Annotated in this window: 43 protein-coding genes and 2 pseudogenes (1 of these 45 running past the window's edge); 12 read left to right on the top strand and 33 right to left on the bottom strand. The window is 69.7% G+C overall.

Annotated features, from left to right (window positions below; all coding sequences use genetic code 11):
* Window positions 1–224, top strand: the 3' end of a protein-coding gene (locus IZR01_RS08905) for a glycosyl hydrolase family 79 C-terminal domain-containing protein (RefSeq protein WP_194923560.1). 1,273 nt of this gene lie to the left of the window's left edge; 224 of the gene's 1,497 nt are visible here — the last part of the coding sequence; its start codon lies off the left edge, out of view; the stop codon is at window positions 222–224.
* Window positions 225–258: 34 nt separating this feature from the next.
* On the opposite strand, the gene IZR01_RS08900 is transcribed toward IZR01_RS08905, so the two are convergent.
* Both IZR01_RS08900 and IZR01_RS08895 read right to left on the bottom strand, forming a co-directional pair.
* The gene (locus tag IZR01_RS08900) at window positions 259–789 is read right to left on the bottom strand and encodes a hypothetical protein (protein WP_194923559.1); all 531 of its coding nucleotides are present in this window, start codon (window positions 787–789) and stop codon (window positions 259–261) included.
* On the bottom strand, window positions 786–1,382 hold the full coding sequence (locus IZR01_RS08895; RefSeq protein ID WP_194891857.1) for a SigE family RNA polymerase sigma factor: 597 nt from the start codon (window positions 1,380–1,382) through the stop codon (window positions 786–788). Before IZR01_RS08895 ends, IZR01_RS08900 begins: the two co-directional genes overlap by 4 nt.
* A gap of 3 nt (window positions 1,383–1,385) precedes the next feature.
* On the opposite strand from IZR01_RS08895, the gene IZR01_RS08890 reads away from it, so the two are divergent.
* Complete coding sequence (locus IZR01_RS08890) at window positions 1,386–2,021, top strand: hypothetical protein (protein WP_194923558.1); 636 nt, start codon at window positions 1,386–1,388, stop codon at window positions 2,019–2,021.
* A gap of 78 nt (window positions 2,022–2,099) precedes the next feature.
* The gene (locus IZR01_RS08885; protein WP_194923557.1) at window positions 2,100–2,855 is read left to right on the top strand and encodes an RICIN domain-containing protein; all 756 of its coding nucleotides are present in this window, start codon (window positions 2,100–2,102) and stop codon (window positions 2,853–2,855) included.
* A gap of 626 nt (window positions 2,856–3,481) precedes the next feature.
* Here the strand turns inward: IZR01_RS08885 and IZR01_RS08880 are convergent.
* Both IZR01_RS08880 and IZR01_RS08875 read right to left on the bottom strand, forming a co-directional pair.
* Entirely contained in the window at window positions 3,482–5,236 is a 1,755-nt protein-coding gene (locus IZR01_RS08880; protein WP_194891860.1) for a discoidin domain-containing protein, read from the bottom strand.
* 13 nt (window positions 5,237–5,249) lie between these two features.
* A complete protein-coding gene (locus IZR01_RS08875; protein ID WP_194923556.1) occupies window positions 5,250–8,246 on the bottom strand; it encodes a galactose-binding domain-containing protein in 2,997 nt (998 codons plus the stop codon).
* Between the two features lie 245 nt (window positions 8,247–8,491).
* On the opposite strand from IZR01_RS08875, the gene IZR01_RS08870 reads away from it, so the two are divergent.
* From IZR01_RS08870 to IZR01_RS08855, 4 genes are all read left to right on the top strand, one after another.
* Entirely contained in the window at window positions 8,492–10,756 is a 2,265-nt protein-coding gene (locus tag IZR01_RS08870; protein WP_194923555.1) for a discoidin domain-containing protein, read from the top strand.
* A 95-nt stretch (window positions 10,757–10,851) separates the two neighbouring features.
* Complete coding sequence (locus tag IZR01_RS53060) at window positions 10,852–11,844, top strand: Gfo/Idh/MocA family protein (protein WP_194923554.1); 993 nt, start codon at window positions 10,852–10,854, stop codon at window positions 11,842–11,844.
* A 5-nt stretch (window positions 11,845–11,849) separates the two neighbouring features.
* Window positions 11,850–12,494, top strand: a complete 645-nt coding sequence (locus IZR01_RS08860) for a DUF1684 domain-containing protein (RefSeq protein ID WP_323746956.1) — start codon at window positions 11,850–11,852, stop codon at window positions 12,492–12,494.
* A 101-nt stretch (window positions 12,495–12,595) separates the two neighbouring features.
* Window positions 12,596–12,964 carry a hypothetical protein gene (locus IZR01_RS08855; RefSeq protein WP_194923552.1) on the top strand — a complete coding sequence of 123 codons (369 nt, stop codon included), beginning with the start codon at window positions 12,596–12,598 and terminating at the stop codon, window positions 12,962–12,964.
* 77 nt (window positions 12,965–13,041) lie between these two features.
* Here IZR01_RS08855 and IZR01_RS08850 read toward each other — a convergent pair whose 3' ends face one another.
* The 6 genes from IZR01_RS08850 to IZR01_RS08825 form a co-directional block, all read right to left on the bottom strand.
* Entirely contained in the window at window positions 13,042–16,668 is a 3,627-nt protein-coding gene (locus IZR01_RS08850) for a TIM-barrel domain-containing protein (RefSeq protein WP_194923551.1), read from the bottom strand.
* Window positions 16,669–16,676: 8 nt separating this feature from the next.
* Window positions 16,677–19,919: a glycoside hydrolase family 3 C-terminal domain-containing protein gene (locus IZR01_RS08845; RefSeq protein ID WP_194923550.1), complete on the bottom strand. Its 3,243-nt coding sequence runs from the start codon at window positions 19,917–19,919 to the stop codon at window positions 16,677–16,679.
* A gap of 250 nt (window positions 19,920–20,169) precedes the next feature.
* Window positions 20,170–20,355, bottom strand: coding sequence for a hypothetical protein (locus IZR01_RS08840; RefSeq protein WP_194923549.1), 186 nt, complete (start codon window positions 20,353–20,355; stop codon window positions 20,170–20,172).
* Window positions 20,352–20,720, bottom strand: coding sequence for a hypothetical protein (locus IZR01_RS08835; RefSeq protein WP_194923548.1), 369 nt, complete (start codon window positions 20,718–20,720; stop codon window positions 20,352–20,354). The genes IZR01_RS08840 and IZR01_RS08835 overlap by 4 nt, the downstream gene beginning before the upstream one ends.
* A gap of 235 nt (window positions 20,721–20,955) precedes the next feature.
* Window positions 20,956–21,489 carry an AAA family ATPase gene (locus tag IZR01_RS08830; RefSeq protein WP_194923547.1) on the bottom strand — a complete coding sequence of 178 codons (534 nt, stop codon included), beginning with the start codon at window positions 21,487–21,489 and terminating at the stop codon, window positions 20,956–20,958.
* 140 nt (window positions 21,490–21,629) lie between these two features.
* Entirely contained in the window at window positions 21,630–22,898 is a 1,269-nt protein-coding gene (locus IZR01_RS08825; RefSeq protein WP_194923546.1) for an ROK family transcriptional regulator, read from the bottom strand.
* Between the two features lie 373 nt (window positions 22,899–23,271).
* Here IZR01_RS08825 and IZR01_RS50195 point away from each other — a divergent pair, with 373 nt between their 5' ends.
* Window positions 23,272–26,706, top strand: a complete 3,435-nt coding sequence (locus IZR01_RS50195; RefSeq protein ID WP_228559075.1) for a beta-sandwich domain-containing protein — start codon at window positions 23,272–23,274, stop codon at window positions 26,704–26,706.
* A 10-nt stretch (window positions 26,707–26,716) separates the two neighbouring features.
* Window positions 26,717–28,363: a GDSL-type esterase/lipase family protein gene (locus IZR01_RS08815; RefSeq protein WP_194923545.1), complete on the top strand. Its 1,647-nt coding sequence runs from the start codon at window positions 26,717–26,719 to the stop codon at window positions 28,361–28,363.
* On the opposite strand, the gene IZR01_RS08810 is transcribed toward IZR01_RS08815, so the two are convergent.
* The 3 genes from IZR01_RS08810 to IZR01_RS08800 form a co-directional block, all read right to left on the bottom strand.
* Window positions 28,350–28,901 (bottom strand): GNAT family N-acetyltransferase, encoded by a 552-nt coding sequence (locus tag IZR01_RS08810; protein WP_194891870.1) that lies wholly within the window; start codon window positions 28,899–28,901, stop codon window positions 28,350–28,352. The two genes, IZR01_RS08815 and IZR01_RS08810, sit on opposite strands and share 14 nt — an antisense overlap.
* Before the next feature lie 153 nt (window positions 28,902–29,054).
* Complete coding sequence (gad, locus tag IZR01_RS08805) at window positions 29,055–30,428, bottom strand: glutamate decarboxylase (protein ID WP_438939613.1); 1,374 nt, start codon at window positions 30,426–30,428, stop codon at window positions 29,055–29,057.
* Window positions 30,429–30,512: 84 nt separating this feature from the next.
* Window positions 30,513–31,970 (bottom strand): benzaldehyde dehydrogenase, encoded by a 1,458-nt coding sequence (locus tag IZR01_RS08800; RefSeq protein WP_194923544.1) that lies wholly within the window; start codon window positions 31,968–31,970, stop codon window positions 30,513–30,515.
* Between the two features lie 116 nt (window positions 31,971–32,086).
* Here IZR01_RS08800 and IZR01_RS54765 point away from each other — a divergent pair.
* Window positions 32,087–32,181, top strand: a pseudogene (locus tag IZR01_RS54765) (GNAT family N-acetyltransferase); the annotation flags it as partial.
* 40 nt (window positions 32,182–32,221) lie between these two features.
* On the opposite strand, the pseudogene IZR01_RS54105 reads toward IZR01_RS54765, so the two are convergent.
* The 10 genes and pseudogenes from IZR01_RS54105 to IZR01_RS08750 form a co-directional block, all read right to left on the bottom strand.
* Window positions 32,222–32,500 (bottom strand): annotated as a pseudogene (locus tag IZR01_RS54105) (MmyB family transcriptional regulator); the annotation flags it as partial.
* Window positions 32,501–32,640: 140 nt separating this feature from the next.
* Window positions 32,641–32,781 carry a hypothetical protein gene (locus IZR01_RS08790; RefSeq protein ID WP_194923543.1) on the bottom strand — a complete coding sequence of 47 codons (141 nt, stop codon included), beginning with the start codon at window positions 32,779–32,781 and terminating at the stop codon, window positions 32,641–32,643.
* Window positions 32,782–32,923: 142 nt separating this feature from the next.
* Entirely contained in the window at window positions 32,924–33,511 is a 588-nt protein-coding gene (locus tag IZR01_RS08785; protein WP_194923542.1) for an LOG family protein, read from the bottom strand.
* Window positions 33,512–33,666: 155 nt separating this feature from the next.
* Window positions 33,667–35,220 carry a succinic semialdehyde dehydrogenase gene (locus tag IZR01_RS08780; RefSeq protein ID WP_194923541.1) on the bottom strand — a complete coding sequence of 518 codons (1,554 nt, stop codon included), beginning with the start codon at window positions 35,218–35,220 and terminating at the stop codon, window positions 33,667–33,669.
* Between the two features lie 101 nt (window positions 35,221–35,321).
* Window positions 35,322–35,690, bottom strand: a complete 369-nt coding sequence (locus IZR01_RS08775; protein ID WP_194923540.1) for a VOC family protein — start codon at window positions 35,688–35,690, stop codon at window positions 35,322–35,324.
* 221 nt (window positions 35,691–35,911) lie between these two features.
* Window positions 35,912–37,534 carry a carbohydrate binding domain-containing protein gene (locus tag IZR01_RS08770; protein WP_194891877.1) on the bottom strand — a complete coding sequence of 541 codons (1,623 nt, stop codon included), beginning with the start codon at window positions 37,532–37,534 and terminating at the stop codon, window positions 35,912–35,914.
* Window positions 37,535–38,039: 505 nt separating this feature from the next.
* Window positions 38,040–38,810, bottom strand: a complete 771-nt coding sequence (locus tag IZR01_RS08765) for an SDR family oxidoreductase (protein ID WP_194891891.1) — start codon at window positions 38,808–38,810, stop codon at window positions 38,040–38,042.
* A 42-nt stretch (window positions 38,811–38,852) separates the two neighbouring features.
* Window positions 38,853–39,605: a histidine phosphatase family protein gene (locus IZR01_RS08760; protein WP_194923539.1), complete on the bottom strand. Its 753-nt coding sequence runs from the start codon at window positions 39,603–39,605 to the stop codon at window positions 38,853–38,855.
* Window positions 39,605–40,786: a phosphotransferase family protein gene (locus IZR01_RS08755; RefSeq protein WP_194923538.1), complete on the bottom strand. Its 1,182-nt coding sequence runs from the start codon at window positions 40,784–40,786 to the stop codon at window positions 39,605–39,607. Before IZR01_RS08755 ends, IZR01_RS08760 begins: the two co-directional genes overlap by 1 nt.
* A gap of 7 nt (window positions 40,787–40,793) precedes the next feature.
* On the bottom strand, window positions 40,794–42,005 hold the full coding sequence (locus IZR01_RS08750) for an acyl-CoA dehydrogenase family protein (RefSeq protein ID WP_194923537.1): 1,212 nt from the start codon (window positions 42,003–42,005) through the stop codon (window positions 40,794–40,796).
* Between the two features lie 40 nt (window positions 42,006–42,045).
* On the opposite strand from IZR01_RS08750, the gene IZR01_RS08745 reads away from it, so the two are divergent.
* Window positions 42,046–42,597 carry a TetR/AcrR family transcriptional regulator gene (locus IZR01_RS08745; RefSeq protein ID WP_323746955.1) on the top strand — a complete coding sequence of 184 codons (552 nt, stop codon included), beginning with the start codon at window positions 42,046–42,048 and terminating at the stop codon, window positions 42,595–42,597.
* Between the two features lie 26 nt (window positions 42,598–42,623).
* Here the strand turns inward: IZR01_RS08745 and IZR01_RS08740 are convergent, their stop codons facing one another.
* The 3 genes from IZR01_RS08740 to IZR01_RS08730 all read right to left on the bottom strand — a co-directional run bounded on the left by IZR01_RS08740 (window position 42,624) and on the right by IZR01_RS08730 (window position 47,119).
* Window positions 42,624–43,316, bottom strand: coding sequence for a DUF6585 family protein (locus IZR01_RS08740; RefSeq protein ID WP_194923535.1), 693 nt, complete (start codon window positions 43,314–43,316; stop codon window positions 42,624–42,626).
* 180 nt (window positions 43,317–43,496) lie between these two features.
* On the bottom strand, window positions 43,497–44,846 hold the full coding sequence (locus tag IZR01_RS08735; RefSeq protein ID WP_228559072.1) for a S53 family peptidase: 1,350 nt from the start codon (window positions 44,844–44,846) through the stop codon (window positions 43,497–43,499).
* Window positions 44,843–47,119, bottom strand: coding sequence for a hypothetical protein (locus tag IZR01_RS08730; RefSeq protein ID WP_194923534.1), 2,277 nt, complete (start codon window positions 47,117–47,119; stop codon window positions 44,843–44,845). Before IZR01_RS08730 ends, IZR01_RS08735 begins: the two co-directional genes overlap by 4 nt.
* A gap of 171 nt (window positions 47,120–47,290) precedes the next feature.
* Between IZR01_RS08730 and IZR01_RS08725 the strand changes: the two genes are divergently transcribed.
* Complete coding sequence (locus tag IZR01_RS08725; protein WP_194923533.1) at window positions 47,291–47,905, top strand: hypothetical protein; 615 nt, start codon at window positions 47,291–47,293, stop codon at window positions 47,903–47,905.
* On the opposite strand, the gene IZR01_RS53055 is transcribed toward IZR01_RS08725, so the two are convergent.
* The 7 genes from IZR01_RS53055 to IZR01_RS08695 form a co-directional block, all read right to left on the bottom strand.
* Window positions 47,906–49,576: a PucR family transcriptional regulator gene (locus IZR01_RS53055; protein WP_323746954.1), complete on the bottom strand. Its 1,671-nt coding sequence runs from the start codon at window positions 49,574–49,576 to the stop codon at window positions 47,906–47,908.
* A 74-nt stretch (window positions 49,577–49,650) separates the two neighbouring features.
* Window positions 49,651–50,769 (bottom strand): o-succinylbenzoate synthase, encoded by a 1,119-nt coding sequence (gene menC / locus IZR01_RS08715; RefSeq protein ID WP_194923532.1) that lies wholly within the window; start codon window positions 50,767–50,769, stop codon window positions 49,651–49,653.
* Window positions 50,766–51,713 carry a GNAT family N-acetyltransferase gene (locus IZR01_RS08710; protein ID WP_194923531.1) on the bottom strand — a complete coding sequence of 316 codons (948 nt, stop codon included), beginning with the start codon at window positions 51,711–51,713 and terminating at the stop codon, window positions 50,766–50,768. Before IZR01_RS08710 ends, menC begins: the two co-directional genes overlap by 4 nt.
* Complete coding sequence (locus IZR01_RS08705; protein WP_194891887.1) at window positions 51,710–52,834, bottom strand: M20/M25/M40 family metallo-hydrolase; 1,125 nt, start codon at window positions 52,832–52,834, stop codon at window positions 51,710–51,712. Before IZR01_RS08705 ends, IZR01_RS08710 begins: the two co-directional genes overlap by 4 nt.
* 2 nt (window positions 52,835–52,836) lie before the next feature.
* The gene (locus tag IZR01_RS50185) at window positions 52,837–54,276 is read right to left on the bottom strand and encodes a serine hydrolase domain-containing protein (protein WP_228559071.1); all 1,440 of its coding nucleotides are present in this window, start codon (window positions 54,274–54,276) and stop codon (window positions 52,837–52,839) included.
* Window positions 54,269–56,218 (bottom strand): S9 family peptidase, encoded by a 1,950-nt coding sequence (locus tag IZR01_RS50180; protein WP_228559070.1) that lies wholly within the window; start codon window positions 56,216–56,218, stop codon window positions 54,269–54,271. The genes IZR01_RS50185 and IZR01_RS50180 overlap by 8 nt, the downstream gene beginning before the upstream one ends.
* A gap of 253 nt (window positions 56,219–56,471) precedes the next feature.
* Complete coding sequence (locus IZR01_RS08695) at window positions 56,472–56,879, bottom strand: cold shock domain-containing protein (RefSeq protein WP_323746113.1); 408 nt, start codon at window positions 56,877–56,879, stop codon at window positions 56,472–56,474.
* Window positions 56,880–57,671: the final 792 nt, after the last annotated feature.

Below are 57,671 nucleotides of genomic sequence, written 5' to 3'. Positions count from 1 at the left end.
ACCTGGCCTTGGGCCTGAAGGGGTTGCGGCACGGCAGCCTCACCGCGCTGGCCACGACGTCGCCGGACGGTTTGGCGGCCACGTCCGGGATCACGCTCGGTGGCGGGCAGGTCGGGGCGCACGGGGCGTTCCCGGCGCCGCGGCCGACACCGGTGGCGGTGCGGCACGGCAGCGCGAGCGTGACAGTGCGGGCGGGGAGTGCTGTGATCATCCGATTCAGCTGACGAGGCCCACGAGCTGCCGGGCTCAGTGTCAGGCTCAGTGTGCGGAGGGTGCGGTCGGTACGGAGTCTGCGGCCGAGCTGGGAGTCTCCGGCAGCGATCCGGTGAGGCTTCCGCTCGGCGTCGGTCCCATCGGCTGTCCGGTCGACTGTCCCTGTCCGGTCGACTGTCCCCGTCCCGTCGTCTGTCCCTGTCCGGTCGGTGACGAAGCCGACGCCGACGCGCTGGGGCCGCCGTGGCCGTCGCCGTCGGTCGTCCCGGGCGTCGCGGACGGGCCCGGCGCGATCACGGTCGTCGTGGTCCTCGGCGGCGCCAGCGGGCCCGGGTGCTCGGACGCGGGCGCCGGATGGCCGGCCAGCACGACGGCGACCGCCACCGCGCCGACCGCGACCCCGCCGAGGGCCAGCGCCGACATCCGCAGCGGCAGCCGCCGCCCCCGGGCCGGCGGCCGGATCGCGGCCACCCGGCGGGCCAGTTCCGCCGAGGGCTGGATCTCCTCGGCCCGGGTGGCGAAGTGGGATCGCAGTGCCTGGGAACGCAGCGCCTCCCGCTGCCCTTCGTCGCTCATCGTGGCACCTCACTTGTCGAGGTCAGTCGGCCGTGGAGCGCTTTGAGCGCCCGGGACGCGTGGGTCTTCACCGAGCCGACCGAGATGCCCAGGGTGTGGGCGATCTCGCGCTCGTCCAGATCGCACCAGTACCGCAGCACCACGACCGCCCGCTGCCGGGCCGGGAGCGCGGCCAGGCCGGCGGCCAGGTCGCCGGAGGCGTCGGCGTCCCCGGGCGGGGCGAGCGCGTCCCGGCCGGAGCCGAGCAGGTCCAGGTCGGTGGCGTCGCCGATCGGGGTGTCCCGGCCGCGTCTGAGCTTGCGGGAACGGTCGATCGCCAGGTTCACCAGGACTTTGCGGGCGTACGCCTCGGGATTGTCGTGGCCGATCCGCCGCCAGTGCCGCGCCGTGCGCTCCAGCGACACCTGCACCAGGTCCTCAGCGATGTGCCGGTCGTCGACCAGGAAGACGGCCGTGCGCAGGAGTCTGTGCATGCTTGCCCGTGCGAAGGCCTCGAAGTCCGGCTCCGCCCGCTTTCCCAACACCGCGCTCCCGTCAGCCACGCCCGGCCCCGACGCGGCCGGCCCGGCGGCCGCGGGGACTGGACGGTACACCAGTTGATCCGTCAGTGCGACGCCGAAGCCGAGGCCGACGGTTCCGGAGCGGCCGAGCGCGACGCCGAGGGCACCGGGGCGGCCGAGCGCGAGGGCTGGGGCGCGGAGGGCATCGCCGACGGCCGTGATCCGCTCGATGCCGAGGCCGAAGCCGACGGCACCGGCGCGGCCGAGCGCGACGCCGACGGACCGGTGCTGCCCTGCCACGTCGTGGGCGGCAGCGTGGACGGCACGGCCGAGGCGGACGCCGAGGGCTGCGGACCGCCGGGCACCGAGGGCGCCGCCGACGGCCCGGTCTGCGCCGACGTCGCCGGACCGCTGCCGCTACCACTGCCACTGCCGCCGGCCGACGCCGCCTGCGAGACCCCGATGCTGACTCCGGTCACGGCGAGCACGCCCAGACCCACCCCGATACCCGTCTTCCGCAGGTTCCGCTTCCTGGGATTCGCCATGTCACACCCTCCTGTCGGCGGGCCCGTCGCCCTGCCACGCCCTCATCAACGACGCCTGCGCGCGGCCTCGTTGACACGGTCCCCGACTTTCTTGAGGGAGTTCCTTGATGAGCGTCTCGGTCGTGTCCGGGCTGAAACGGTTCGTCTGCTGATGCCAGCCTTCCGGTTCTCCCCGGGCACTTCCTGAACCGTCCGAGCCCTCCCGATCCCCCATGCGCCAGGGGCACTGTGGCAGAGCCCAGCCCGCAGACCGAAGGGACACACCATGTCTGACTCCCATACCACCCGGCACCGCATGGCAGCCCTGCTCGGCGCCTCGGCGCTGGCGCTGCTCGCGGCACCGCAGGCTTGGGCGGCGACGGCCGGCCACGCGACAGCGCGCCAAGCGACCGCCGGAACCGTGACGGCGACCGCCGGGGGCGTCACCGCATCAGCCGTCAACTCGGCCAACGTCTCCACCACGATCCACGACAACTGGACCGGCCAGTGCATGGACCTGCCCGGTTACGGCAGTGTCGGTGTCAACACCCCGGTCTCGCAGTACCCCTGCGACACCAGCGAGAGCGGCGACAACCAGGACTTCCACCTGAACCCGACCCGCGTGGTCAGCGGCGTCCAGCTCTACGAGGTCGTGAACGACAAGTCCGGCCTGTGCCTGGACCTCCCCGGCTACGGCTCGGACCCGGCCGGCACCCACCTCTACGTCTACAACTGCAACTCCAACCCGGCCAACGACAACCAGGAATGGTCGGTCTGGAACATGACCGCCCCCGGCGGCATGGCCCTGGGCTCGGTCTTCGAGAACTTCAAGGCCAGCGGCTCCACGGTCATCGCCCCGACCAGCGGCGGCCAGTGCCTGGACGTCAGCGGCTTCGCCAACGAGTTGGACACGGTCGCCGGCGCCGACTGGGCCATGAACGCACCCCTGACCATCTACGGCTGCTACAACGGCTCGTGGGCAAACTTCGGCCTGGACGACCACCTGTGGGCGTTCCTGGACCAGTGGACCGCCACGCCGTGACGCGCCGGTGGGCCGCACGGGCAGGGCGGCGGTTACGTTCGAGCGCAGAGGGTAACTGAGAAGCCTTGCGAGCGTAGCGATCGCTCCGGAACGGAGGCCCAGCCATGGTTGCGGCGATAGTTGTGGTGCTGGTGGTCATCCTCGTGTTGCGAAGCTTGGCGAAGGCCAATAGATCGGGCACCTCCAGATCGGGCAGCTGGACAGCCAAGACTTTCCAAACGCCGCCCAGCACCACGACCAAGCCCGTCTCCTACTCGCCTGTTCCCCCGACGTATCCGACGTATCCGACACCTCCGACTACCTCGCAGGGATCGGACGGATACATCCCCCAGGGAATCGACTACGCCGATTCGGGATCGTCGCACCACCACGGCGGGTCCTCGCACCACGACACAAACTCATCGCACCACGGTTCAAGCTCGTCGCACCACGACACAAGCTCGTCGCACCACGGTTCAAACTCGTCGCACCATGACACGAGCTCATCGCACCACGATACGAGCTCGTCATCGCACGATTCGAGCTCTTCCTCCCACGACGGCGGCTCGTTCTTCTAGCCGCAGAAGCGGCGGGACCCGGACCTGAACCCGAGCCCCGCCGCCTATCGCCCAAGCGTCAGATCACCATCACCAACCCACCGCGATCTCCAGCCACTGCGGATTGGCGTGCGAGATGTACGACGACTGTCCGTCCACGTCGTCATACGGGAACCCGTACGCCAGGCCGTTGATCGCGTTCTCGTGCCAGAACTGCGCGTAGTAGTTCGCCGGCGCCGCCTGGTAGTACTGGCTCGGGTCCTGCTGCTGTGCCGCCGGGAGTGTGGCGACGTGCCGGTTCAGCGCGGCGCACATCGTCGGGTTGCTCGCCATCGAGCCCGCGCAGCCGAAGATGTTCTGCGTGGTCTCGTTCACGCCCGCCGAGGCGGCGTAGGCCGTGAAGTAGTTCGCGTTCGCGCCGCCGGCCTGGAAGCTGGGGTCGCTGCCGGGGGCGATGATGCGGTACGGGGCCTGGGTCTGGGCCAGTACCTTGAACTCCGGCGGCACCGAGTTGATGAACCGCTGGAAGGTCACCGACCGGTCCTCGGCGAACACCGACTGCGTCTCCCCCACCTGCACGTCGTACCCGTCGTGGGTGTGCAGCCGCATCGCCAGCTTCAGCCCGAAGGCGTCGACCCGGGTGGTGTTGCCGTTGAACTGGTTGGGGCCGACCGTGAACTCGATGAAGTCGTAGTACGGGCTGGTCGGCGAGCCGAGGTAGAAGTACATCCGCCCCGAGCTGTTGACCGGCATGTCGAGGTACGGCTGGTCGGCGATCGAGTGCGTCTGCCCGTCGAAGCTCCAGTAGACCTGGCTGTCCGGGTACTTGCCGTTGGTCCGGTTCAGGATCTTCACCATCATCACGTTCTGCGCCGGCGGGATCGTGCTGGGGTCGCCCCAGAACGGGTCGGTCGTCGACGCGGCGGTCAGCACCGCGAACTCCCACAGCGAGTAGCCGTAGGCCGTCGCGCGCTGCGTCCCGTACATCCGCACGTACCGCCCGGTCCCGCTGACCGTCAGGTTCTCCACGCCGCCGGCCCCGGTGGTCGTGGAGTAGACCGTCGTCCACGTGGTGCCGTCGTCCGAGGTCTGGATCTGGTACGCCTTCCCGTACGCGGCCTCCCAGTTCAGGGTCACCCCGCAGATGGCCTGCGACGTCCCCAGATCCACCTGGAGCCACTGCGGATCAGAGAACTGCGAAGACCAGCGCGTCCCGGTGTTCCCGTCCACGGCGGCCGAGGCCGGGAAGTCCGCGTTCTCCTCCGAGGAAGCGGTGGCCGGCCGGTTCAGCGCCGCATTGTCGGCACACGAACCGTTGCTCGATCCCGGCGGGCCGTAAGCGGCGAACTCGAACAGCGAGTAGCCATAGGCCGTGTTCCGCGCCGTCCCGTACATCCGGATGTACCGACCGCTGCCGGTGACGTTCAGCGTCTCGGTACCGCCGGGGCCGGTGGTCGTGGAGTAGATCGACGTCCACGTGGTCCCGTCCGGCGAGGTCTGGATCTCATACGCCTTGGCCGACGCGGTCTCCCACGTCAGCACGACCTGGCAGATGCTCTGAGTGCTCCCCAGATCCACCTGGAGCCACTGCGGATCAGAGAACTGCGAAGACCATCGGGTCCCGGTGTTCCCGTCCACGGCGGCCGAGGCCGGAAACGCGTCGCTCTCCACCGAGGAAGCCGTGGCCGTCTTGTTCAGCGCCAGGTTCGTCGTCGTATCGCAGGACGCGGCGCGAGCCTTGGTCCCGGTGGCCGCGTTGAAGCCGAGCACACTGGCCAGCAACGCGATGATGAGTGCCACGATGAGCTGTGGCCGCCGGCGTAGCGGCCGCCTTCTGTCATACATGATCGTCCTCCGGTCAGGCATAGATCCCGAATTCGTAGAGCGAGTAGCCGTAGGCGGTTCCCCGTTGGGTGCCGTACATCCGCACATAGCGGCCGGTCCCGGCGACGTCGAAGTCGTCGACTCCGCCGGTGCCGGTCGTGGTGCTGTACACCGTGGTCCAGTTCGTGCCGTCGTTCGACACCTGGATCTGGTACGCCTGCCCGTAAGCGGACTCCCAGCCCAGCTGGACGTGCTTGATCGCAGTGGGCTGACCCAGGTCCACCTGGATCCACTGCGGATCGCTCCAGTCACTGGCCCAGCGCGTGGACCAGTTCCCGTCGGTGGCGTTCGCCGCGACGTACGTCTGGCCGTTGCCGGCGGCCTGGAACGACGACGCGGTAGTCGGCTTGCCCAGCGCCACGTTCGTGCCGGCAACCGGCGGCGCGACCACCCGGAACGACGCGGACTGGATGCCGACGCCACCGTGCTGGTCGTAGACGTACACGTACACCTTCCACACACCCAGGGTCTTCGGCGCGGTGATGGTGAACGCCCCAGGTCCGGTCTGGGTGTAGCTGGACGGCGACTGCAACGCGGTCCCGCCGTTGACGTACTTGCCGGACAACGCGACGTTGTAGCTCAGGGTGTCGCCGGTCGGGTTGTTCGCCGCGACGTTCACCGTGAACTGGCCGCCGGAAGGAACGCTCGCGGTATTGCTCAGCGTCATCGATGTGATCTCAGGGGGCGTATTCGTCTGCGCCTGCCCGGTGAACGCCTGCTTCACCGAGTAGTACGACAGCCGCTTCCAGCCACCGGTGAGCAGGTTGAACCAGACGCCGCCGAAGTCGTTCTCGACACCGTAGTTGAACAGCGTCCCGCCGAACGAGACGCCGGGGTGGCCGGCGATGCAGTTCCAGGCCGTGGTGTAGCCGTCGCGCTGCTGCTGGTCGGTGGGCTCGCTCGGAACGCCGTTGGCGTCGTTCGGCACCTCCCACTCGCCGGGGTCACCGCTCTCGGTGACGATGTAAGGCTTCGTATAGCCGCCGTTGACCCAGTCGGTGTTCACGTTGCACACCGCGCCGTAGGAGTTCACGGCGAGCAGGCCCAGACTCGGCGTGTACTGCTTGTAGTACGGCCACGCGCCGGTCCACGCGTCCGTCGAGGTGACCGGATGGTTGGGGTCGATGGAATGGATGGCCTCGGTGATCTGCTCCACGTACTGCGCGTAGGCGTCGCGCTCCTGCTCGACGGTCGCGCCGTTGGGGTAGGTGTAGTTCCCCGCGGTGTTGATGACCTCGTTGCCGACGTCCCACATCAGGGTTCCGGGATCGTTCTTGTACTGGTTGACGTACTGCTCGATGGTGCTCAGGGTGCTGGTTTTGTAGGCGGTGTCGTTGAGGTAGTCCGCCCCCTGATTCAGCCAGAACCCGTTGATGACCTTGATGCCGCGCGCCGCGGCCGCGTCGAGCAATGGTTGCGACGTGCCGTCGGTGCCCCAGGTGCGGATGGTGTTGACGCCCATCGAGGCCGCGTCGGCGAGGTAGCCGTCCCCCGCGGCGTTGCCGGGACCCCAGGTCACCCCCTTGACCTGGTACGGCGCCCCGTTCACGGTCAGCTGCCAGTTCCCCTGGCCGCCGGTGACCTTGACGACGTTCGCCCCGCTGGCCGGCGGCGGCGGCGTGAGCGGGGTCGGGGCCGGGCCGGTGGTGGTGTAGACCGAGACCGGTCCGACGCTCAGGGTGCCGCCGGAGGTGGTGGCGGCGTTCGGCGAGGTGCAGCCGCAGTCGGCGTTCGGCCAGGAGCCGCCGATCGCCAGGTCCAGGATCAGGAAGAAGCCGTGGTCCACGGCCGCCTGCCAGGTGGTGACGCCGACCTGGCTCTCGCTGACGGTCCAGGTGAGCTGGCCGTCGACCGAGAACCGGATCTGCTCGTCGGCCTGCGTGCGGTCGATGACCTCGGTGTAGGTGTGGTAGTCGGTCAGGCAGCCGGTGCAGGTTCGCAGACCGCTGCCACGGCCGCTGGACTCGTTGCACGGTCCGTTCGGCGCGGTCCCACAGTGCAGGCCCGAGGAGCTGGTCTGGTGGCCGTTGACGTTCTCCAGGATGTCGGTCTCGCCGATGGCCGGCCAGGTGCCGCCGCCGGTGCGCGAACCGCTGCCCAGCGCCCAGAACGCGGGCCAGTAGCCGGCCGGGTCCGCGACGTTCGGCTGCTTGATGCTCGCGGTGACCTCCAGCATGCCGCCGGCCGGTGCGGCGAAGTCAGAGCGCTGCGTCTCGATGCGCCCGGACGTCCAGTTCCCGCTGCCGTCTTCGAGGGCTGTGATGTTCAGATGACCGCCGCCGTCCACGGAAACGTTTGCGGTCGAAGACGACGCGGATTCCACCTCGCCGGTACCCCAATCCGCCGGTCCGCCCGGGGAGTTGTGGCCGGTGTCCTCGATCCAGTTGGCCGAGGACGGAGCGGTACCGGCCGCGCCGGCGAAGTTGTCCTGCCAGAGCAGGTTCCAGGCGGGCGGCGGCGGAGTGCTACTGCCGCTGCCGTAGATGCTGAGTTCCCATAGGGAGTAGCCGTAGCCGGTGTTGCGGGCGGTGCCGTACATGCGGATGTAACGTCCGCTGCCGGTCACGTTCAGGGTTTCGGTGCCGCCGGGTCCTGTGGTCGTGGAGTAGATCGGGGTCCAGGTGGTGCCGTCGGTGGAGGTCTGGATCTGGTAGGCCTTGCCGGAGGCGGTCTCCCAGTTCAACACCACCTGGCAGATGGCCTGGGTGGAACCCAGATCCACCTGGAGCCATTGTGGGTCAGAGAACTGCGACGACCAGCGTGTCCCGGTGTTCCCGTCCACCGCGGCGGATGCCGGATAGCCGGCACCCTCCAGCGACGAGGCGGTCGCGGTCTTGTTCAAAGCCAGATTCGTGCCGGTGTTACAACTGGCCGCCGACGCGCGGCGCGCGCTCAGCGACGGCACCGACACGACGGCCAGCAGCATGGCCAGGATGAGCAGTAAAGCGGACGACCTTCGTGCGGGATTCATGACCCTCCTACGCGGGTGGCGGACGGTGGGATGACCGTGCGGGGAGGGCGCCCCTTCGGTCCTGAATCGTCAGCCCTCTGATGGAGGGTGTCAAGAGGGAACCGGTTCCGGAACTGGTTTCGGTAGCGGTTCCGAAACCAGTTCCGGAACCGGATCCGTATTGACAGTCCGTAACACGTGCGCCACGTTTAAGGCCCGAGGGCGCTCTCTTCGGTTCCGCAATCCCCACACGCCTTGGAGAGCACATGAGTAATGCTTCGGCCCGTCCACGGGCTGCTTTGTTCGTCGTTCTCACACTGATGCTGGCCGTCTTGTCCGTGCCGTCATGGGGAGCGAAGGCCGCGTCGGCGGCCAGTTGTAACACCGGCACGAATCTGGCTTTGAACAAGACCGCGACCGCCTCGTCGCTGGAGGGTGCCGGCTATCCGGCATCCGCCGCGGTGGACGGGAACACCGGGACACGCTGGTCGTCGCAGTTCTCTGACCCACAATGGCTCCAGGTGGATCTGGGTTCCACCCAGGCCATCTGCCAGGTGGTGTTGAACTGGGAGACCGCCTCCGGCAAGGCCTACCAGATCCAGACCTCCACCGACGGCACCACCTGGACCCCGATCTACTCCACGACCACAGGACCCGGCGGCACCGAAACCCTGAACGTGACCGGCAGCGGACGTTACATCCGCATGTACGGCACCGCCCGCAACACCGGCTACGGCTACTCCCTATGGGAACTCAGCATCTACGGCAGTAGCAACGGCGGAGGCGGCACTCCCCCACCGCCGACCGGCGGGTCGCTCGGCTCGAACGTGATCGTGTTCAGCCCGTCGATGACGCAGTCCTCGATTCAGGCGACGCTGAACTCGATCTCGGACCAGCAGGTGCCCAGCGAGTTCGGCACCGGCCGCTACGAGTTGCTGTTCGAGCCCGGGACGTACGGCTCGGCGGCCACCCCGCTGATCTTCACGGTCGGGTACTACGAGGCCGTCGCCGGGCTCGGCCGGAACCCCGGTGACGTCACCATCAACGGCACCGTCGACTCCTACAACCAGTGCTCCGGCGGCACCTGCAACGCGACCACCAATTTCTGGCGCTCGCTGACCAACCTGACGATCAACGTCATGGGGATGTCCGGCTGCCAGAACGGCGACGACTTCTGGGCGGTCTCGCAGGCCGCGCCGATGCGCCGAGTACACGTCAACGGCAACCTGAGCCTGATGGACTACTGCGTCGGCGGCCCCGGCTACTCCAGCGGCGGCTTCATCGCCGACTCGCAGTTCACCGGCGGCACGGTCACCAACGGCTCGCAGCAGCAGTACATCACCCGGGACTCCGCGCTGGACGGCTGGAGCAACGGCGTGTGGAACCAGGTGTTCTGCGGCGACCCCGGCGCGCCGGCGCAGAGCTTCGCCTCGAACTCCGGCTTGTCCGGCGGTCCGCCGCCGTACACGACGCTGGCGACGTGCCCGGTCACGCGGGAGGCGCCGTATCTTTATCAGGACTCTGGCGGGAACTACAACGTGTTCGTCCCGTCCCTGGCCACCAACTCCAACGGTCCCACCTGGACCGGCGGCCAGACCCCGGGGACGTCGCTGTCGCTGAACACGTTCTTCGTGGTGCAGCCGTCGGCGACGGTGGACCAGATCAACGCGGCCCTGGCCGCCGGTGACAACCTGCTGTTCACCCCGGGTGTCTACAACCTCCCGTCGACGATCGCCGTCACCAGGCCGGACACCCAGATCGTCGGTCTGGGCTTCGCCACCCTGGTCCCGACCAGCGGCAACACCGCGCTGAGCGTCGCGGACGTCAGCGGCGTCACCGTCAGCGGCCTGATCTTCGACGCCGGGGCGACCACCTCGCCCTCGCTGCTCCAGGTCGGCACCGCGGGCTCCACCACCAACCACAGTTCCGACCCGGTGTCGCTGGACGACGTGTTCTTCCGCGTCGGCGGCGCGACCGCGGGCTCGGCGACCACGCCGCTGGTCGACGACAGCAACGACTCGCTGCTGGACGACGTGTGGATCTGGCGCGCGGACCACGGCGCGGGTGCCGGGACGTGGACCGGGGACCAGAGCCCGACCGGGCTGGTGGTGAACGGCAACCGCGTGACGTCCTACGGACTGGCGGTCGAGCACTTCCAGCAGAACGAGGTGGACTGGAACGGCCAGAACGGAACGGTGGTCTTCTTCCAGAACGAGAACCCGTACGAGGTCCCCAACCAGGCCGCGTGGATGGCTTCGGCGTCGCAGAAGGGGTATCCGGCGCTGTTCGTGCCCAACTCCGTCACCTCCTTCCAGGGCTATGGCTTGGGCAGCTACAGCTACTTCGACCAGGGTGCGGACATCCACAACGCGATGGCGTTCCAGGTGCCGCAGACCTCCGGGGTGCAGCTGCACGACCTGCTGACGGTGTTCCTGAACGGCTCGGGCGGGATCGACTCGGTGGTCAACGGGACCGGGAAGGCGGTGAGCTCGGCGTTCGGGGGGCCGTCTGACGTGGTCAGCTATCCCTGATCCGGCCCTGAACTATCCCTGAGTACACAGTCCGGCCGGCTCCCGGGATTCGATCTCCCCGGGAGCCGGCCCGGACCGCCACGTATCCTGGCGCGGTGACGCACACCAAGATCCGCTGGGGCATCCTCGCGACCGGCTCCATCGCCGCCACCTTCACCAAGGACCTGCTGACGCTCGACGACGCCGAGGTGGTGGCGGTCGGATCGCGCACGCTCGACTCGGCGAAGGCCTTCGCCGACCGGCACGGGATCCCGCGGGCCTACGGCTCGTGGGCCGAGCTGGCCGCCGATCCCGAGGTCGACATCGTCTACGTCGCCACCCCGCATTCGGCCCACCACGAGGCCTCCGCGCTGTGTCTGGACGCGGGCAAGGCGGTGCTGTGCGAGAAGCCGCTCACGTTGGACGCCGCGCAGGCCGAGGACCTGTGCCGGCGCGCCGAGGCCGCGGGCGTCTTCTTCATGGAGGCGATGTGGACCCGCTGCGTGCCGGCCGTGCTGCGGATGGTCGAGATGGTGCGGGCCGGGGCCATCGGGGAGCCGCGGCTGGTCACGGCCGACTTCTCCGTCGTCTTCGAAGGCGGCCCCGAGCACCGGATGCGCAACCCGGCGCTCGGCGGCGGCGCGCTGCTGGACCTCGGCGTCTACCCGCTCGCGATCTCGCAGCTGGTCTTCGGCACACCGAGCGTCGTGCAGGCGGTCGCCACCTTGACCCCGGAGGGCGTCGACGACACGACCGCCGTCACCCTCGTCCACCCCGGCGGCGGCGTCTCGGCGCTGACCTGCTCGCTGTCGGCGGACGGCACGTGGAGCGCGACGGTGGCCGGGAGCGAGGGCCGGATCGAGTTCGGACGCGGGTTCACCTCCCCCTCCGGCTTCTCGGTGTTCCGCCAGGGCGATCTCGTCGAACGGGTCGAGGCGCCGTACCTGGCCGGGGGCATGGCCCACGAGGCGATCGAGGCGCAGCGGTGCCTGCGGGAAGGGCTGCGCGAGAGCCCGCTGGCGCCGTGGTCGGAGACGCTCGCCGTGATGCGGACGATGGACACGGTGCGGGGGCAGGTCGGCGTGGTCTATCCGGAGGGCCGGGGATGAGCGTCGTGAGCGTCGCAGAACTGGAGCTGGCCGACTGGCGGCGGCAGGTCAACGAGTTGTACGCGGCCATCCGCAACGCCGAGAGCCCCGAGGCGGGGCATGCGACGTGGCGCGCCGGCCGCGACACGCTGTTCCGCACGCACCCGCAAAGCTCGCTGCCGCCAGGCGATCCGCTCCGGGACACCGGCCTGCCGTACTGGCCCTACGACCCGAGCCTGCGGTTCGAACTGCCGCTGCTTCCGGCCGCCGACCGCGCCACCGACCGTTCCACCGATCCCGCCGCCGCCCCCGAGCAGATGGCCGTGCCGACCGGCGGCGACGAGGTCACGGACCTGGTCCGAATCGGGCGGGTGGAGCTGCCCGAACCGTTCGGCGCCGGGCTCGACGTGTGGTGGCTGGCGCAGTACGGAGGCGGATTGTTCCTGCCGTTGCGCGACGGCACCGCGGGGAACGGAAGCTACGGCGGCGGGCGCTACCTGCTGGACACGGCCAAGGGTGCCGACCTCGGCGGCTCGGACACGACGCTGACCATCGATCTCAACTTCCTGTATCACCCCTCCTGCCGCTACAGCCCCGAGTGGGTCTGCCCGCTCGCGCCGCCTGGGAACACCATCTCCGCGGCGATCCGCGCTGGTGAGCGCATGCCCTGAGGTGATGCGCGGCGTCTGCATGATCTTGCGTGTCGCTCCCGGCCCGCGGCGCGGCTGTCCGAAAGACTATGCGCAAGATCAATTCGCAGAAGGGCAGTTCGATGAGACTCCGCAGTGCACTCGCCGTCGCCGCGGCCGCCGGCCTGGGCATCCTGGCCGGCGCCCCCTCGGCCATGGCCGCCAGCCACCGCCACCACACCCAGGGCACGTTCAGCTACGTCTGGACCGACCACCACGGGAACCGGCACGATGCCGAGTTGGTGGACCCCGAGGCTCGGGAGTGCGTCGACCTTCCGCAGGTCACCGGTGACCACGAGGTGCTGCCGCCGGCGGACTCGCCGAGGAATCGCACCAACTCGACCGCCGTCGTCTTCAGCGACGCGGACTGCGACGGCAACCACTTCAGCCTGCGGCCGCTGACCGGCCGCGGCAGCGAGCGCCTGAAGGTGCGCTCGGTGGTCTTCTCCTGACTGGCCCCGCTCTGTGAAATCGAGTGGCCCCGCAGGAGTTCCGCGGGGCCACTCGATTCACCAAGTCAAGGTCAGCGTCAGGGCAACACCCACTCCTGATTCGCCCCGGCGTCGCAGTCGTAGATGATCAGCTGCGTCCCGGAGCCGCCGGAGGCGCTGTCGTCCAGGCACTTCCCGGACTGCGGGTTGACCAGCTCCCCGTTCGGCTGCGGCGACCAGTTCTGCGCCCCGGAGTTGTTGCACGTGTACAGCTGCACCAGAGTCGAGTTCCCCGTGTTGCCGCCCTGCACGTCCAGGCACTTGCCCAGCGTCTGTAGCGTGCCGTTGTTCTCGACCGTCCACTGCTGGGCGTTCGTCTGGTCGCACGTGTAGACCTGCACCGGGTTGGCGTCCGTGGTGACGGCGTTCCGATCGTCCAAGCACAAGCCCTGATATCCGGTCACCTGTCCTGTCGGCGGGCTCCCGGAACCGATCGCGACCTTATTCGTGCTCGAAGTCCCGGCGCCGGTCGTCACCGAGACCGTGGCGGTGGTTCCAGGCGTGACGGCCCACTCGTTGTTCGAGCCGGACGGCTGCGGGACCGTGAACGTGATGGCGCTGTCGCTCCAGCTGTTCACGGTGAAGCCGGCCAGGTCGCCCGGCGCGCCCCAGTTGGTGCCGTTGTCACTGAACGTCAGGTAGCTGCTGCCCTGGCTGGCGCCGAAGCCGCTGCCGGTGACCGTGACCTGCTGCCCGGCCGAGGCGGTGGCTGGGGAGCTGGAGGTGATGGTCGGGGTGCTCGGCTCCGAGCGCTGCACGGGAGTGCCGCCGGTCTGGGTGATCGTGAGGCTGGACGAGGTCGCGACCGCGCCGAGCGGCACCTGCAACGTGTCGCTGGCGCTGTTGTAGCTCCACTGCGAGGACGACAGCGTCTGCCCGTTGATCTGCACCGAGCTCGGCTGCGACTCGTCGACCAGGGCGAGCGTGTAGTTCCGGCTGCTCGGCGCGCCCTGGTAGGAGCCGGTGGCCGGCGAGATCGTCAGCGTGGAGCTCGCCCCGGAGGCGTTCTCGGTGTAGGCGATCGGGGTCTGCGTCGACTGCCCCGACTGGTAGCCGAGGCCGGTCCCGGCGTCGTCGTACAGCGAGTACGAGCCGTTCGCGCCGGCGTGCACCTGCACCGTGATCGGCGCGGAGCCGGCGCTGGTCGCCTGTCCGTTCGAGGGCTGCAACGAGATGATGCCGCCCTCCTTGACGAACACCGGCATCCGGCTGGTCGGCGTGTTAATGCTCTGCGTCCCCGGCCCGGTGAACGTGGCGCCGGTGAAGTAGTCCTGCCACGTGCCCGGCGGGAACCAGACCTGCGTGGTGACGTCGGCACCGGGCTGGGTGACCGGTGCGACCAGCACGTTGGCGCCGAGCGTGTACTCGGTCGGGTTGGTGTAAGCGGCGGGCTGGCCGGGATAGTTCAGATACAGGGCCTGCGTCATCGGGATTCCGCTGCCGCTGGACTGCGCGGCCAGCGTGTACAGGTACGGCACCAGCTCCTCGCGCAGCTGCATGAAGTTGTCGCCGACCGCCTGCGTCGCGGCGTCGTACTGCCACGGCAGCCGCGCGTTCTGCCCGCTGTTCGAGTGCTCGCGCATGATCGGCTGGAACGTCCCCAGCTGCATCCACCGCAGATACAGATCGTCCGGCACGTTCGCGTTGCCGTCGTTCGAGCCCAGGAAGCTGCCGATGTCATCGCTGACGTAGGGCTCGCCGATGCTCCCCTCGTCCTGCGCGAGTTGCGCCTCGCTGGCCAGCTCGTTCCACGTGCCCTGACTGTCGCCGGTGAAGGCGATCGCCGAGCGGTGGTCGGCCCAGGGGCCGGCGGCGTAGGCGCCGGCCTGCGAGTTCTGGTTCGAGGCGCCGACCCGGGCCAGGTCGAAGCCGCGGTCGCCGTTGTTCACCATCTGCCGCGCGGTCAGGTAGTTGATCCACGCGTCGGGGGTGACGCCGGGCTGGGAGAACACGCCGCTGTTGTCGCAGCACCAGTCCAGCCAGGTCATCCCGACAGCGTTCTGAGTCGGGTCGGCGGTGGCGAAGTACGACTCGGCCTGCGCCACGTTGCCCCAGTCCCAGACCGCGCAGTCCCCGCCGTTGGCGCAGCCGGACTGAACCGAGAGCGTGTTGCCGGCGATGTCCTGGGCCTGGGAGTAGAGCGGGTCGTTCGTCGCGATCGCGGAGTGCACGTTGAGCGCGACGTCGATGCCCTGGGCCTTGGCCCAGTCGGTGAAGGCGGTCGGATCGGGGAACAGCGAGGAGTTCCACTCCCAACCGTTCCAGGTGTTCGGGCTCTTCCAGTCGGTGTCGACCGACAGGTCGTCCAGTGAGACGCCGTTGGCCTGGAACTGCGGCAAGATCGTGCCCTGATAATCAGAGGTCGAATAACCGTAGTAGCGGGAGAACCAGTTCCCGAACACCGACTCGTCGGGCAGCGTCGACGGCCCGGTCAGCTTGGCCAGGTCGCCCAGCGCGCCGGTGAAGTTCTGCCCGTAGCCGAACAGGTAGCCGTCCTGGACGTCTCCGGTCGGGCGGTTCGCCACCCAGCCGTCCGAGGTCCAGACCGAGGTCTGGGAGTCGTCCAGCAGGTACCAGCCGGACTGGTCGAGCAGACCGGAGGCCATTTGCGGGATGTTCGCGGTGCAGGCGTCGCCGCTCTGGCCGCTGGCGCAGGAGGGGCCGCCGGAGTAGGAGCCGTTGACCGAGTCGTAGGAACGGATGTAGCCGCCGAGCGGGTTGGCCGGGGCGAACGGGGCCGCGCTCGCGCCGGGTGCGGTCACCGAGACGTCGTCGGCGTTCACGTTGCAGCTGTCGCCGCTGTCGCAGTTCATCGCGACGGTGTCGGTACCGCCGGCCAGCGTCACCGGGACGGTGACCGTCGACCAGTCGTCCCAGCTCGCCGTGGCCGGGAAGCTGACCTGGGTGGTGACGCCGTTGACGACCAGGTCCTCGGTCCGGGTCTCGGTGTTGCCGTCACCGCCCTTGTTGTTGGCGTACCGGATGGTGACGTTCGCCGCGCCGGCCGTGGTGCCCAGCACCCGCCACGACGCGTCCGCGCCGGTGGCGGTCAGGCCCGCGACGAACCCCGGCGGGCTCTGGTAGCCGGTGTGGTTGTCAGCGATCGACGCGCCACCGCCCAGCGAGGCGGCGCCGGCCTGGCAGGACTGGCCGAACGTGCACTCCCCGCCCCACGTCGGCGTGACGTTCGCCGACGCCCCCGGCGGCAGCGCGCCGAGCAGCCGCATCTTCGTGTTGACCGCGGTGAACGGGCCGGAGCCGACCTGGTACGTCAGCGTCATCGCGCTGGTGGTGATGGTGAGCTGGCCGTTCGCCACTTTGCTGGTGAAGGACGGGACCGTGAAGGCGCGGTCCATGATGTCGAAGGTCGGATCGTCCAGGAAGCCGCCGGTCGGCGAGTACTCCATCCGGATCACGCCGGGCGTCAGCACCTCGAAGCGCGCGTCGCCCTGGACGACGGTGGCCTGGGACGCGGCCTTGCCGTTCGCCATGTTGATCGGGTTGGACAGGTTGACCGGGGACGAATCCGAGGTCGCCGTCTGCGCGGCGGCCGGGATGACCGCGGCGATCAGGGCCGCCGAGATCAGCCCGCTGATAAGCGGCAGGCGGCGCCGCACGGCATGCTTGGTCGCGCGCTTGGTCGCGCGCTTCGTAACGCTCCTCATGACGCGCTTCATGACAGCGTCCACTTCTGGTTCGCGCCGTCGTTGCAGTCATAGATCTGCAACTGCGTACCCGATCCGCCGGAGCTCGTATCGTCCAGGCACCTGCCGGAGTTGGGGTTGAGCAGTTCGCCGTTGCTCTGCGGCTGCCAGACCTGAGCGACGGTGTTGTTGCAGGTGTAGAGCTGGACGAGGGTGCCGTTCGCGGTACCGGCGCCGTTCACGTCCATGCATTTGCCCAGAGCCTGCAAGGTGCCGTTCGAAGCCACCGTCCACTGCTGGGCGTTGGTGTTGTTGCACGTGTAGACCTGAACCGGAGTGCGGTCGGCACTGCTGGCGCTGCGCACGTCGACACACAGGCCCTGGTAGCCGGTGATCGGGCCGGTTCCGGTGCCCGTGGAGGAGCCCGCCGGAGAGATCCACTCCTGATTCGGCGCGCCGGAGCAGTCCAAGATCTGGACCTTCGTCCCCGAAAGGCCGGAGCCGGTGTCGTCCAGGCAGCGGCCGGACGCCGGGTTGCGCAGCGTGCCGTTGGTCTGCGGCTGCCACTGCTGTGCGCCGGTGTTGTTGCAGGTGTACAGGTCGACCGCGGTGCCGTTCGCGGTGCCACCGGCAGCGACGTCCAGGCACTTGCCCAGCGAGCGAACCGTGCCGTCGGATTCCTCGGTCCACTGCTGGGAGTTGGTGCCGTTGCAGGTGAAGACCTCGACGGCCGTGCCGTCGGCGTTGTTGGCCCCGGTCACGTCCAGGCAAAGACCCTGATACCCGACCAGCGGCGTCGTCGGGACCCCGGCTGTCGAGGGCGTGACGGTCCACAGGAAGGTCGTGGTCGCCTGCGCGCCGTCGGCGTCCTTGGCGGTCACGGTGACGGTGGTGGTGCCGGCGGTCGTCGGCGTGCCGGTGATCTGACCGGAGGAGGAGATCGACACACCGGCGGGCAGGCCGGTCGCGGTGAACTCAGGAGTCTGACCCGCGGTCGAATCGCCGGCCGTCACCTGCACCGAGGCTGCCGCGCCGGCCAGGCCTTCCTGCGGGCCCGGGCTGGTGACGCTCACCGGCTGGCCGAGCTGGTTCGCGGCCACGGAGAGCGTGCCGGACAGCCCGAGCGCCGAGGCGGAGTCAGCATCGCCGACCGCGATGCCGTAGCCGCCGGTGCTGGTGGCCCAGTTGTTCGCGCTGGTGCTCCAGTAGCGCAGGTTCTGCTCGGTGACCGGGAAGGACACCGTCTGGCTCTGGCCGGGCTGGAGGTCCACCCGCGCGAAGCCCTCAAGCTGGCGCGGCGGCTGGCCCGAGGCCGCCGGGTCGGTGACGTACAACTGCGCGACGTCGGCACCCTCGCGGCTGCCGGTGTTGGTCACGGTGGCCGTGACGGTCGCCGCGCCGCCCTGTGGCAGGGAGCTGATGTGCAGGTTCGAGTAGGAGAAGCTGGTGTAGGACAGGCCGTATCCGAACGGGAACAACGGCGTCAGGCCCTTGCTGTCATACCAGCGGTAGCCGACGTCCACCCCCTCGGAGTACTGCACCTGGCCGTTGACGCCCGGCCACTGCGCGCTGGTGCTCGCCGGGACCTGGGACAGCGACGTCGGGAACGTCACCGGCAGGTGGCCCGAGGGATTGGTGGTGCCGAACAACACGTTCGCGATCGCCGTGCCGTCGCTCTGCCCCGGGTACCAGGCCTCCAGCACGCCCTTGACCGAGGACAGCCACGGCATGGTGACCGCCGAGCCGGTGTTCAGGACCACGATGGTGTTCGGGTTCGCGGTGGCCACCGCGGAGATCAGCGCGTTGTCCGAGGCGGACAGGTCGATGCCCGACAGGTCGCTGCCCTCGGACTCGGCGTTGCTGACGAAGACCACTGCGACGCTGGAGCTGGCTGCCAGCGAGGCAGCCGAACCGCTGTTGGTGCCGTCGTTGTAGGCCACGGTCGTACCTGCGGGCGCCGCACTGGTGATGCCCTGCAACGGGGTCACCGTGCCGCTGGAGTTGACGCTCGCACTGCCGCCGCCGGCGCTCTGCACGCTGGTCGAGGCGTCGGCGCCGATGACGGCGATCGAGGAGTTGCCCGAGCCCAGCGGCAGGACGTTCCCCGAATTCTTCAACAGCACCGTGCCCTGCTCCGCCAGGTGTTCCCCGGTCGCCTGATCGGCGGCGTCGGTCGCGGTCCCGGCCGGTGAGCCCACGGGCGGCCTGTCGAACAGTCCGAAGGCGAACTCCTGGGTGAGGATCCGGGAGACCGAGGTGTCGATCACCGACTGCGACACCTGGCCGGCGTTGACGGCCGATATCAGGGAGCTGCCGAAGTTGGTGTTGTCACCGGGCATGTCCTGGTCCAGGCCGGCGTTCACGGCCGGGGCGCCGGAGTGGGTGGCGCCCCAGTCGGAGGTGACGAAGCCGGAGAAGCCGAACTGCTGGCGCAGCGCGGTGTTGAGGATGTCGGGGTCCTGGCAGGCGTAGGTGCCGTTGATGGTGCTGTAGGAGCACATCACCGACGACGCGGCGCCCTGCTGCACCGAGGTCTGGAAGGCGGGCAGGTAGATCTCCTGCAACGTCTGGTCGGAGGCGATCACGTTGTCCGAGGGGGTGTTGCGGTTCGTCTCCTGGTTGTACGCGGCCAGGTGCTTCACCTGCGCCATCGTCCCGGTCGACTGCACGCCCCGGATGTCGGCCGCGCCCATCTGCCCGTTGAGATAGGGGTCTTCGCCGACCGACTCGAAGGCCCGGCCCCACCGCGGGTCGCGGACGATGTTGATGGTCGGGCCCAGATCGACGGTCGTGCCCTTGGCCGACTGCTCGGCACCGATCACCTGCCCGAAGCTCTGCTCGGCGGAGGTGTCGAAGGTCGCTGCGATGTCGACCGGCGCGGGCAACTGGGTGACGTTGTTCATGCCGTCGGCGACCCCGGCCGGGCCGTCCTCCAGGTTCATCGCCGGGATGCACAACGAGCCGATGGCCGGGGTGAACCCGACGTAGCTGGAGCCGCCGGTCCCGGTCATCAGCTGGACCTTCTGGGCCAGCGTCATATGCGAGAGCACCTGGCTCACCCGTTGTGGGATCGGCGCGCTCGAACCGACCCAGGGACAAGCGGTGGACGCGGCCGGGGCGGACTGCGCGGCCTGCGCGCCGGGCGTGGCGGCGTACGTCGCGATCACGGACGCCGACAGCGCGGCCAGCGCCACACCCACTCGGGCCCGGACGAGCCGGGATCTGGGCGTGCGGCTGGCCCTGGTGGCGGATCTGGGCGTGGTGCCTGGCATGGTGCCTCCGGGGACATGCGGAAACAGTGGCCGGTGCGGGAGGTGGCGCCGCGCGGGGTCGAGCCGCGGCCGGGGACGGCGAGAGGGCCGCCGTCGGCAGGGGTTTGTTGTAGCCACCAACAACCGATGCGTAACGCGGATGAAACACCTGCGACGTGCGGCTGTCAATACCTCACGAAAGCACCGGACCAGCCCGATTGTGGCCCTCACCAGCGGTTATATGGAGAAGGCCCCTGAGATTGCGCTGGGGCTATTTGAGGCCGGCGACGGCCGACGTCACCTGCGTCCGCACCGAGTCGGGGAGCCCGGACAGGCCCTCGACGGACAGCTTGACCTGCTCGGCGGGACTGGACAAGAAGCTCAGGAGGCTCTTCAGGAGCGGCAGTTTCGCCGCGTCGTTGCCGGAGGCGCAGACGACTTCGTACGGGACGCTCACAGCCGGGTAACTGTTCGCCGGGGGGGGTTCGCGTAGCCGGCGGCCGGGTTCACCACCACGCCGCCGCCTGCCGTGTCGACGGGGGACGCCGCGAGGTAGGCGGCGACGCTCGTGTCGGACAGTCCCGTGTTGTTCAGCCCGACGGTACCGAACGCGTTGAGCTTCGAAGTGCCCTGATCGAGGTAGGCGATGGCACCGTCGGTGCCGAACATGGCCTGGGTGATGGCCGAGGAGCCGGTGAGGCTGGTGTTCACCGCGGTCGGCAGCCAGTCGGCGGTCAGCGTCGTGGCCGTCCCCCACAGTTCCAGCAACCGGGTCGGGGCCGGCCGGGCGTCAGGGTCCTTGGCCAGGCACTCGGCGACCACCTCGCGCAGGTCGTCCGGGACCGCTGCCGGAACTCGGCATCCCCGGCCAGCGGCCGGTGCACACACTTCACCGCGACCAACCGGCCGCCCGGCGACTGACCGAGATACACGACCCCCATGCCGCCGCTGCCCAGACGCCCGAGCAGGCGGTAGCGGCTGACGGCCGTGGGGTCGTGCGGCAGCAGCGGATCCATGAAACGATTCTTCGCAGAAGATCATTGCGGTGTTGCAGGGCTCACGGCACTGAAGCAGCGCGGGCAAGGATCTCCTCGACGGTCTGCTCCACGCTCAGCTCCGAAGTGTCCAGCCACAGCCCGATCCGAGGCGTCTGCTCGCGGAGGTATGCATCGAGCTCTGACACACCTTCATCGCCCGGCTTGTAGGCGACTTTCCCTCGCGCCGCCTGCCTGGCTTCGTCGCGCTTGCGCACCACATCAGGGCGCGGTGCGAGGACCACGACGTTGCAGGGGCGGGTACGGATCGCCGCGACCATGTCCGTCAGGTATGGGCCGAGAATGACGTCCTGGAGCACCACGGTGAAGCCGGCGCCGGCGTACGCGTCGGCGGCCGAGGCCGCGAGCGCGTAGCGCAGCCGGAGCTGGCGGAGCGCTTCCGGCGGCGGAACGGCCGACCCCATGTCCGCGCGGCCGTTGACCACCATGCGACGGAACACATCGCCGCGCAGATGCACCGAGCGTTCAAACCGCTCGGCCAGCGCCTGCGCCACGGTCGACTTGCCGGCGGCTTGGATGCCGGTGAGGAGGAACACTGTTGCCACGACCTGGACCTTGCCATCCGCGGCCGGCTTCGCGCCAACGACTTTCGGCTTAGGCTCCGATTCCGATTCCGACTCCGACTCCGACTCCGGGCCCGGGCACCGATTCCGAACGGCGCACGGCACTCAGCCCCTCAAGCCGACAGCTCCCCCGGCTCCCCGCCGCTCATCACCGCCAGCGTCTGCGGCGCGCGCGCCAGCACCCGGGCCGCGGCGCCGCGTACCTCGGCGCTGGAGCCGAGGCGGCCCGGTACCACGGTGACCTGCCGGGCGGCCGAGGGCAGTGCGTAGCGTGCGATGCCGTGCCGGATCGGGGTGAACAGGGCCTCGCCGAGGGCTGCCAGGTCGCCGCCGACCACGATCAGGCGGGGGTTCATCAGGGTGATGACTGATGCCAGCGCCCGGCCCACCGCCTCGCCGGTGTCCTCGATGACGCGCGCGGTGCCCGGGGTGCCGGTGGCCAGGAGGTCGGGGAGGTCGGCCGGGGCCACGGGCTCGCCCCAGCTCTCCTGGAGCAGGCGGGCCACGGCGACGGGGCTGGCGATGGTCTCCAGGCAGCCGCGGTTGCCGCAGCGGCAGACCAGGCCGTCGGGGATGGCGGGGAGGTGGCCGATCTCGCCGGCCAGGCCGCCGGCGCCGAGTTGGAGGCGGCCGGCGGCGATGACGCCGGCGCCGATGCCGGCGGACAGGCGGATGTAGACCATGTCCTGGCTGTCGCGGCCGGCGCCGTACATGTGCTCGGCCAGGGCCCCGGCGTTGGCGTCGTTGGTGAGCTCGATGGTCAGGCCGGTGCGGTGTTCCAGTTCGGGGCCGGGGCGGATGCCGGTCCAGCCGGGCATGATGCCCTCGGCGGACAGCGCGCCGTCGGCGTCGACCGGGGCCGCGATGCCGACGCCCAGGCCCAGGACGCGTTCGCGCGCGACGCCGTTCTCGGTGACGGCGCGCGCCACCAGGTCCGCGGCGAGGTCCAGGGTCTCGTGCGGCGCGCGGTCGACCTCCTTGGCCTCGACGGTCTCCCACAACGGCGTGCCGTGCACGTCGCACAAGGCGACCCGGACATGTGCGTGCCCGATGTCCACGCCGATCGCGTAGACGACCGACCGGTTCAGGGCCAACGGCAGCGCGGGCCGGCCCATCGAGCGGTTCTCCGCCTCGGCCGAACCGTTCTCCTCCAGCACCAGCCCGGCCGCGATCAGGTCCGCGACCAGAACGGACACCGTCGCCCGGGACAGCCCGGTGAGCCGGACCAGCTCCGGCCGGCTGGTCGTGCTGCTGGCGAGCAGGACCTGCAGGACCCGTAAACGGCCCTCTTCTCGCAGATTAGGCGGCGCGGCGACGATGCCCTCCTCAGATCGATCCGGATGGCACTCATGGTACGGCCGCGCCGCTGGCGGCGAATACATCCGATGACTGAGTAAGGCGCCCGCCGGAAGCCGATTGACAGCGGAACACCCAGATGCAACGCGCAACTTACGCTTAACATTAAAACAAACTCAGGGTACTCATGTCAAAGTTTCCAAGAGTAAAGACTAACTATAGATCTATGGTGCCCGCACACGGCAATCAGTCCTCTGCCAAGCCGCTCACCTCTGGCAACAGTTAGATCAGTCTTCGAAATTTTCCGCACCGTCATCTGCAAGAAGTTGCGCAACTCCCCCGATCCCTGGACGTGGCCCTCAGGTTGCGCTACAACACCTCCGATGTCTTCGACGTGACGGCGTCTTCACGCGCCGCATCCAGGGAGCGCTTGTGTCCAGTCGAAATCTCCGTCCCCGCTTGTCAGCGGCCGTAGCCGCCGTGCTCATCGCCGCCCCGCTCGGCATCGCCGCCGGCCTGGCCCCACCCGCGTCCGCGGCCAGCGCCACCACCGCGTGGCAGAACGGGGCGTTCCAGCTCGACACCGGCGGGGTCGTCTCCCGCTCCGACGTCGTGCTCGGCCAGCCCAACACTGCCACTACCCAGTCCCTGCCACTGGGCAACGGTTCGCTCGGGGTCGCGGAATGGGCGGCCAACGGGTTCACCGCGCAGCTCAACCGCAGCGACACGATGCCGGACCGGTTGTCGCCGGGCCAGGTGAACATCCCCGGGCTCACCGCGATGACCTCCGCGTCGAACTTCACCGGTTCGCTCGACCTCTACAACGGGGTCCTCGACGAGTCCGGCGGCGGGATGACGCTGAAGGCGTGGGTGCCGGCCGGAAAGGACGAATTGGTCCTCGACGTCACCGGCGCCGACCCCGGCACCCGGCAGACCGCGACGCTGAGCCTGTGGAGCGGCCGGACGCCGTCCACCGCCGCCTCCGGCGCGGTCGGCAGCCTGGCCCAGACCTGGGTCGACAACTCGCAGACCGGCAACTCCGGACAGACCTTCGGGGCGATGGCCGCGGTCACCGCCGGCGGGCAGAACGTCTCCGCCTCGGTGGTGAACTCCACGCAGGTCCAGGTGGGCTTCAACCCCAACACCGACGGGTCGTTCCGGGTCGTCGTCGCCTCGCCGAAGTGGACCGGCGGCGATCCGACCTCGACCGCGAACAGCGTCATCGGCGGCGACGCCACGGCCGGCACGTCCTCACTGCTCGGCACACAGTCGGCGTGGTGGAACAACTTCTGGGCGAACAGCGGCCTGATCGAGATGAGCTCGGCCGACGGAACCGCGCAGTACATGGAGAATCTGCGCACCCTCTACCTCTACTTCGAAGCGGCGACCATGCACGCCGGCACCTACCCCGGCAGCCAGGCCGGCGTCGCCGACCTGTTCAACTTCTCGCAGGACAAACAGGACTGGTACCCGGCCGGGTACTGGCTGTGGAACCTGCGCGGGCAGATCGCGGCGAACATCTCCTCCGGCAACTTCGCGCTCAACACTCCGATCTTCGATATGTATCTCAATGATCTACCGAACATCGAGTCCTGGACCAGCGCGCAGATGGGCGGCAAGGCCGGCGCGTGTGTGCCGGAGACCATGCGGTTCAACGGCAACGGCTACTACAACGGCGGCAACAACACGCAGAACGCCTCCTGCGCGCAGGCTTCCAGCCCCAGCTACAACGCGCTGACGCTGACCAGCGGCGCGGAGATCGCACTGTGGGTCTGGCAGCAGTACCAGGCCACCGGGGACGTCGGTTTCCTCCAGAAGTACTACCCGATCCTCCAGCAGACCTCCACCTTCCTGCTCAGCTACCAGAGCGTGGGCTCGGACAACTTCCTGCACGCCACCGCGAACGCGCACGAGACCCAGTGGGCGGTCACGGATCCGACCACTGACATAGCCGCCAGCCAGGCGCTGTTCACCGCGACGGTGAACGCGGCGACCAAGCTCAACACGGACTCCGGGCTCGCCTCGCAGCTGCGCACGGCGCTCGGCCAGATCGAGCCCTACGCCCGCACCGACTCCGGCAAGACCCAGCTGCTGAACCCGCAGCCGACCTCCGCGTCCGCCGCCGCGGCCGTCGACGCGCAGGGCACTGACATCATCGCCGACTCCTACCAGCCCTCGGCCAAGCCGCAGAACGGCGAGAACATCGGCCTGGAGCCGGTCTGGCCCTACGGCCTGATCGGCGACAACACCGTCGTCAACGGCGACAACCTGACCGCGCTGGCCAAGCGCACCTACACCGACCGGGTCAACAAGACCAACCCGGACTGGAACTTCGACGCGGTCCAGGCCGCGCGGCTGGGTCTGGGTAGCGAGGTCGCGGCCGACCTGAACAGCGTCACCCAGGGCTACCAGGCCTATATCAGCGGCCTGGCGAACCTGTTCAACGGCAACACCGGCGACGAGCCCTACATCGAGCAGTCCTCGACGGTGGCCACCGCGGTCGACGAGGCGCTGGTCCAGGACTACGACGGCACCCTGCGCTTCGCCCCGGCCTGGCCGTCCGGCTGGGACGCCTCCGGCACGGTGTCCGTGCAGGGCGACACCAAGGTCGACGTCCAGGTCGAGGGCGGCACCCTGGCCACGGCCGCGATCCAGGCCGGCAGCACGCAGACCATGACCGTGCGCAACCCCTGGCCCGGGCAGCAGGCCGAGGTGGTGAACGGTTCGACCGGGGCCGTCGTGGTGGCCGCCACCACGAACGGGACGCTGAGCGTGCCGGTGACCGCCGGTTCGACCTACCTGGTCGAACAGCCCTCCTCGCCCACCACCTCGCTGCCCTTCGCTCAGGTCACCGGCACCAAGGCGACCGCGGCGAAACACCTCGGCAAGGTCCAGATCGGTCTGGACCCGGCGGTCTCGTTCCCGAACCTGGCCGCGTCGTTCAACAACGTCGGCATCAGCGCGGACAGCAACACCGCGCCGGGCAACTTCGACGCCAACGGCGCCAGCTTCTCCGAGACGGCGCTGACCAATGCGAGCGCGGGTCCCGGGGCGTCGGTCACGTCCTCCGGCGTCACCTTCGCCTTCCCCAACTCGGCCGCCGGCACCAACGACAACACGGTCGCCGAGGGGCAGACCATTGACACGTCCGGCTCCGGCACTCTCGGATTCCTGGTCTCCGCCGACTACGGCCCGGCCACCGGATCCGGCGTCATCACCTACACCGATGGCAGTACCCAGAGTTACAGCCTGACCGTTCCCGACTGGTTCTCCACGACGCCACCGACCGGAGGCGCGCTGGCGATCAGTTCGGCATACCAGAACCGGCAGGGCAACACCACCTACAGCGGGTCCGGGAACATCTTCTCGGTGCCGGTGACGCTGACCGCGGGCAAATCGATCGCCGCGGTGACCCTGCCCGGCGGTGGCGGGCTGGCCGTCGGCACCCCGTCGATCCATGTCTTCGCGCTGGCCGCCTCCGGCTCGGGCACCACGGCCGGCTCGGTGATCAGCCTTCGGGCGCATGCCAACGGCGACATCGTGACCGCCGACAACGCCGGCGCCGCACCGCTGATCGCCAACCGGACCTCCGTCGGCACCTGGGAACAGTTCGACCTCATCGACAACCCCGACGGGAGTGTCAGCCTTCGAGCACACGCCAACGGCGACATCGTCACCGCGGACAACGCCGGGGCCGCGCCCCTGATCGCCAACCGGACGGCGATCGGGCCCTGGGAATCCTTCGACCTGATCACCAACGCCGACGGCAGCGTCAGCTTCCGCGCCCATGCCAACGGGGACATCGTCACCGCCGACAACGCCGGCGCCGCACCGCTGATCGCGAACCGCACCGCGATCGGGCCGTGGGAATCGTTCGATCTCATCCACGACTGAGGACGCCTTCATGAGAACCCGTATCGGCTGGGCCGTCGCAGCCTTCCTGACCGCGCTGGCGACGGCCGTGGCGCCCGCGGCGTCCGGCTCCGCGGCCGCGCACGCCCCGCTCTCCCATCCGACCGCCGCGACCGCCGCCGCCGCGGCCGCCACCGGGCCGTGGACCGGCACATGGGCGGTGTCCCCGCAGAGCGGCGGCGCCGCCTTCAACCAGCAGACGCTGCGCCAGGTCGTGCACACCAGCATCGGCGGGACCTCGGCCCGGGTGCAGATCTCCAACGCGTTCGGCGCGCAGCCGCTGGCGATCGCCGACGTCCACATCGCGCAGCGGTCCGCCGGCTCGGGCACCGTCGCCGGGACCGACCAGATCGTCACCTTCGGCGGCCAGAGCTCGACGACCATCGCGGCCGGCGCGCTGGCCGTCAGCGACCCGATCGCGTTCGCGGTGCCGGCGCTGTCCGATGTCGCGATCAGCATCTATCTGCCGCAGGGCACCGGCGCCTCGACCTACCATCAGCAGGGTTCCGCGACCAACTACATCGCGTCCGGCGATGTGAGCGGCAGCGGGGACCTGACGAATCCGCAGACCGTCGGCAGCTACTTCTTCCTGACCAACCTCGACGTGCAGAATCCGGCGTCTCAGGGTTCTGTGGTCACCCTCGGCGCCTCGATCACCGACGGCTACGCGTCCTCGTTCGACGCCGACCGGCGCTGGCCGAACGATCTGGCCGTGCGGCTGGCGCAGACCGGCCACGTGGTCGGCGTACTGAACCAGGGGATCAGCGGCAACCGGCTGCTGGTCGACGGGGCCGGGCCCAGCGCGCTGCACCGTTTCGCGCAGGACGTGCTGGCCCAGCCCGGCGTCCGCTGGGTGATCTTCGCCGACGACCCGATCAACGACCTGGGCTCGACCAGCCCGCCGCCGAGTTCGGACCAACTCATCGCGGGCTTGCAGCAGCTGATCGCGGCGGCGCACCAGAACGGCGTGCAGTTCCTGTGCTCGACGTTGACGCCGTATCAGGGGGCCGGCTACTGGACCCAGCAGGGCGAGACGGCGCGCGAGGCCTTCAACGCCTACGTGCGCAGCCCGGGCAACGGCTGTGACGCCGTGGTGGACCAGGACGCCGCGACCCATGACCCGGCGAACCCGACGATGTACCTCCCGGCCTACGACAGCGGCGACCACCTGCACCCGAACGACGCCGGGCTCCAGGCGATCGCGAACGCGGTGAACCTGGCGCTGTTCGGCGCACCGGCCGCGGCGCCGGTCGTGAGCCTGCGGGCGCACGCCAACGGCGACATCGTCACCGCCGACAACGCCGGATCCGCACCGCTCATCGCCAACCGCACGGCGATCGGACCGTGGGAGACGTTCGATCTACTCAGCAACGCCGACGGGAGCGTGAGCCTGCGGGCGCATGCGAACAACGACATCGTCACCGCGGACAACGCGGGGTCCTCGCCGCTGATCGCGAACCGCACGGCGATCGGGCCGTGGGAATCGTTCGACCTCCTCGACAACGCGGACGGGAGTGTCAGCTTTCGAGCACACGCCAACGGCGACATCGTGACCGCCGACAACGCCGGATCCGCACCGCTGATCGCCAACCGGACGGCGATCGGCGGCTGGGAGTCCTTCGACCTCATCCACGACTGACAGCACTGACAGCACCGACAGCACCCTGACGATCGATCGCCCGCTCGAAGAAGATCCAGTACTGCTGGAGATGCGGAGGGATCTCGGTGCCCGGGTAAGGGCTCCGCTCCGCGAAGCCGCGCGAGCGGTACAGGCGCTGGGCGTCCGCCATGAACCGGGCCGTGTCGAGCCGGACGGCGGCCGCCCCCAGGCCCTCGGCCTCGGCGAGCAGGCGGTCCAGCAACCGCGAGCCGATCCGCAGGCCGCGGCTCTCGGGCACCACGTACATCCGCTTCACCTCGACCACGCCGGGCTCAAGCGTCCGCAAGCCCGCCACCCCGACCAGTCCGCCGTCCGGGTCCCGCGCCACGAACAGCGCTTTGGACGGATCGCCGTACTCGCTCAGCGAGTCCCGCACGCCGGAGACGTCGGTCGGCGAGTCCTGGATGCCGAAGGTCTCGCGGAGCTCCCGCAGCGCCGTGGTCAGGTAGTCCACCAGGAGCTTGGCGATCTCGTCGGCCTCGGCGGCGAGGTCGGCGCGGCGGATGACGATGGACATGGTTGACAGGTACCTCCGGCGAAGCGAACGCCCCCGGGACGGATCCGCCTCGGGGGCGTTCACATTACGTCAGTCGTGGGCGCTCAGTCGTGAGCGGCCAGTCGTGAGCAACCAGTCATGAGCCGTCAGTCATGAGCGACCAGTCATGAGCTGTCAGTTGTGGGCGAACCCGGATTCGGCGTCGTGCGCCGGCGGCGTGGTGTTCAGCCGGTGCACCGCCTTGCCGAGCGCCAGCAGCAGCGCCTCGCCCAGGTCCTGGCTGAACCCCTCGCGGATGACGATGCGCAGCACCGCGATGTCCTCGGCGTTCGGCGGCATCGTGTAGGCCGGCACCTGCCAGCCGTCGCGGCGCAGCTCGTCGGAGACGTGGAACACCGTGAACTTGTCGGTGTCCTTGAGCTTGAACGACACCACCGGGATGTCGGTGCCGTCGCTGATCACCTCGAAGGCGTCGATCTTCCCGATGCCGCCGGCGATGAACTGCGCGGTGTCCCGCAGCCCCTCCATGACCTTGGTGTAGCCCTCGCGGCCCAGGCGCACGAAGTTGTAGTACTGGCCCACGATCTGGTTGCCGGGGCGGGAGAAGTTCAGGGTGAAGGTCGGCATGTCGCCGCCGAGGTAGTTGACGTGGAAGATCAGGTCCTTGGGCAGGTCGTCGGCGGAGCGCCAGACCACGAAGCCGATGCCGGGGTAGGTCAGGCCGTACTTGTGGCCGGAGACGTTGATCGACTTCACCTGCGGCAGCCGGAAGTCCCACTCCAGATCGGGCTGCAGGAAGGGGGCGACGAACCCGCCGGAGGCGGCGTCCACGTGGATCGCGATGTCGGTGCCGTGCTCGGTGTTGTAGGCCACGACCAGGTCGTGGATCTCCTTGACCGGCTCGTACTCGCCGGTGTGGGTGGTGCCCATGATCGGGACCACGCCGATCGTGTTCTCATCGACGTAGGTCATGGTCTCGGCGGCGTCGACGGTGAACCGGTCGTGGGCCACCGGCACGTAGCGCGGCTCGACGTCCCAGTACCGGCAGAACTTCTCCCACACCACCTGGACGTTGGAGCCCATCACCAGGTTCGGGCGGTCGGTGGACAGCCCGGCCGCCTCCCGGCGCTGGCGCCACTTCCACTTCATGGCCAGCCCGCCGAGCATCACCGCCTCGGAGGAGCCGATCGTGGAGACACCGATCGCGTCGCCGGAGGAGGGGGCGTGGAAGAGGTTCGCGACGATGTTGACGCAGCGGCGCTCGATCTCCGCGGTCTGCGGGTACTCGTCCTTGTCGATCATGTTCTTGTCGAACGTCTCGGCCATGAGCTTCTCGGCCTCGGGGTCCATCCACGTCGTCACGAAGGTGGCCATGTTCAGCCGCGAACTGCCGTCCAGCAGCAGCTCGTCGTGGATCATGCGGTAGACCGCCTGCGGCGCCGTCTCTCCGTCGGGCATCCGGTTCTTCGGAACGTTCGTGCAACCCAGGCGCTTGGTGTAGGCCGGATCTATAGTCGCGTCGCTGTCGTCGTGACGGTGTACCACGATCACTCCCTCGTGTCGGCTGGTTGACGTCAGAGGCGCAGTATGCCACCTGCGCATAAACAGTCCACGACGGCCGTTGCGGTTCCGTCAGAACGGATATTCGACCTGGGTCCCGCGCGCCGTGATCCACCGCGTCTCGGTGAACGCCTCGATATTCGCGACGCCGCCGAAGCGCGCGCCGGTTCCGGAGACCCCGACCCCGCCGAAGGGCGCCACCGCTTCGTCGTTGACGGTCTGGTCGTTGACGTGTACCAGGCCGGTGGGGATGCGCTCGGCCAGTTCCAGGCCGCGCATGACGTCGGCGGTGAGGATGCCGACGGCCAGACCGTAGGGGCCGGCCGTGGCCAACGCCACCGCTTCTTCGAGGTCGTCGAAGGCCCGGACCGGGGCGACCGGACCGAACACCTCCTCGGTGTAGGCCGGGGTGGTGTCGGTGATATCCCTCAACACGGTCGGGCGGTAGAAGAGGCTCTCGTACGTACCACCGGCCGCCAGCCGAGCGCCGCCGTCCACGCTCGCCCGCACCAGAGCGTGGATCTTGTCCCGCTGGCCGGCGTCGATGATCGGGCCGAGCGCCACTTCTTCCTTCGCCGGATCGCCGACCGGCAGATTGTTCGCTTTGTCCGCAAGACGCGCTATGTACTCCTCGGCGATGGAGCGGTGGACCAGATGACGTCCGGTGGTCATGCAGATCTGGCCTTGGTGGAAGAACGAGCCCCACGCCGCGGTGGAGACCGCGCGGTCCAGGTCTGTGTCAGGCAGCACGATGAGCGCGGAGTTGCCGCCCAGTTCCAGATGCGCGCGCTTGAGATGTTCGGCGGCCGCGGCACCGACCTTGCGTCCGGCCGCGGTGGAACCGGTGAAGGAGATGACGCGCACATGGGGGTCGGCGACCAGCGCGGCCCCGGTGTCGGCGCCGCCGGGCACCAGGGCGAGCACGCCCTCGGGCAGCCCGGCCTCCTCGAAGACCCGCTGAACGACAACGCCGCCGCACACCGCGGTCCGCACATCGGGCTTGAGCACGACGGCGTTGCCGAGCGCGAGCGCCGGCGCCACCGAGCGAATGGCCAGGATCAGCGGCACATTGAAGGGCACGATGACACCCACCACGCCGGCCGGCACCCGCCGCGCCATGCTCAGCCGCGGCTCGGCGGACGGCAGCACCTCGCCGATCGGACGGGAGGCAAGCGCCGCGGCCTCGTAGCACTCCTGCGCGGCGGTGCCGGTCTCGAAGGCGGCCTTGCCGGGGATGCTTCCGGCCTCGCGGATCAGCCAGCCGTGGATCTCCTCGGCGTGCCGCGTGAACAGGTCTCCGGCCCGGCGCAGCACGGCGGCACGCTCGGTGTAGGGGGTACGGGCCCAGGCGGCCTGGGCCCGGGCGGCGCGTTCGGCGGCAGCGGTGACGTCGCCGGCGGTGGCGAGGCCGATCCGCTCCAGTTCGGCGCCGGTGGCGGGTTCGACCACCGGGGCGGTGCCGCCGGACATCGTGGTCCAGCCGCCGGTGAACGCTTTGCCGGACCATATGGCAGGGTCGAGAAGGGACATGAGCACGCTCCTGTCGGTCGCCGGGTTGGCAGTTCACCCTTACCGATGCAGCGTACGGGTCCTGATGCCGAACACCACCAGCCCGAGGCTCGCCGTCCAACAGATCGTCCAGGACCGGCTTTCTACTGGAGGGCACCATGCGCAGCGCCGGGCTGCATGACGACGGCCGACACGATATGCATCTCTGCACGCCCGCGTTCGGGACGTCTGAGGCGTTTCGAGGGACTATGTGCGCAACCAGATACAAGGTCGCGGCCCGCCGGGTCCAGGAAGGTCATGCGGGCCAGGTCGTCCGCCGGATCGAACGGGGCGCAGAGGGCATCGGCCAGCGCGTTGGCGGCCAGCAGGTCCAGGGCCCGGTTCATGACGAGCGCCGGAGTGTTCGGGTAGCCGTCCATCAGCTGTCGCAGCGCCGGGCTCACCTGCTCGGCGGCGCGCGCCGAGGGTCGGTCGTCCGGCGCGGCCCCGGCCAGCCGGAACAAGTGCGCGCGGGCATCGGTGTCGAGGCGTAGTGCGCGGCTCAGTGCGTCGAAGGGCGCTCTGGCCCAACTGACCAAGGTGCTCGCCGTCGAAGGCGGCCCCGCTCCAGCTTCGTGACCGGGGCCGTGGTGGCCGCCGACGGCGGTTTCACCGCGATCTAGCTAGCCATCACAGAGTAGCCACCACAGAGTCAGAGCCCGTACTCGATCGCGGTGGCGTTCGGCGTGACGGTACCGGTGGCGGCGCTCGCGTGTGAAGGCGCCGCGGTCACCAAGAGCGCGATAGCCGTGGCGGCAGCCAACCCGCCGAGCCGCTTGAAGACAGACCGCACAGTGATCTCCAATCGGGATTCAGGTGGTCGTCACTAAGACGATAGCCCTCTAATGGGGTTCCTGGCATGGGGCGGGTGATCGCCAGGACAGGGCTAGTCTTCAGGTAGGAGGCAGCTCAGTCGGTGGCCTCAGTCCGTGGCCTCAGTCGGTGGACTCAGTCGGGTTCTCCCGCCAGGCATAATCCGGCGGCTGATACCCGGCGAAGCGATCGAGCAGCGTCTCAAGGTCCTTCTCGATCAGCAGCATGTCCCGATGCGGCTGGTGCAAGAACCCCTCCCGCGTCATGTGGTCCAGAAAGCCGACCAGCGGTGTGAAGTACTCTGCGACGTTCAGCAGTCCGACCGGCTTGGCGTGCAGCCCGAGCTGCCCCCAGGTCCAGATCTCGAACAGTTCCTCCAGCGTCCCGGAGCCGCCGGGCAGCGCGATGAACGCATCGGCCTGCTCAGCCATCATCGCCTTGCGCTGGTGCAGGTCCTCGGCCACGTGCAGCTCGCTCAGCCCCTGATGCGCGACGTCCCAATCCACCAGCGCACGCGGGATGACCCCCACCACCTGTCCCCCGGCCTCCAACGCACCGTCGGCGAGGCTCCCCATCGTCCCGACCCGCGCCCCGCCGTAGACCACGGTGATGCCGCGCCGGGCCAGGACGGTACCGACCTGCCTGGCCTGGTCGAGATACTGCTCGCCGCGTCCGTGCGATGAGCCGGAGAAAACGCAGATGCGCTGCACCAAATCCTCCCGATGTACGTCGGCTGCTCTTGCAAGCTCGTCACTTGCAACCTCGCTACTTGCAACCTGGTCGCATGCAACCTAGTCGCGTGCAACCTCGTCATCGTCTCAGGGCGGAGCCGATCTCGGACGCTAGGCGCCAACAGTCACCGCGTTCAGCGGATCCCGAGCTTGCGCATGAACCGCAGCCCCTTGACCGTCTTGGCGACCTGCTTGGCCCAGTCGGTATCCGGCGGATTCGTCAGCACCTGCTTCTTCAGCACCGCGACGTTCTGCGCATCGGTGTACTTGAGCATCCCGGCATCCCCGTGCCGGCTACCGACCCCGGAAGCCTTGAACCCACCCGACGTACTCTTCTTCGACGCGTACGAGACCGCCAGGCCGTCGTTGACGTTGATGTTCCCGGCCTTGATCCGGCGCCCCACGCTCTCAGCAGCCTTACGATCGCCGCCCCACACGCTGGCGTTCAGCCCGTACTCGGTGTCGTTGGCCAGCGCGACGGCCTGTTCGACAGTCGTATAGCCATAGATCGAGACCACCGGCCCGAAAGTCTCGGTCCGGGCCAGCACCATGTCCTCGGTGACATCGGTGAGCACCGTCGGCTCGAAGAACGCCGGTCCCAGATCAGGACGCGGTTTCCCACCGGTCAGCAGCGTCGCCCCCTTGGCCAGCGCGTCCTCGACGTGCGACTGCACGCGTTCGCGCTGCGGGACCGACACCAGTGATCCCATGTCCGGCGCGAAATCGTAGGTCCCACCGACCTGGATCGCGCGCACGGCCTCCACGAACCGCCGGGTGAACTCCTCACGACGCTCGTCGCAGACGTAGATCCGCTCGATGTGCATGCAGGCCTGGCCGGTGTTCAGGAAGGTGGCCGTGACCGTGCCGGCGATCGCCTCCGCCAAGTCGGCGTCGTCCAGGATGATCAGCGGGTTCTTGCCGCCGAGTTCGAGCGTGCAGCCGATCAGGTTCTGGCCGGCCTGCGCGCCGATCGTGCGGCCGGTCGCGGTGGAGCCGGTGAACATGACGTAGTCGGCGTTCTCGACGATGGCCGAGCCGATGTCCGGCCCCTGTCCGCAGACGAGTTGGACCAGCCCGGCCGGCAGGCCCGCCTCGTACAGCAGGCTGACGCCGTAGGCGACGTTCAGCGTGGACTTGTTGTCCGGCTTCAGCACGATGCCGTTGCCCGCGATCAGCGCCGGCATCGCGTCGGACAGGCTGGTCGCGAACGGGAAGTTCCACGGCGAGATCAGGCCGACGACCCCCTTCGGGACCCGGACCTCGGTCGAGGTGGAGACCAGCGGCACCACCCCGCCGTGCTTGCGCTCCTTCAGGATCCGCGGCGCCGCCTTGAGGTAGTGGCTGGTCACCATCAGGACGTCGCAGGTCTCCTCGAACGCCATCCGGCGGGCCTTGCCGGTCTCGATCTGCATCAGGTCGACGACGGTCAGGCCGCGCTCCAGCAGCAGTTCGTGGAACCGCCTCATCACCGCCAGGCGACGCTTGAGCGGCCAGGACGCCCAGACCGCCTGCGCCGCGCGAGCGGTGGCGTAAGCGGTCTGGACGTCGGCCGGGTCGGACTGCGGGAGGTCGACGACCTTCTCGCCGGTGTAGACCTCGGTCACGGCATGGGAGCGGCCGCTGGTGGACACGACCATGCCGGTGAGCTTCGTGAGCAGTTCAGGAGGGGTGGAACTCGGAAGGCCCATGCCGAGAATGTAACGTGTTCTAGTTAGCTTGTCTCTGGGCACCGCTTAGCGTCTGTCTGGGCACCGCTTAGCTTGCCTCTGGCACGGGGTGCCCTACGTTCTCACCCTTGCCCGGTCTCCTGGACCGACCAGCGGTTGCCGTCCGGGTCGATGAAGTAGACGAACTTGCCGCCGGGCCCCTCGACCACCTCGGAGCACTCGACCCCGCGGCTCTCCAGATCGGTCTTGGCCTCCGCGGCACTGCTCACCACGAGATTCCCGCCCGCGAACGTCCCCGGCGCCGGCTGGCCGGGCAGCTTGCCGATCGCGATCGAGCACGGCGACCCGGGCGGCGTGAGCTGGATGAAGCGGATCTCGTCACTGACGGTGAAGTCGTGGTCCGCGACGAAGCCGACCTGCTCGGTGTAGAACTGCTTCGCCCGGTCCGGGTCCGAGACGGGGATGATGACGAGCTCCAGCTTGTAGTCCATCAGTCACGAACTCCCTGGTGATCGAAACGGTGATCGAAACGGTGATCGGAAACGGTGATCGGAAAACGTCGTTCCCTCCACCCTGCACCACGGCACCCACAGCCGCGACTCGCCGGCCCGGGACCGCAGGGCCCCATGCCCGACAACAGCATGGAGCCCCGCGAAGTATCCGTTTCCGTATCCGTATCCGTACCCGTGTCCGTGTCGAGCGCCTCAGCGCCTCAGCGCCCCTCAAGCCCCTTCACGTTGTCGCCGAACGTCCAGCCCAGCGACCCGTCCCAGTTGATCGACCAGGTCATCAACCCCTTGACCTGACCGCCGACGCTGCTCCAGGCCTGCGACACCAGCGAGGGCGTCATGTACCCGCCGCCCGCGCCCGGCTGCGCGGGCAGTCCCGGCACCTGGTGGTCGTACGGCACCTTGATCGTGGTGCCCTGGATCGTCAGGCCGTTGTTCAGACAGTCCGTCTGGACCTGGAAGCCCTGGACCGTGGCGGCCTCGTAGGAGTCGCCGGAGCAGCCGTACATGCTGCCGTTGTAGTACTGCATGTTCAGCCACCACAGGCGGCCGTTGTCCATGTACTTCTTGATGATCGGCAGGTACGAGCCCCAGATCGAGCCGTAGGTGACGCTGCCGCCGGTCACGTAGGCGGTCTCCGGGGCCATGGTCAGGCCGAAGTTCGAGGGCATCTGGGCCAGGATGCCGTCGATGATCCGCTCCAGGTTGGCCTGCGAGGTGGACAGGGTGTTGATGCTGCCGCTGCCGACCAGACCGGTCTCGATGTCGATGTCGATGCCGTCGAAGTTGTAGGCCTTCAGGATCGGCACGATGGTCGAGACGAACTTGTCGGCCACTGTGCTGGAGCTCAGGTCAATACCGGCGGCCGCGCCGCCGATCGACATCAGGATCGTCGCGCCCGCGGCCTTCTCGGCGCAGTAGTCGGCCGGGGTGTCGACCTTCACGTTGGTGTCCATGCCGTCCTGCCACTCGGCGGTGCCGTCGGACAGGATGACCGGGAACGCGGCGTTGATGACGTTGTAGCCGTGCTGCTGGATCCGCGGGTCGTCGATCGGGATCCAGCCCAGGCCGGGATGCACGCCGTTGAGCGCGCCGTCCCAGTTCTCCCAGTACCCCTGGGTCACCTTGCCGGCCGGCCGCGACTTGACCGGGCAGGTGGCGCCGCCCGGCGACGAGGAGCTGCTGGTCGGCGGGGTGCTGGTCGGGGTCGTGGGAGTGGACGTCGGCGTCGTCGGCGTGGTGCTGGGAGTGGTCGGGGTCGTCGACGGCGTGGAGCTGGTCGGCGGGGGCGGCGGCCCGGCCGGGCCGACCAGAGCGAGGTCGTCGGCGTAGTAGACGGGCTCGGCGTACCAGCCGTGGAGGTAGACCTGGGCAGAGGTCTGACTCGCCCCGGTCGTGAACGTCACCGTCAGCTGCTGCCAGCCGGTGGCGGACGGGGTCCAGGTGGACGTACCGCCGGTCACGCCGAGGTAGACGTAGGAGCCCTCGACGTAGCCGGAGAACGTGTACGCCGTGTTCGGCTGGACCGAGACGGTCTGCGCGCACTGCGCGGTGTCCGAGCTCGTAGGCGTGCCGGAGAGTGCGTGAGCGCCGGAACGCACCGGCGTCGAGACGACGGCGCCCGTTCCGGCATCACACGTCCAGCCGGACAGGTCCCCGGTCTCAAAACCCGGGTTCGTGAGCAGGTTGCTGCTGTCCCCGGACGCCGCGGTGGCCGGCACGGCGGTGGCGGCCGCCGCGAGGCCCGCGGCCGTGGCCGCGAGCGCGATCGCGCCGACGGCGGAGACGAACCGCCGTCTACGGGAACTGAGATTCACAGGTGGCATGAGCGTCCTCCAGGCAGCACGAGATGGCGGTTGGGCGAGCGCCCATCGCTGGTGGAGCTGCGGCTAGCACGCAGATTGGACTAGACCTATTGGTCTGTCAATACGTCGCAGCTGCCTGATTTCGCCCCGAGGATCCCCGTGCCGGAAAACACAGCGGCTCGCAGGCTGATCCCTGGTTCGACCGGTCCGACGCGGTGCACCACGTCCTGGACCGTCTCCCCAGGACACCGGGGACGACCGGTGAGCCTGCGAGCCGGGTGACTGTTGGAGAATAGCCCGCCGCCCCGGACCTGCCGGGTGAGGCCTATCGGCCCCTCTTGCGGGCGGGGCGGCTAACTGACAGCCACCTCACACGTCCTGATACAACTCAACTCAGGATCACCTCCTTTCATGTGTGCGATCACGATAGACAGACCGATCAAGCCGGCGCAATGGTTTATCGGCGACTTCCTTCGCGACCGCCCGCCATAATGCCCGTGACCTGCCGAAACATCGCGCTGGAACGTCACACCGTAGTGGCGATGCCACCGTCGACCGGGATCACCGCGCCGGTCACGTAGGACCCGGCGCGCGAAGCCAGGTACACCGCGACGCCCGCCATGTCGTCCGGCCGCCCGATCCGCTTCAGCGGCGACATCCCGGCGATGGCGTCGCCGAAGGCCTCCAGCGTCGCGGCCATCATCTTCGACTCGAACGGCCCCGGTGCCACCGCGTTCACCGTGATCGCCTTCGGGCCCAGCTCCCGCGCCAGGACCCGGGTCAGGTGGTGCAGGGCAGCCTTCGACGAGGAGTACGAGTACGTCTGCAACCCGGGCACGTGCAGCCCGTCGATGCTGCCGACGTTGATCACCCGCGCCGGGTCGTCCGCGCTGGCCGCCGCCTCCAGCTGCGGCAGGAACGACCGGGTCAGGAAGAACGGGGCCTTCAGATTCAGGTCCAGCACCTTGTCCCAGGCCGCCGCCGGGAACTCCTCCAGCGGCGCGCCCCACGTGGCACCGGCGTTGTTCACCAGGATGTGCACGCCGCCGGGCTCGCGCTCGGCCACCTCGGCGGCCAGCCGCCGGCACTCGTCCTCGGTCGCCAGGTCGGCGGGGATCGCGCTGACGACACCGAACGGCGCGAGCTCCCGCTCGGCCTCGGCGCACGCGTCGGCCTTGCGGGAGCTGATGTAGACCTTCGCCCCGGCCTGAAGCAGCCCGCGGGCCATCATCAGGCCGATGCCGCGGCTGCCGCCGGTGACGACGGCGACCTTGCCGGTCAGATCGAACAGGGACATCGGCGAGGCAGTTGACATGGGATCTCCTGGGATGTGCGCCAGTCAGCGATAGGTGATCAGCCGGCGCTCGCCGCCGGCCAGATGGGCATGGTCGTTGAAGGTCAGCAGGCTCAATCCGGACGCGCCGGACGTCACGGTCGTCACGCCGGCGTTCACCGTGACCCGGTTCAGGGCGACGACGCCGGACGCGGGCGCCCCGAGCAGCGCCCCGGCCACCGCCGCGATCACGCCGCCGGAGCTCACCACGACCGCGTCCCGGCCTCGGCCCCGGCCCCGGCCCAGCGTCGCGGCCAGTTCGCGCAGCGCGGCGACGGCGCCTGCGGCGAACGCCGGCCAGCTGCCGTCCGGGTCGGCGATCCAGGAACTCAGGGCACTGTCGATCAGGTCCTGCACGCTCGCCTGAGTGGGCTTCTCAGGATGCGGATAGCCCGCCAGCTCCTGCATGCTCGGCTCGGCGAGCTTCTCAGGATGCGGATAGCCCGCCAGCTCCTGCCCGCTCGCCTCAGCGGGCTTCTCTGGGTACGGATACTCGGCGAGCAGCGCCAGGTGGTCGTACTCGTTCCAGCGCGCGTCTGTCTCGGGTTCAGAGCGCAGTCCCGCGGCCTGGATCAAGGCCTCGGCGGTATCACGCTGCCGGCGCAGCGTGCCGCAGACCACCAGCGGATCACGCAGCCCGCGGCGGGCCAGCTCCCGGCCGACCGCCCGGGACTGCTCGGCACCGAGTTCGGAAAGCACGTCGTAGTCCGCGGCGTGGGCCGAGGCCTGGCCGTGCCGGACCAGCTGGAGCACCGGCATCAGGCCATCACCTTGCGCGCCTGGTCCTGGAGCCAGCCGACGGCCAGCCCGAAGTGCTGGAACGCGGGGTTGGTCGTCTGCCCGTGGTAGTACCGGTAGTGGATCTGCTGCGCGATCACCGCCAGCCGGAACAGCCCGAACACCTCGTAGAACGGCCAGTTGTCGGCCGAGCGCCCGGTCCGCCGGCAGTAGTAGGCCACGACCTCGGCGCGCGTCGGCATCCCCGGCAGGTGGGTGGGCTGGCGCCGGGTCAGGCCGAACTCGCCGGCGTCGTCGGCCTGGACCCAGTAGGCGAGCGCGCCGCCCAGATCCATCAGCGGATCACCGATCGTGGCCAGCTCCCAGTCCAGGATGCCGCGCACGGCCGTCGGCCGGTCCCAGGCCGCGGGGTCCGGATCCAGCACCACGTTGTCGAACCGGAAGTCGTTGTGGATGACGCAGGAGGCCACGTCCGGCGGCTGCCAGCGGTCCAGCCAGGCCATCACCTCCTCGAAGCCGGGAACATCCGGCGTCAGGGCCTTGCGATAGCGGTCGGACCAGCCGGTCACCTGGCGGCGGACGTAGCCCGGTCCCTTGCCCAGATCGGTCAGTCCGGCGGCGGCCGGGTCCACGGCGTGCAGGTCGACCAGCCGGTCCAGCACCACATGGCTCAGGGCCCTGACCCGGTCCGGCGGCAGGGCGAGTCCGGCGGGCGGTTCCTGGCGCAGGATCAGGCCCGGCACCCGCTCCATGACGTAGAAGTCGCCGCCGATGACGCGCTCGTCGGTGCACAGTCCGACCATCGCCGGGACGTACGGGAACACCGGACGCAGCCGCTCCTGGATGGTGTACTCGCGGCGCATGTCGTGCGCGGACTTGGCTTTGGTGCCGGCCGGCGCGCGCCGCAGGATCAGGTCCCGGTCCGGGTAGCGCAGCAGGTAGGTGAGGTTCGAGGCGCCGCCGCGGAACTGGCGCACTTCGGCGCTCCCGCTCCCGCCTTCGCGCCCGAGCCAGGCGTGGACGCGTTCGACGTCGAACGCGTCCTCGGCACGGACGCCGGACGGTTCGTCGGCCAACGGGGCCTGAGACTGCTGCTGAGCTGTCTCGTGAGCCGTCTGCTGCGCGGTCTCCTCAGTTGTCTCGTGAGCCGTCTCCTGAGTTGTCTCGTCAGCGGCCTCGTCAGCCGTCTCGTTGTCGCTCATCGCGGGCTCACCGTGCCATTCCATAGCGGCCGAGCTCCAGCCGGGCGACGACGCCGCGGTGCACCTCGTCGGGACCGTCGGCCAGCCGCAGCGCGCGGGCGATGGTCCAGGCCCCGGCCAGGAACGTGTCGTCGGTCAGCCCGGCGCCGCCGTGCAACTGGATCGCCATGTCGATGACGTTCTGCGCCATCGAGGGCACCGCCACCTTGATCTGCGAGATCTCCGACAGCGCGCCGAAGACGCCCTGGGCGTCCAGCAGCCAGGCGGTGTAGAGCACCAGCAGCCGCGCCTGGTTGATCGCGATCCGGGCCTCGGCGATCCGCTCGCGGTTGCCGCCGAGGTTCACCAGCGGCTTGCCGAACGCCGAGCGTTCCACGCCGCGCCGGCAGGCCGCCTCCAGCGCGGCCTCGGCCAGGCCGATCAGCCGCATGCAGTGGTGGACGCGGCCGGGTCCGAGCCGCTTCTGCCCGATCTCGAAGCCCGCCCCGGGGCCGCCGACGAAGGCCTCCAGCGGCAGGCGGACATCGGTGAAGGACACCTCGCCGTGCCCGCTGGGCTCGTCGTAGCGGCCCATCACCGGGAGCATCCGCTCGATCCGCACCCCGGGCGCGTCGACCGGCACGGCCACGATCGAGTGCCGCCGGTACTTCTGGCCTGCCGGATCGGTGACGCCCATGAACAGCAGGACCCGGCAGTCCGGGTGCCCGACGCCGGTGCTGAACCACTTGCGGCCGTTCAGCACGATCCCGCCGTCCACGACGGCGGCCGTGGCCCGCATCGTGGTGGCGTCGGAGGAGGCGACTTCGGGCTCTGTCATGCAGAACGCGGAGCGGATCCGGCCGTCCAGCAACGGTTTCAGCCACTGTTCCCTCTGCTCGGGCGAGCCGAACTGGTGCAGCACCTCCATGTTGCCGGTGTCCGGGGCGTTGCAGTTGAACACCTCGGCGGCGATGACCGACCGGCCCATCAGCTCGGCCAGCGGCGCGTAGTCCACGTTCGACAGGCCCGAGACGTCCGGCAGGAACAGGTTCCACAGCCCCGCGGCCCGGGCCTTGTCCTTCAGCTCGGCCAGCACCGGATCGACCTGCCAGCGGGCCTCGGGAGCGGCGGCGAGCCTTCGTCGCAGCAACGGCTCCTCAGCCGGCGCGATCTCGGTATCCATGAAGTCCTTGACACGCTCGGCATACTCCCGGCCGCGTGCTGACGGGGCGAAGTCCATACCCGGGAGCCTAACCCGTTGTTGAGCTATGCTCAATAAAGTGCCCCGACTCGCCGCCGCCGACCGCCGCCGCCAGCTGATCGGCATCGGCCTGGCCAAACTCATCGACCAGCCGATCCACGAGCTGTCCCTGGACGAGATCGCCGCCGAGGCGGGCATCTCCCGCGGCCTGCTGTTCCACTACTTCCCGACCAAGCGCGACTACTACGTCGCGGTCGTCCAGGCCGCCGCCCGCCGCCTCCTGCGCCAGACCGAGCCCGATCCGGACGCCGCCCCGGCCGAGCAGCTGACGCAGACCCTGGACGCCTACGTCAGCTTCGTGGAACGCCGCCGCGAGCCCTACCTGGCCCTGTTCCGGGGAGCGGCCGGCGGCGCGGACTACGTCATCGAGATCTACGAGGGGACCCGCGCGGTCTTCGTGGACCGGGCCCGGCGCGCCCTGGACCGGGCCCCGGACCCGCGGACGGAGCTGGTGCTGCACGGCTGGTTCGGGTTCGTCGAGGACGTCGTGCTGGCGTGGACGGCCGAGCCGACGCTGACCCGGGCGGAGTTGTTGGTGCTGCTGCGGGAATCCTTGGAGCGCATGGTCTAGTCGACAGCTCGATCACCCCCGCCTGGCTACTGCCCCTTGCGCAGCTCGTCGATGAGGTGCAGCAGAAGCGGAAGGTTGGGAACAGTGCTCACCGGCACCGCGAGCAGAGTGATTTTCTTGTCGACCTGAAAGATGTCGAGATGGCCGTTCTTCATGCTCACCTCTCGGATCAGATTCCAGGCGACGACGCCGTTCTTACGGACGATGCCGTCCGCTCTGATGACGACGAAGCCGAACTTGAGGCTCTCGCCGCGGGCCAGGGCGGCGCGGGCCTCGGGCAGCTTCGCGGTGGAGACCCGCCGGGCCACGTCCTGACCGAAGCTGTCGAACCGGGATCCCACCGCGGCGGGATCAGCCTGCTTGCTCCGCTCCGGGGATACGTAGCTCCCCCTCAGGTCCATGGCCGCCCCATCGTCGCGGGTGACCTTGTAGACGAACCGGGTGCAGACGTACTTGACGTTCTTGTTCATGTGCTGGCTGAACCGCGTGACCTGGGTGATCCGGGCCCAGGGGAACACTTCCGGCCGCCCGCCGACCCGCACGCCGACCAGGCCTCCTTCGAACTCGTAGACCAACTGGCCGGTGTCCTTGACCCGCCACGCGAAGCCCCGTCTGGTGCTGGCGAAGAAGCGGCCCGGCTTCCCGAGCCCCGCCTGCTTGGCCGCGAGGCCGGCCTGCTCGGCCTCGGCTAGGTACTGGCCCGGTGAGCTGTTCGACACCTCTGCGCTCCTGAGATCGGCTTCGTGGTCCGCACCGCCCTGCGCGGCCTCGGGCCCACGCTAGCCACCTCCCTGGAGGACCGGTCCTGACGATCGGATACGCGCGGTGGCCCGCCTCCGGAAGAGACGGGCCACTGCGGACTAGCACTGCTTACATCAGACGGACAAGCACTGCTCACATCAGAACGATGACAATCCGTTCGGCGTGCCCAGTCCGGTCGGCCCGTCGTAGCCGGCGACCGCGTTGCACTGGTAGTCGCCGCCGCAGTCCACGCCGGTGATGTCATTGCCGCCGACCACGTCGTTCAGCCCGGCCTGGGCTGCCGGTGCGTAGAACGGCGAGGCGTCCGCGTACTTCGCCGGGTTCCCGGCCAGTGCGATCACGCCGGCGATGAACGGCGAGGAGGCGCTGGTGCCGCCGACGATGTTCCAGCCGGAGGGCAGGCCCTCCAGGTCGGGGGCGTCGGTGACGTAGATGGCCGGTCCGGTGTTGGGGTCGGCGTCGGCGGAGACGTCGGCGACCATGCGGCCGGGGCAGTTGGGATCGGTCTGCCAGGCCGGCTTGTCCACCCACGCCGAACAGCCGGCGCCGGCGCCCGTCCACGCGGTCTCGGTCCAGCCGCGGGTGTTGGAGGCCTTGGCCAGCGAGGTGCCGCCGACCGCGATCACGCTGCTGTAGACGGCCGGGGCGTTGGGGATTCCGTAGCCGGAGTCGCCGCTGGAGGCGACGATCGCGACGCCGGGGTGCGCGTAGTCCGGGGCGTCGGCTTGGATGCCGTTGCCCTCGGTGCCTCCGTAGCTGTTGGACACCTCGGTCGCGCCGAGCGCCACCGCGGCGTTCACCGAGGCGCCCAGGTCGTCGCCGGAGGCCGTGTCAGCCTCGACGAGCAGGATTTTGCACTGCGGGCAGGCCGCGGACACCATGTCCAGGTCCAGCGCCTCCTCCACGCCCCAGCCCTGGTCGGCCGGCAGCGGGGTGGCCGCGCCGCGCTCGTTGACCTTGGTGAAGCAGCCGTTGGCGGTGGTGCAGGCCGGCAGGCCGTAGGTGGTGCGGTAGACGGCCAGGTCGGCCTCGGCCGTGGGGTCGTCGCCGGCGTCCACGATCGCGACCGTCTGGTTCGCCCCGCCGGTGGTCGGCAGCTTGTAGGCGGAGTGCAGGTCCGCCGGGCCCAGGCCCGCCGGCAGCGCGGTCGCCGCGGCGCCGAAGCGTCCGGCCGTCGCCGGTCCCCGCACGCCGGTGCCGCCGTGGACGTCCGTGCGGATCTCGGCGAAGCAGCGGGCGTAGCCGGGCTTGGCCGCGCCGCAGGCGTCCTTGACGTTGCCGGCCCCGTGGCCGTGGCCCTGGGAGCTAGTGCCCTGGGAGGACGCGGCAGCCGGGGCGGCGGCGTTGGCCGTGGCCGTGGCGGCGGCCGTGACGGCGAATCCGGCCACCAGGGTCGTGACGGCGGCGAAAACGGTCACCAGCCGCGTTCTGCGGCGGATGACCGGCGTCCGGCCGCCGGAGTTGTTCGGGTTCATCAGACTCCTCATGACGTCACCCCGACGGTGTAGGGGTTGGTGACGGTCTGGGTGATCGAGCCGCCGAGGCAGTCGGTCGCGGTGACCCGCAGCTCGACCGGGCTGCCGGCCTTCGGGTTGGCCCAGTACGCGGCGTACGTCCCGGCCAAGCCGTAGGTGGGGACGTCCTTCCAGGTGGCGCCGTTGTCGTAGGACACTGACACCTTCGCCGAGTTGATCGCCGCGTGCGAACCGTAGTCGCCGTAGGAGACGTGGCCGACGCTCAGCACCAGGGTCTGCACCGGGGAGTGCGAGGTGTTCCGGTTGTCCAGGCCGTTGAGCTGGTAGTTCAGCGTCAGCGCCGGCAGGATCTGGCAGGGCGCGGCCTGCGGGCTCGCCGAGGCGGCCGCGGGGCACGGGACGGCCGCGGGCAGAGCCAGCCTGGGGTCGCTCTGGCCGGAGTAGGGGATCGTGACGTCGGTGTGCGTCTTCGTGGACTGCGATATGCCGGTGGCGCTGCGGTCGAAGTCGAACACCGTCCGCACCGTCGCCGGGCCCGCCGGGATGTTCTGCAGGGCGTAGCCGAAATGACCGGTGTCGGAGGAGACCAGCGTGCCGTTCCAGTACAGCTGCGAGCTGCCGACCGCACCGAAGTCCAGGCCCGAGGTGTCCCGGTTGCTGTCACCGAGCATGCCGACGGTGACGTTCATGTTCCCGGCACCCACGCAGGCCTGGCAGTTGAACAGGCTCGCCCCGGCCGCGTGCCGGCCGAAGTTCGGGGCGATCGGAGCCTGACCCCAGTTCCGCGTCACGCTCTGGCCGGCGGTGTAGGGCCGCGCGTCATCGCCGAGAACGGCGAACGCCGGCGGCCCGGTCGGGGAGCTGTTGGGCAGCGCCGGGAGCGAGGCCTGGGTCAGCCAGTCCAGGCCGCCGGTAACGTATTCGGTGGCCGAATCGCCGGTGGTCGGCAGCATGCTCAGGCTGTAGCCGTAGGGGTCGACGAAGCCGCTGCCGATGCTCGGCAGGTTCGTACCGAACGCCGGGTCCAGGCTGAAGGTGTGGTGCAACGTCGCCAGCGAGCTGTCGGCCGGGGCGTAGGACTGGTTCGCAGAGATCTGATCCGCGATCAGGCCGAGGTTGTACCGGTAGGAGCTGGCGGCCGTCGCCGGGCTCTGGCCGACCCAGTTCACGGAGAAGTTCAGGGCCCCGGTCGCGGGCTTGGCCTCGGGACTGACGTAGACCGATTGCCCGGCGCCGGTGAACGCCCCCAGACCGCCGCCGACCCCGTTCGGGTCCACGCGGATGACCTGGACGAGCCCGCTGGCCTCGGTCGAGGGCTTCTGCGTCGTGAAGGTGATCGGGCTGGTCGCCGTGCGCTCGTCGACGGTGGCCGGCGGGACCGGGCCGGTCGCGGGCACGGTGATGCCGTCCTCGGAGACGAAGTTCGTCCGGACCGTGCCGGCCTGGGCGTTGAAGACGAAGTCGAGGCTGATCGCGGCGTAGTTCCCGGCCGGTACCGCCACCTTCGCGATGCCCTGGTAGGACGCGATCTGCCCGTTGAACGCCCGTATGTTGTCGGTGTCGAGCAGGATCACCATCGTGTTCGACGGTGCGCCGGTGCCGTCCAGGGTGTTCACCTGCAGGATGTGCAGCGGGTAGTGCGGCTGAGCCGGCGCCGCGGTGCCGAGCGCGGCCATCGAGGTCAGGCCGCCGAACAGGGCTCCGGTCCCGGCCGGCTTGCCGGCGGCGAGATCGGCCTTGATGGAGTCCCGCAGCCCCTGCGCGAAGGCCTTGCCCGAACCCGGGGTCAGATATCCGGTCGCGTTCTGGCCGGTGACCGAGGTGAACGTGACGCCGGCCGGTGCGGTCGGCGTGACACCGGCGGCGAACTGCAACTGCACCGGAATATGCGCCGCCGCGTCAGGAGCGGCGGCCGCGAGCTTGGTGACGTCGAAAAGGGACGGGTCCAGCAGCCGCCCGGCATACGGCGCGGCCTCCGACGGAATGACGTAACGATCGCCGCCGACGGTGAAGTTCGCGAAGGCGTCCGAGCCGCCGGAACCGGAGTCCACGGCGACTCCGGATTCGGCGCCGGTGCCGACGACGACCCGGTCGCCGGTGGGCAGCGTGACGGCGGTGGCGCCGGCGGCCGTCCCCGCGCCGACCGGGGTCACGGTCGGCGCGGCGGCGGTGGTCGCGCCGGAGCCGTCGGGAGCGGCGGCCTGCGCGGCCGCCGGAACTCCCAAGGCGACGGCCGTGAACAGCGCGGCCGCCGCCGAGACGGTTCGGGATCTGCGAGATATCACCTGTGGTTCCTCCAGGATCTTCGCAACATTGGTCAAAGCACTGATGTACCCCGAATAACCCGAACATGTCAGCCATCTGATTTGACGGCTATACGACAGCGGGCGACGGCAACCTCAGACCCCCCTCGCGCCGTCTTTGTCATGAGAAGGACCACGGAGAACGGAGGCCCCGTGCCCTCTACGGCGATCTGGCCGGACCAGCTCAGTCCGGACCACGGCGCCGCCCTGGCGAACCTGCTGGCCGGCCTGACCGACCACGCCAGCGCGCACCGGCTGGGGATGAGCGAGCGCACCGTCCAGCGACGGATCAGGGAGTTGATGGACTGGTCCGGCTCGGGCAACCGCATGCAGCTGGGCCACCGCGCCGCGCTGGCCGGGCTGCCCGGGCCGCGCGGCCACGGGACCGCCGCGAGCCACCCCCACCCGGCGGTGTCGACCACCGTGCGCGTCCCGCTCCCGGACCCGGAGGCGTTGCGCCTGCTGCGGTTGCTGCTCGCCGACGCCGCCGCCGAGCGGACGCTCAACATGAGCACCAGCAGCATCGAGCGCCGGGTCCGGGAGCTGATGACGCTGACCGGGGCGCGGAGCCGGGCGCAGCTGGGCTGGGTCACGACCCGGTGGGGCTGGCTCGAGCCGGCCGGCGCCGTCGTGGCGGTCGGGACGGTCGGAACGGTGGGGACGGTGCCCGGCGCCGAGCTCCAGCCGGTGTGCGTCACCGCGACCGGCGGCGGCCGCTTCGGGACCGTCCGTCAACTCGGGCAGAACTCGGCGTTGACGACCGCCTGACTAATCCGCTTCCGGCACCCGCAGCCGCAACTGCACCATCGCCTCGAACCGGGCCTCGGCGTCGGCCAGGTCGATCCCCGCGACCTCCGAGAGCCGCCGGAGCCGGTAGCGGAACGTGTTCGGATGGACGTGCACGCGCGCCGCGGCCGCCGCGACGTCGCCGAACGTGTCCAGCCACGCCGCCAGCGTCTCGGTGAACTGCGCTCCGTGTTCGCGGTCGTAGGCGCGCAGCCGCACGACCGGGCCGTCGGGGCGGTCGTCCTCGGCGGCCATGCGGTCGGCGAGTTCGTCGAGCAGGCTGGCCACGTAGACGTCGGACAGGCACGCGATCCGTTGCGCCGGCACCGATTCCGCCGACACCGATTCCGCGGGCGGCGCTTCCGCGGTATCGCAGGCTCTTGCGGCGCGCGACCGGAGCACGCGCAGCGCACGGTCGGCGTCGGAACGGCTGCGGCGAAGGTCGGTGGGGCGGTCGGCGAGACGTCCGATGCCGATGAAGGTGGGGACTTTGACCCCGAGCCGGGCCAGGAACGCCGCGGCCACGCGGCGGGCGTCGTCGTCGGCACCGCAGGGCAGGACCGCGTAGGTGACGCTGCCCAGGGACGCCACCGCCGTGTGCGGGTGGACCGCCGACAGGTGCAAAGCCAGGCTGCCGGCGATGCGGTCGCCGGCGGCGGCGCGGCCCGGATCCGTGGTGTCCTGGGCGGTCTCGGCGTCGACCGCCACGGCCAGGACGCACGCGCGCTGCGCCGTCAGGCCGAGGCGGGCCGCGGCGCGCATGGCCTGCGCTCCGCCCTCCAGCACCGTGGCCAGCAGGTCCGCACGCAGGCGGCGGTCGGCGTCCGCGCCGCTGCGCTGGCGCAGCAGGTGCAGGGCGGCGACGCCGGCGGCTTCCCGGAACGCCTGGGCCCGGTCGTCGTTCAGCGGACCGGGCACCACCACCCAGATCGAGCCCAGGATCTCGCCGCCGGCCCGGATCGCGATGGCCACACGTGGTTTCTCGCCGATGCCCGCGATGTAGATCGGGTCGTCGCTGCGGTACAGGGCCCGGAACGCGCCCTGCTTCTCCAGCGCCCGCAGCTTTTCGGCCGGGACCTGGCGGTCCAGGATGGTCGCGATCCGCGAGTCGTCGGCCTCGTCCTGGCGGGCGGAGAAGGCCAGCACGGCGCCGCCCCGGTCTTCGATGGTGACCGGGCCGTCGAGCAGGCCGGCTATGGCGTTGGCCAGGGCGAACAGATCGCCGCCCAGCGGGGTGGCCGGCCCGGGGGCGGGATCGGCGCCGGCGGCGTCCGTGGCGATCAGGGATCTGAGAAGCGCCGCGACCTGGGCCCAAGATGCCCCGGGCGTCAGGCCCAGCACGACCAGGCCGGTGTCGGCGGCTGCTTTCGCCACCGGTCCGTCGGCGGCAACCGGCGAACGGACCATCACCGCGGCGGCCCCGAGCCCGTGCGCGTGCTCGACGAGCGCCGCGACCGGCTCGGGGCCATAGACGCCGACGCCGAGCACGACGGCGCCGGGCAGGCGGGAGGGCTCGTCGAGCGGGTCGTGGATGAGGACGCCGCAGACCCCGACGTCCGGGTCGGCGACGCCGGCGACCACTTCGACCAAGGTGGAGCCGAGATCGGAGACGATGCGGCCGAGGGCGACCCGGGGCGGTTCGGGAATCTGCACGCCGCGCCTCTCCTCTTCCAGTGATCACCCACACTAGGTCACCGCTGGAGCTGCCGTCATCACGGTCGTCACGGTCACAAAGTGATCCACTCCGAGGTCTCGGTCACGGCCGCCAGCAGCTCGGGGATCGGTGTGCGTCCCAAGCCCGGCTCGTGCGGCACGTCCAGGTGCCCGTCCTTCAACACGAACGGCTCGGTGATGTCGGTGCGGTAGTAGCGATCGGAGGCCGAGGTGTCGCCGGGCAGCGTGAATCCGGGCAGCGCGGCCAAGGCCACGTTGGCGGCCCGGCCCAGCCCCGTCTCCAGCATGCCGCCGCACCAGACGGGAACGGCGTGCGCCGCGCAGACGTCGTGGATGCGGCGGGCTTCCAGATAGCCGCCGACCCGGCCGGGCTTGATATTCACGACCGCGCACGCGCCGAGCGCGATGGCGTCGGCGGCGGAGCGGGCCGAGACGATCGACTCGTCCAGGCAGACCGGGGTCTTGATGCGCCGGGCCAGCTCGGCGTGGCCGCGGATGTCCTCTTCCTCCAGCGGCTGCTCGATCAGGAGCAGGTCGAAGGGATCCAGCCGGGCCAGCAGCGGGGCGTCGGCGAGGGTGTAGGCGGTGTTGGCGTCGACTTGCAGCAGGACGTCGTCGCCGAAGCGCTCCCGCACCGCGGCCACCGGCTCCAGATCCCAGCCGGGCTCGATCTTCAGCTTGATGCGCAGGTAGCCCTCGGCGAGGTAACCGCCGACGGCGTCCAGCAGCTGCGGGACGGAGTCCATGATGCCGACCGACACCCCCGCCGCGACCTTGTCGCGAGTGGCGCCGAGCCATTGCGCCATGGACAGCGAACGCTCACGCAGCCAGGCGTCCAGGACCGCGGTCTCCAACGCGGCCTTGGCCATCCGGTGGCCTTTGACGGGCGCGAGAGCCGGGGCGACGGCCCACGGGTCGAGGCCGCCCTTGTCGGCCGCGGCGCGCGCCAGCATGGGGATGAGGTGGTCGCGCAGGACGGCGAGGGCGCCGTCGGTGTACTCGGAGGAGTAGACCGGGGCGGTCATGGTGACGAGCTCGCCCCACCCTTCGCTCTGCTCGGTACGGACCCGGACCAGCCCGAGCTCGCGGGTGTGCTGGGTCCCGAAGGAGGTGCGGAACGGCGCGACCAGCGGGATCGCGACCCGCCGCAGTTCGATTTCGGTCGGCTTCATGCGCGGTCCTTTCGTGCGGGGTCTGGTACCGGATCTGCTGCCGGATCGGCGCTCGTGATCCCCTCTGGTCGCTCGACGACGTAGTGGCCGTCGCGCGTGAAGCCGGTGACGTGGCCGCCGGCCGCCATCAGGCCGCCGAGGACGTCGCGCAACGCGGGCCGCCACCGCGCCGCCAGATCCGGGTCACTGACGCGCAGCGCCTCAGCGTCTTCCGGGATGCCGACGAGCAGGCGGCGCGCGTCGCGGGAACCGAGGCCGAGGATCGGGCTTCCGTCACGACCCACGGCTAACGCGATGACAGCGCCGTCGTGCGTGGCAGCGCTGTCCTGCGTGGCAGCGCCGTCGCGCGCGGCGGCGGTCGCGCTTTTGTGCAGTACGCGCCGCACCCGCTGACTCGCCAACTCCCAGCGCACAAGGATGCGGTCAGTAGGGGTGCCCGCGTTGACCTCGTCGTTCATGGTGCCGTAGTAGTCGGTGTGGTACTCGGCGGCCACCGCCCCGAGCTTGGCCAGGTTGAAGTACGCGTTGCGACTGATCAGCGGATCATAGGTCCAGGTGACCGTACCGATCCCACGCCGCAGGGCCCACGCGCGCTGATCGAGCTTGATAGCGCGCCCCAACCCCGCGCCTCGCAACGGATCCTCGACAGCCGCGATGTGCGAATGCAACCCCCACTGGGACAGCAGCCCGACACAGACCCCGACCATCCGGTCGCCACGAAAGGCCCCCGCCACATAGCCGCCGGTGCCAGAGAGCACCTTGAGAAGGGCCTCCGGCATCATCGCCGCCCCGTTGCCCGGCCGCCAGACCCGGTCCATGAGGGCCGAGGCCCGGCGCATCTCAGGCATCGTGGAAAGCTCGGCGATGGTGAGTTCCGCGGCGCGCGCCGAGGCGGCGGCATCGGCCTCCGCCTCGGCACGGAGGAGCTGGTCACTCGCGCTCATTCCTCGCCCAACAGCTCCGCGATCAGCGCCGCCACCAAAGCCGTGCGCCGTGGGATCTCGCCGACCAGCACGTGCTCGTCGTCCGCGTGCGCACCGCCGCCCGCGGCGCCGAGGCCGTCCAGGGTGGGGGTGCCGACGCCGGCGGTCAGGTTGCCGTCCGAGCCGCCGCCGACCGCGACGGCGCCCAGCTCGCCGTGGCCCAGCTCCGCCCACAGCCGGCGCGCCCGGGCCAGCAGCGGCGCCGAGGCGGATTCCGGTAGCGGTGGGCGGCGCGGGCCGTCGTTCACCCGCACCGAAGCCTTCGGCAGCACCGGTGTCAGGGCACGTAGTTCCGCGTCCACGCGCTTCTGCTCCGCGGCCGTGGCCACCCGCACGTCCACCAGCAGCCGCGCGGCGTCGGGCACCGTGTTGCGCGTGGTGCCGGAGGCGGCGACCGTCGGCGTCACGGTCGTGCCCGCCGACGCGTCCGCGATCGAGGCGATCGCCAGCACCTGGTGCGCCAGCTCGACCGTCGTGTTCACGCCGAGGTGCGGCTGCAATCCGGCGTGCGAGGCCCGGCCGCCGATCTCGACGTCGTAGGTCGCCACGCCCTTGCGCGCCGACTTCAGCGCCCCGCCTTCGGACGCCTCCAGCACCAGCGCCGCCCGCACCCGGCGCGCCTCGGCCTCGATCAGCGCCTGCGAGCCCGCCGAGCCGGTCTCCTCATCGCCGGTGACCAGGATGGTCAGGCCGTCGAGCCGGTCCTGCGCGGCCGCGGCGTGGAAGAGCTGCACCAGGCCGGTCTTCATGTCGAAGCAGCCCGGCCCGGTCATCACCCCGTCCCCGCTCACCGCGAACGGATGGGTGGCCAGCGAGCCGATCGGCCACACGGTGTCGTAGTGCCCGAGTATCAGCACCCTGTCACCGGCGCCGAACCGCCAGCGCAGGTGCACCCGCCCGGCGGCGTCCGCGATCCGCTCGGCCTTGGGCCCGAGCAGCCGCGCGCCGAGCGCGTCCACCAGCTCGGCACAGCGCAGCCCGGCCGCGATGTCAGAGGTCGGCGATTCGCACGTCACGAGTTCCCCGATGTCGGCCAGCAGCTCCGGCAACCGCGCCGACCAGTCGATGATGCGCGCCGGCATGCTCACGCCACCTTCGGCGTGGCCCGCGCACCGAAGTGCAGGTATTCGCCACCGCCGGGGATCTCGTAGAACACGACGGGCATCCACGCGTCGAGATCGGGCCGCCGCGTCAGGAACACCTTGGGCAGGAAGGTGTGCAACGGCAGTTCCAGCGGCTCCGGCTGGACCAGATGCGCCAGCTCGCCGGTCATCGTGTGGATCAGCACCAGCCCGCCGTCGCGCTCGACGACCTCCAGCCGCTCCGAGGCCCGCTCGTAGACGCCCACGTGATCGGCCGGGACGAACTCCAGCGGCGGATCGGCCGGACCGACCTGCTGCCGCATCTTGACGCCGCCGAGCTCATGCGCGATCTCCTCGAACACCGCGTGGTACAGGTGCAGCGTGTCGCCGCCGTTGGTCAGCAGGCAGATCGCCAGCTCCTGCTCGGGCAGCACCCGCAGGAAGGCCGACTGCCCGATGGTGTTGCCGTCGTGCCCGAAGACCGGCGCGCCGTCCCACTCGTCCAGGAACCAGCTCAGGCCGACCTGCGAGGCCAGCAGCCACTTGTCCGGCACCTCGACCTGCGGGGTCCGCATCGCCGACGTGGCCTGCTCGGACAGCAGCCGGGTGCCGTCGGGGGCGAGGCCGCCGTCGAGGTGGAACTTGGCGAACGTCAGGACTTCGCGCGGCGTGGAGTGGATCAGCCCGGCCGGGCCGGCATTGCGCATCAGGCCCCATTCCGGCGCCGGCGCGAGCGGGTTGCCCAGGTGTCCCAGGGCCGCGCGATGCAGTAGCGCCTCTTCCGGCAGCGTGCCGGTGTGCGTCAGCCCCAGCGGACGGATCAGCCGCTGCCGCATCAGCTCGTCCCACTGGATCCCGCTGACGTGCTCGATGACCCGGCCCAGCAGCATGAACGCAGAGTTCGAATACGACATCGTGACGCCGAGCGGGTGGTTCAGCCCGACGTCGGCGAGCACCGCCGCGTACTTCTCCAGGTTGTCGTCGCCGCGGCCGGTGTCGATGAAGGCGTCGCCGTCGATGCCGCTGGAGTGCGTCATCAGATGCCTGACGGTCACGTTCCGCGTCAGGTCCTCATCGATCAGCTTCAGTCCCGGCAGCAACTCGGCCACCGGCTGGTCCAGACTCAGCAGTCCGCCCTCGGCCAGCATCTGCGCCAGCGTCGCGGTCCACACCTTCGTGATCGAGCCGACCTGGAACACGGTCTGCGGTGTGGCCTCGATCTTCGCACCCTTATGCGCCCAACCGGACGCCACCTCGACGACCAGCTCGCCGTGGTGCAGCACGCCCAGCGACGCGCCGACTCCGTGCTCGGCGACCAGTTCGTCCAGCCGGGCCTGCCAGCGGGCGGTCAGTGCCTGGTCCAGTTCGCCACCCGGGTCCTGGTCGCCGCCCGCGTCCCGAATGCTCTGCTCGGCGGCGGGTGTCTCAGTGGTCTCAGTCATCGGTGGGCTCCGATCGGGAGTGGCCGGTGTGGGCTGTCACCCAGTCCACGAGCCGGCGGGAGTAATCGACGCGGTGCGAAGGCCGGCCGTTGAGGATGAACAAGTGGGAAGCTTCCGGGTACAGGACCATCCGCACCACGACGCCGCGGGACTTCAGCGCTTGGAACCACTGCTCGGCCTGGCCGGGCGGGCAGCGCTCGTCAGCGGCGCCGTGCAGGATCAGCGTAGGCGCGCGAACGGCGTCGACATAGGCCAGCGGCGACGACCCGGCGATCCGGTCGCCCCCGCCCACCTCGAACTCGGCGATCGCCCGGCCCTCATCCGAGGTGCCGGCCATACTCCGCAGATCGGTGACCACTCCCCCGGCCACCACCGCCGCGAACAGTTCGCTGCGGGCCGACAGCCAGCAGCTCATGAAGCCGCCGTAGCTGTAGCCGGTCAGAGCGACCCGCTCCGGGTCCACCAGGCCCTCGTCGACCAGGGTCGCGACGGGTTCCAGCACATCGCGCTCGTCGGCCTTGCCCCACGCCCCGAGCGCCGCCAGGTAGTGGGATTCGCCGTAGCCGTCGCTGCCCCTGATGTTGAGGAGCAGGATGGTCCAGCCCCGCGCGACCAGTTCGTGGTGGTAGAGGTGGATCGCGTCGGCCTGCGGGCTCCAGGCGTTGTGCGGGCCGCCGTGCACGTCGACGAGCAGCGGTCCGCCGCTCGGGGCGGCCGGGTCGCGGAGGACGAAGCCCGGCACGGTGGTGCCGTCCGAGATCGTGAAGTTCCGGTCCTGATAAACCAAAGGTTTGATGCCGACGGTCGCAGTGTGTTCGGTGAGGCGGGTGAACTCGCCCGAGCCCAGGTCCATGACGCCGACCTCGGCGAACGTGGTCTCGTCGGAATATACGAACGCGACGACGCCGGCAGCCGAGGCCACCTTCGCGCCGCTGACACCCAGGCGCGGCGGGAGGTCGAGGTAGTGGGCCGTGTCCGAGCCGGCCGGGAGGCAGCAGAGTCGCGACGTGCCGTGGTCGCGGACCGCGTAAACGATGTCGTCGCCGTGGAACTGCGCGAGCGCGCCGGGATAGCCGGGGGCGCCGGTCATCACGTTGCGGTCCTGGTCGGTGGCCAGCAGCTTCGGCGGCGCGGCCGGTTCGGCGACGGACTGACGCAGGAGATTGAGATGTCCGACGCTCAGCGAGGTGCGGCCGGTGACCAGCAGCGCCGAGGCGTCGGGATACCAACAGAGCGCTCCGGCGAGCAGCGTGCCGGTGCCGATTCGTTGCGGGGTAACAGGAATTCGGCCTGTCTCTACCTCTAGCCGAAGATCCAGGACATACGGAGCCGAGACGCCCAGATACTCCAGCCCGGGGCCGCTGCGTCCGACGAACGCCAGCCGGGTCCCGTCCGGCGACCAGACCGGCGCAGTGCAGTCGTCGGCCCCATCGGTCAGTTGTTCGACGCGGCCGTCGACGACGTCGACCACGAAGATCTGGTTCCGCGCCGCGCCGATAAGGCCGACGCCATCAGCCTTCCAGTACCCCTCGTCAACGACCACCGGAGCGGCCGGGTCGCGCACGCTGTCGGCCGCGCTGAACGCGATGCGGGTACCGTCCGGGCACCAGGCCGCGACGCCAGCGCCGCCAGGCCGGGTCTGCCCGGTGGTCAGCGGACGGGCTTCGCCCCCGTCGGCGGCGATCAGGTGCAGCTGCCCGGCCCGCAGGAAAGCCAGTGTGCTGCCGTCCGGCGACCAGCGCGGCGCCGTGTCGGCCGGGCCATTGGTAAGTCGGCGGGGCCGGCCGCCGGCGGTCGCGACCACGTAGATCGCGTGGGCGGCACTGTCGAGGACACTGTCTTGGCTGGTCAGGACGTAGGCGACGCGCGAACCGTCCGGAGACAGGTCGGGGTCGCCGGGGAGTTGGAGGCGGTAGATGTCGTCGAGGGTCAGCGGGGTCATCGCGCCTCAGCCCTGCCCTTCTGTCGCGCCTGTGAGTTCCTGCGACTCTAGGCAGCTGATGACACCGCGCGGTTGTCGCGTTGGACGAAAAACGGTGCCGCGGGTGGTGCGGCTGCACAATGACGACGAGGGCCACGCAGGGCAGGACAGGGTAGGGCAGGGGCAGCCCGGCAGACAGGGCAACGCAAACGACAGGCCCCGAAAACGCCGAACGGCCGATCCGAAGACCGGCCGTCCACACTTCCCGAAACGCCTAGCGATCCACCCATCCGTGAGACTGCGCGAGGGCGACCACGCGCTTCCTGACGTTGAGGATCTGCGAACCCGGCAGCGGCGGGTCGACGTGCAGCAGCATCTCGGTGAGCTCGTGCTCCAGATCCGGCACCGTCAACACGTCACACAGGTCGTCACCGAAGTCCGCCGACGCCGAACCAGCCGCGGAATGCCCGTGCGCCGGCTCCGTCAGCACCACCGTGACATTGGACGCCTTCGGCCCCCGGTCACCCTGGTCGACACTGAACTGCACGACCCGCCCCGGCACCATCAAGCTCTTGTCGTCCAACAAGTCGTTGACGTGCACGAAGACATCCTCGCCACCGGAATCCGGGGCCACGAACCCGTATCCCTTGACGCGGTCGAAAGAGACGATCGAACCTCTCACCACAATCACCCCACATCCAGACAGCCACAACAGCCACAGTTTTCCGGCGGTTTTCCAGAGCCCACGTTACCGGAGCCGCGCAGGATCTCAAGTCGCCCGTAAGGGGTGGATCTTTAGTTTGGGGGGGGTGGAGTTTGTGGGTCGAGTTGCGGTTGGTGTGTGGGTTTTAGAAGCTTTTTACGGCCTTCGGTCATAGTTGTGCCGGTTCGGGGTTCGGGGCGGCGGGCGGGTTTGTCGGCTGCCGGTTCTCGTGTTCACGATCCCGCCTCGCCTCAGGCCTCTTCAACTCCGGCAAGTCGGAACAAGAGCAGATCAACAGCCAGATCAAGATCAAGAGCCCAAGCAAGATCAAGGTCAAGAGCTATGGTGAAGAGCCCGGCGCCTCCGGCGGGGGCTCTTGGCTCCCTCGGGGAACTGGCGCAATTCCATAGGGTGGCCGGGTCAGGGCCCTGCGCTGGCGGTTTGTGAGGTGGTTGCGGTCCGTTCCCCACGGTCGCGTCGTCAGCCCCAAGGGGTACAGCACCGGTGTCCGGGAGTAAAGTCCGCGCCGTTGCGGTCAGGCCTGCAAGCTGCGGTTTATATAGCGCGAACTTGACTCCCGGCCACCGGCACTGTAGGCGAAGCCCTGCCGACGCGACCGAGGGGAACGAACCGAAAACCGACCGGAGAAGTACAAAACTGGTGGTGCGGGGACCGGCAGCTTGGCGAGCTCGGCCGCCGGTCCCGGTGCTGGCGACGCGATAGTCCCGAGGCTGCGCACTCTGAGCTGGCGGGTGCGGCCCAGCCCAGCCC

The organism is Catenulispora pinisilvae (assembly GCF_015356865.1).
Classification (GTDB): domain Bacteria; phylum Actinomycetota; class Actinomycetes; order Streptomycetales; family Catenulisporaceae; genus Catenulispora; species Catenulispora pinisilvae.
The sequence above is the reverse complement of the archived record's forward strand: the minus strand, read 5'-3'. Positions and strand labels throughout refer to the sequence as shown.

Coding starts and splice junctions, on each gene's coding strand:
- IZR01_RS08900 (WP_194923559.1), bottom strand. CDS start 789: ATGAGCGACGAAGGGCAGCGGGAGGCGCTGCGTTCCCAGGCACTGCGA.
- IZR01_RS08885 (WP_194923557.1), top strand. CDS start 2,100: ATGTCTGACTCCCATACCACCCGGCACCGCATGGCAGCCCTGCTCGGC.
- IZR01_RS08880 (WP_194891860.1), bottom strand. CDS start 5,236: ATGTATGACAGAAGGCGGCCGCTACGCCGGCGGCCACAGCTCATCGTG.
- IZR01_RS08875 (WP_194923556.1), bottom strand. CDS start 8,246: ATGAATCCCGCACGAAGGTCGTCCGCTTTACTGCTCATCCTGGCCATG.
- IZR01_RS08870 (WP_194923555.1), top strand. CDS start 8,492: ATGAGTAATGCTTCGGCCCGTCCACGGGCTGCTTTGTTCGTCGTTCTC.
- IZR01_RS08855 (WP_194923552.1), top strand. CDS start 12,596: ATGAGACTCCGCAGTGCACTCGCCGTCGCCGCGGCCGCCGGCCTGGGC.
- IZR01_RS08850 (WP_194923551.1), bottom strand. CDS start 16,668: ATGAGGAGCGTTACGAAGCGCGCGACCAAGCGCGCGACCAAGCATGCC.
- IZR01_RS08845 (WP_194923550.1), bottom strand. CDS start 19,919: ATGCCAGGCACCACGCCCAGATCCGCCACCAGGGCCAGCCGCACGCCC.
- IZR01_RS08825 (WP_194923546.1), bottom strand. CDS start 22,898: ATGTATTCGCCGCCAGCGGCGCGGCCGTACCATGAGTGCCATCCGGAT.
- IZR01_RS08815 (WP_194923545.1), top strand. CDS start 26,717: ATGAGAACCCGTATCGGCTGGGCCGTCGCAGCCTTCCTGACCGCGCTG.
- IZR01_RS08810 (WP_194891870.1), bottom strand. CDS start 28,901: ATGTCCATCGTCATCCGCCGCGCCGACCTCGCCGCCGAGGCCGACGAG.
- IZR01_RS08800 (WP_194923544.1), bottom strand. CDS start 31,970: ATGTCCCTTCTCGACCCTGCCATATGGTCCGGCAAAGCGTTCACCGGC.
- IZR01_RS08780 (WP_194923541.1), bottom strand. CDS start 35,220: ATGGGCCTTCCGAGTTCCACCCCTCCTGAACTGCTCACGAAGCTCACC.
- IZR01_RS08775 (WP_194923540.1), bottom strand. CDS start 35,690: ATGGACTACAAGCTGGAGCTCGTCATCATCCCCGTCTCGGACCCGGAC.
- IZR01_RS08770 (WP_194891877.1), bottom strand. CDS start 37,534: ATGCCACCTGTGAATCTCAGTTCCCGTAGACGGCGGTTCGTCTCCGCC.
- IZR01_RS08765 (WP_194891891.1), bottom strand. CDS start 38,810: ATGTCCCTGTTCGATCTGACCGGCAAGGTCGCCGTCGTCACCGGCGGC.
- IZR01_RS08760 (WP_194923539.1), bottom strand. CDS start 39,605: ATGCCGGTGCTCCAGCTGGTCCGGCACGGCCAGGCCTCGGCCCACGCC.
- IZR01_RS08755 (WP_194923538.1), bottom strand. CDS start 40,786: ATGAGCGACAACGAGACGGCTGACGAGGCCGCTGACGAGACAACTCAG.
- IZR01_RS08750 (WP_194923537.1), bottom strand. CDS start 42,005: ATGGACTTCGCCCCGTCAGCACGCGGCCGGGAGTATGCCGAGCGTGTC.
- IZR01_RS08735 (WP_228559072.1), bottom strand. CDS start 44,846: ATGAGGAGTCTGATGAACCCGAACAACTCCGGCGGCCGGACGCCGGTC.
- menC (WP_194923532.1), bottom strand. CDS start 50,769: ATGAAGCCGACCGAAATCGAACTGCGGCGGGTCGCGATCCCGCTGGTC.
- IZR01_RS08710 (WP_194923531.1), bottom strand. CDS start 51,713: ATGAGCGCGAGTGACCAGCTCCTCCGTGCCGAGGCGGAGGCCGATGCC.
- IZR01_RS08705 (WP_194891887.1), bottom strand. CDS start 52,834: ATGCCGGCGCGCATCATCGACTGGTCGGCGCGGTTGCCGGAGCTGCTG.
- IZR01_RS50185 (WP_228559071.1), bottom strand. CDS start 54,276: ATGACTGAGACCACTGAGACACCCGCCGCCGAGCAGAGCATTCGGGAC.
- IZR01_RS50180 (WP_228559070.1), bottom strand. CDS start 56,218: ATGACCCCGCTGACCCTCGACGACATCTACCGCCTCCAACTCCCCGGC.